Source organism: Tepidiforma sp. (assembly GCF_034432735.1).
In the GTDB taxonomy this organism is placed as follows: Bacteria; Chloroflexota; Dehalococcoidia; order Tepidiformales; family Tepidiformaceae; genus Tepidiforma.
Window position 1 is genome coordinate 1 of record NZ_DAOUBJ010000036.1, and the last position, 56713, is coordinate 56713.

The 56713-nt window shown below is 67.2% G+C and carries 52 protein-coding genes and 1 tRNA gene (1 of these 53 cut by a window edge); 27 read left to right on the forward strand and 26 right to left on the reverse strand.

Translation table 11 applies throughout. The features are described from left to right. The 4 genes from VAE53_RS03115 to nusG form a co-directional block, all read left to right on the forward strand. Positions 1–71, forward strand: a 71-nt coding sequence (locus tag VAE53_RS03115; RefSeq protein WP_322817986.1) for a hypothetical protein, incomplete at its 5' end; no start/stop codon positions are given. 33 nt (positions 72–104) lie between these two features. Further along, complete coding sequence (gene rpmG / locus VAE53_RS03120; RefSeq protein ID WP_297678977.1) at positions 105–272, forward strand: 50S ribosomal protein L33; 168 nt, start codon at positions 105–107, stop codon at positions 270–272. Positions 273–277: 5 nt separating this feature from the next. Further along, positions 278–622, forward strand: coding sequence for a preprotein translocase subunit SecE (gene secE, locus VAE53_RS03125; protein ID WP_322817905.1), 345 nt, complete (start codon positions 278–280; stop codon positions 620–622). Between the two features lie 2 nt (positions 623–624). Further along, positions 625–1308, forward strand: coding sequence for a transcription termination/antitermination protein NusG (nusG, locus tag VAE53_RS03130; RefSeq protein WP_369294015.1), 684 nt, complete (start codon positions 625–627; stop codon positions 1306–1308). Between the two features lie 119 nt (positions 1309–1427). Here the strand turns inward: nusG and VAE53_RS03135 are convergent, their stop codons facing one another. From VAE53_RS03135 to VAE53_RS03145, 3 genes are all read right to left on the reverse strand, one after another. Then, positions 1428–2468 (reverse strand): ABC transporter permease, encoded by a 1041-nt coding sequence (locus VAE53_RS03135; protein WP_322817906.1) that lies wholly within the window; start codon positions 2466–2468, stop codon positions 1428–1430. 12 nt (positions 2469–2480) lie between these two features. After that, positions 2481–3452: an ABC transporter permease gene (locus tag VAE53_RS03140; RefSeq protein ID WP_322817907.1), complete on the reverse strand. Its 972-nt coding sequence runs from the start codon at positions 3450–3452 to the stop codon at positions 2481–2483. A 98-nt stretch (positions 3453–3550) separates the two neighbouring features. Further along, a complete protein-coding gene (locus tag VAE53_RS03145; protein WP_322817908.1) occupies positions 3551–5365 on the reverse strand; it encodes an ABC transporter substrate-binding protein in 1815 nt (604 codons plus the stop codon). Between the two features lie 290 nt (positions 5366–5655). On the opposite strand from VAE53_RS03145, the gene rplK reads away from it, so the two are divergent. Continuing rightward, positions 5656–6081 carry a 50S ribosomal protein L11 gene (rplK, locus tag VAE53_RS03150; protein WP_322817909.1) on the forward strand — a complete coding sequence of 142 codons (426 nt, stop codon included), beginning with the start codon at positions 5656–5658 and terminating at the stop codon, positions 6079–6081. Beyond that, entirely contained in the window at positions 6081–6794 is a 714-nt protein-coding gene (gene rplA, locus VAE53_RS03155; protein WP_322817910.1) for a 50S ribosomal protein L1, read from the forward strand. Before rplK ends, rplA begins: the two co-directional genes overlap by 1 nt. 90 nt (positions 6795–6884) lie before the next feature. Here rplA and VAE53_RS03160 read toward each other — a convergent pair whose 3' ends face one another. Next, positions 6885–7223: a hypothetical protein gene (locus VAE53_RS03160; protein ID WP_322817911.1), complete on the reverse strand. Its 339-nt coding sequence runs from the start codon at positions 7221–7223 to the stop codon at positions 6885–6887. A 281-nt stretch (positions 7224–7504) separates the two neighbouring features. Between VAE53_RS03160 and VAE53_RS03165 the strand changes: the two genes are divergently transcribed. Further along, positions 7505–8017 (forward strand): universal stress protein, encoded by a 513-nt coding sequence (locus VAE53_RS03165; protein WP_322817912.1) that lies wholly within the window; start codon positions 7505–7507, stop codon positions 8015–8017. A gap of 456 nt (positions 8018–8473) precedes the next feature. Here the strand turns inward: VAE53_RS03165 and VAE53_RS03170 are convergent, their stop codons facing one another. The 7 genes from VAE53_RS03170 to VAE53_RS03200 all read right to left on the reverse strand — a co-directional run bounded on the left by VAE53_RS03170 (position 8474) and on the right by VAE53_RS03200 (position 16128). Continuing rightward, entirely contained in the window at positions 8474–9208 is a 735-nt protein-coding gene (locus VAE53_RS03170; RefSeq protein WP_322817913.1) for an ABC transporter permease subunit, read from the reverse strand. Continuing rightward, a complete protein-coding gene (locus VAE53_RS03175) occupies positions 9205–10119 on the reverse strand; it encodes an ABC transporter ATP-binding protein (RefSeq protein WP_322817914.1) in 915 nt (304 codons plus the stop codon). Before VAE53_RS03175 ends, VAE53_RS03170 begins: the two co-directional genes overlap by 4 nt. Positions 10120–10195: 76 nt before the next feature. Further along, positions 10196–10972 carry a glucose 1-dehydrogenase gene (locus tag VAE53_RS03180; RefSeq protein WP_322817915.1) on the reverse strand — a complete coding sequence of 259 codons (777 nt, stop codon included), beginning with the start codon at positions 10970–10972 and terminating at the stop codon, positions 10196–10198. 210 nt (positions 10973–11182) lie between these two features. Further along, the gene (gene nth / locus VAE53_RS03185) at positions 11183–11863 is read right to left on the reverse strand and encodes an endonuclease III (protein WP_322817916.1); all 681 of its coding nucleotides are present in this window, start codon (positions 11861–11863) and stop codon (positions 11183–11185) included. Beyond that, the gene (locus VAE53_RS03190) at positions 11863–13023 is read right to left on the reverse strand and encodes an NAD(P)/FAD-dependent oxidoreductase (RefSeq protein ID WP_322817917.1); all 1161 of its coding nucleotides are present in this window, start codon (positions 13021–13023) and stop codon (positions 11863–11865) included. The genes nth and VAE53_RS03190 overlap by 1 nt, the downstream gene beginning before the upstream one ends. Positions 13024–13067: 44 nt before the next feature. Further along, complete coding sequence (locus VAE53_RS03195; RefSeq protein ID WP_322817918.1) at positions 13068–15314, reverse strand: hypothetical protein; 2247 nt, start codon at positions 15312–15314, stop codon at positions 13068–13070. Between the two features lie 49 nt (positions 15315–15363). After that, on the reverse strand, positions 15364–16128 hold the full coding sequence (locus VAE53_RS03200; RefSeq protein ID WP_322817919.1) for an SDR family oxidoreductase: 765 nt from the start codon (positions 16126–16128) through the stop codon (positions 15364–15366). A gap of 201 nt (positions 16129–16329) precedes the next feature. On the opposite strand from VAE53_RS03200, the gene VAE53_RS03205 reads away from it, so the two are divergent. Both VAE53_RS03205 and VAE53_RS03210 read left to right on the forward strand, forming a co-directional pair. Next, on the forward strand, positions 16330–16806 hold the full coding sequence (locus VAE53_RS03205; protein ID WP_369294016.1) for a ribonuclease H: 477 nt from the start codon (positions 16330–16332) through the stop codon (positions 16804–16806). A 74-nt stretch (positions 16807–16880) separates the two neighbouring features. Continuing rightward, positions 16881–17075, forward strand: a complete 195-nt coding sequence (locus VAE53_RS03210; protein WP_322817921.1) for a hypothetical protein — start codon at positions 16881–16883, stop codon at positions 17073–17075. Here VAE53_RS03210 and recN read toward each other — a convergent pair. The 3 genes from recN to VAE53_RS03225 are packed head-to-tail and all read right to left on the reverse strand — an operon-like array spanning position 17064 to position 20342. Beyond that, entirely contained in the window at positions 17064–18758 is a 1695-nt protein-coding gene (gene recN / locus VAE53_RS03215; protein WP_322817922.1) for a DNA repair protein RecN, read from the reverse strand. The genes VAE53_RS03210 and recN overlap by 12 nt on opposite strands. Beyond that, positions 18751–19605 (reverse strand): NAD(+)/NADH kinase, encoded by an 855-nt coding sequence (locus tag VAE53_RS03220; RefSeq protein ID WP_322817923.1) that lies wholly within the window; start codon positions 19603–19605, stop codon positions 18751–18753. Before VAE53_RS03220 ends, recN begins: the two co-directional genes overlap by 8 nt. Then, positions 19599–20342, reverse strand: a complete 744-nt coding sequence (locus VAE53_RS03225; protein ID WP_322817924.1) for a TlyA family RNA methyltransferase — start codon at positions 20340–20342, stop codon at positions 19599–19601. Before VAE53_RS03225 ends, VAE53_RS03220 begins: the two co-directional genes overlap by 7 nt. 93 nt (positions 20343–20435) lie before the next feature. Here VAE53_RS03225 and oxc point away from each other — a divergent pair, with 93 nt between their 5' ends. The 8 genes from oxc (at position 20436) to ahcY (ending at position 29849) form a co-directional block, all read left to right on the forward strand. Then, on the forward strand, positions 20436–22091 hold the full coding sequence (oxc, locus tag VAE53_RS03230) for an oxalyl-CoA decarboxylase (RefSeq protein ID WP_322817925.1): 1656 nt from the start codon (positions 20436–20438) through the stop codon (positions 22089–22091). A 10-nt stretch (positions 22092–22101) separates the two neighbouring features. Further along, positions 22102–24093 (forward strand): M3 family metallopeptidase, encoded by a 1992-nt coding sequence (locus VAE53_RS03235; protein ID WP_322817926.1) that lies wholly within the window; start codon positions 22102–22104, stop codon positions 24091–24093. A 209-nt stretch (positions 24094–24302) separates the two neighbouring features. After that, positions 24303–24824, forward strand: coding sequence for an adenine phosphoribosyltransferase (locus VAE53_RS03240; protein ID WP_322817927.1), 522 nt, complete (start codon positions 24303–24305; stop codon positions 24822–24824). Beyond that, positions 24821–25864, forward strand: a complete 1044-nt coding sequence (gene mtnA / locus VAE53_RS03245) for an S-methyl-5-thioribose-1-phosphate isomerase (protein ID WP_322817928.1) — start codon at positions 24821–24823, stop codon at positions 25862–25864. The genes VAE53_RS03240 and mtnA overlap by 4 nt, the downstream gene beginning before the upstream one ends. Continuing rightward, positions 25857–26732, forward strand: a complete 876-nt coding sequence (gene mtnP, locus VAE53_RS03250) for an S-methyl-5'-thioadenosine phosphorylase (RefSeq protein ID WP_322817929.1) — start codon at positions 25857–25859, stop codon at positions 26730–26732. Before mtnA ends, mtnP begins: the two co-directional genes overlap by 8 nt. After that, positions 26729–27643: a PfkB family carbohydrate kinase gene (locus tag VAE53_RS03255; RefSeq protein ID WP_322817930.1), complete on the forward strand. Its 915-nt coding sequence runs from the start codon at positions 26729–26731 to the stop codon at positions 27641–27643. The genes mtnP and VAE53_RS03255 overlap by 4 nt, the downstream gene beginning before the upstream one ends. After that, positions 27643–28551 carry a GNAT family N-acetyltransferase gene (locus tag VAE53_RS03260; RefSeq protein WP_322817931.1) on the forward strand — a complete coding sequence of 303 codons (909 nt, stop codon included), beginning with the start codon at positions 27643–27645 and terminating at the stop codon, positions 28549–28551. Before VAE53_RS03255 ends, VAE53_RS03260 begins: the two co-directional genes overlap by 1 nt. Before the next feature lie 41 nt (positions 28552–28592). After that, complete coding sequence (gene ahcY, locus VAE53_RS03265; RefSeq protein ID WP_369294017.1) at positions 28593–29849, forward strand: adenosylhomocysteinase; 1257 nt, start codon at positions 28593–28595, stop codon at positions 29847–29849. Between the two features lie 11 nt (positions 29850–29860). Here ahcY and VAE53_RS03270 read toward each other — a convergent pair whose 3' ends face one another. Genes VAE53_RS03270 through VAE53_RS03285 form a run of 4 tightly spaced genes read right to left on the reverse strand, consistent with a single transcriptional unit; the run spans position 29861 to position 33537 of the window. Then, the gene (locus VAE53_RS03270) at positions 29861–30757 is read right to left on the reverse strand and encodes an A/G-specific adenine glycosylase (RefSeq protein ID WP_322817933.1); all 897 of its coding nucleotides are present in this window, start codon (positions 30755–30757) and stop codon (positions 29861–29863) included. Continuing rightward, entirely contained in the window at positions 30732–31577 is an 846-nt protein-coding gene (locus VAE53_RS03275) for an enoyl-CoA hydratase/isomerase family protein (protein WP_322817934.1), read from the reverse strand. The genes VAE53_RS03270 and VAE53_RS03275 overlap by 26 nt, the downstream gene beginning before the upstream one ends. Further along, a complete protein-coding gene (locus VAE53_RS03280) occupies positions 31537–32298 on the reverse strand; it encodes a hypothetical protein (protein WP_322817935.1) in 762 nt (253 codons plus the stop codon). The genes VAE53_RS03275 and VAE53_RS03280 overlap by 41 nt, the downstream gene beginning before the upstream one ends. A 12-nt stretch (positions 32299–32310) precedes the next feature. Beyond that, positions 32311–33537, reverse strand: coding sequence for an amidohydrolase family protein (locus VAE53_RS03285; RefSeq protein WP_322817936.1), 1227 nt, complete (start codon positions 33535–33537; stop codon positions 32311–32313). An 89-nt stretch (positions 33538–33626) separates the two neighbouring features. Between VAE53_RS03285 and VAE53_RS03290 the strand changes: the two genes are divergently transcribed. Further along, positions 33627–34220: a DinB family protein gene (locus VAE53_RS03290; RefSeq protein ID WP_322817937.1), complete on the forward strand. Its 594-nt coding sequence runs from the start codon at positions 33627–33629 to the stop codon at positions 34218–34220. Between the two features lie 15 nt (positions 34221–34235). Here VAE53_RS03290 and VAE53_RS03295 read toward each other — a convergent pair whose 3' ends face one another. Continuing rightward, on the reverse strand, positions 34236–34379 hold the full coding sequence (locus tag VAE53_RS03295; protein WP_322817938.1) for a hypothetical protein: 144 nt from the start codon (positions 34377–34379) through the stop codon (positions 34236–34238). Then, entirely contained in the window at positions 34369–36249 is a 1881-nt protein-coding gene (locus tag VAE53_RS03300) for a methyl-accepting chemotaxis protein (RefSeq protein ID WP_322817939.1), read from the reverse strand. The genes VAE53_RS03295 and VAE53_RS03300 overlap by 11 nt, the downstream gene beginning before the upstream one ends. Before the next feature lie 167 nt (positions 36250–36416). Between VAE53_RS03300 and VAE53_RS03305 the strand changes: the two genes are divergently transcribed. Together VAE53_RS03305 and VAE53_RS03310 are read left to right on the forward strand one after the other, a co-directional pair. After that, positions 36417–36923: a peptidylprolyl isomerase gene (locus VAE53_RS03305; protein WP_322817940.1), complete on the forward strand. Its 507-nt coding sequence runs from the start codon at positions 36417–36419 to the stop codon at positions 36921–36923. 27 nt (positions 36924–36950) lie between these two features. Next, positions 36951–37637 carry a hypothetical protein gene (locus VAE53_RS03310; RefSeq protein WP_322817941.1) on the forward strand — a complete coding sequence of 229 codons (687 nt, stop codon included), beginning with the start codon at positions 36951–36953 and terminating at the stop codon, positions 37635–37637. A 1-nt stretch (position 37638) separates the two neighbouring features. Here the strand turns inward: VAE53_RS03310 and VAE53_RS03315 are convergent, their stop codons facing one another. Continuing rightward, positions 37639–40995 (reverse strand): ABC transporter permease, encoded by a 3357-nt coding sequence (locus VAE53_RS03315; RefSeq protein ID WP_322817942.1) that lies wholly within the window; start codon positions 40993–40995, stop codon positions 37639–37641. An 86-nt stretch (positions 40996–41081) separates the two neighbouring features. On the opposite strand from VAE53_RS03315, the gene VAE53_RS03320 reads away from it, so the two are divergent. The 5 genes from VAE53_RS03320 to VAE53_RS03340 all read left to right on the forward strand — a co-directional run bounded on the left by VAE53_RS03320 (position 41082) and on the right by VAE53_RS03340 (position 51197). Continuing rightward, a complete protein-coding gene (locus VAE53_RS03320) occupies positions 41082–44456 on the forward strand; it encodes an FtsX-like permease family protein (RefSeq protein WP_322817943.1) in 3375 nt (1124 codons plus the stop codon). Beyond that, positions 44457–45395: an ATP-binding cassette domain-containing protein gene (locus VAE53_RS03325; RefSeq protein ID WP_322817944.1), complete on the forward strand. Its 939-nt coding sequence runs from the start codon at positions 44457–44459 to the stop codon at positions 45393–45395. After that, positions 45392–46297: an ABC transporter ATP-binding protein gene (locus VAE53_RS03330; RefSeq protein ID WP_322817945.1), complete on the forward strand. Its 906-nt coding sequence runs from the start codon at positions 45392–45394 to the stop codon at positions 46295–46297. Before VAE53_RS03325 ends, VAE53_RS03330 begins: the two co-directional genes overlap by 4 nt. A gap of 110 nt (positions 46298–46407) precedes the next feature. Then, positions 46408–47784, forward strand: coding sequence for a LamG domain-containing protein (locus VAE53_RS03335; protein ID WP_322817988.1), 1377 nt, complete (start codon positions 46408–46410; stop codon positions 47782–47784). Between the two features lie 92 nt (positions 47785–47876). Next, positions 47877–51197, forward strand: a complete 3321-nt coding sequence (locus tag VAE53_RS03340) for an error-prone DNA polymerase (protein WP_322817946.1) — start codon at positions 47877–47879, stop codon at positions 51195–51197. A gap of 18 nt (positions 51198–51215) precedes the next feature. Here the strand turns inward: VAE53_RS03340 and VAE53_RS03345 are convergent, their stop codons facing one another. Further along, entirely contained in the window at positions 51216–51626 is a 411-nt protein-coding gene (locus tag VAE53_RS03345) for a PaaI family thioesterase (RefSeq protein ID WP_322817947.1), read from the reverse strand. A gap of 130 nt (positions 51627–51756) precedes the next feature. Here VAE53_RS03345 and ribF point away from each other — a divergent pair, with 130 nt between their 5' ends. After that, the gene (gene ribF, locus VAE53_RS03350) at positions 51757–52695 is read left to right on the forward strand and encodes a riboflavin biosynthesis protein RibF (protein ID WP_322817948.1); all 939 of its coding nucleotides are present in this window, start codon (positions 51757–51759) and stop codon (positions 52693–52695) included. Positions 52696–52734: 39 nt separating this feature from the next. Next, on the forward strand, positions 52735–53943 hold the full coding sequence (gene tyrS, locus VAE53_RS03355) for a tyrosine--tRNA ligase (RefSeq protein ID WP_322817949.1): 1209 nt from the start codon (positions 52735–52737) through the stop codon (positions 53941–53943). On the opposite strand, the gene VAE53_RS03360 is transcribed toward tyrS, so the two are convergent. The 4 genes from VAE53_RS03360 to VAE53_RS03375 all read right to left on the reverse strand — a co-directional run. Then, positions 53940–54599 carry a hypothetical protein gene (locus VAE53_RS03360; RefSeq protein ID WP_322817950.1) on the reverse strand — a complete coding sequence of 220 codons (660 nt, stop codon included), beginning with the start codon at positions 54597–54599 and terminating at the stop codon, positions 53940–53942. The two genes, tyrS and VAE53_RS03360, sit on opposite strands and share 4 nt — an antisense overlap. 358 nt (positions 54600–54957) lie before the next feature. Then, positions 54958–55677, reverse strand: coding sequence for an enoyl-CoA hydratase-related protein (locus VAE53_RS03365; protein ID WP_369294018.1), 720 nt, complete (start codon positions 55675–55677; stop codon positions 54958–54960). 126 nt (positions 55678–55803) lie between these two features. Further along, positions 55804–55878: transfer RNA gene (locus tag VAE53_RS03370), tRNA-Arg, on the reverse strand. A gap of 342 nt (positions 55879–56220) precedes the next feature. Next, on the reverse strand, positions 56221–56713 hold the 3' end of the coding sequence (locus VAE53_RS03375; RefSeq protein ID WP_322817952.1) for a molybdopterin-dependent oxidoreductase. The gene runs 2033 nt beyond the window's last position; 493 of the gene's 2526 nt are visible here — the last part of the coding sequence; the start codon falls outside the window, past its right edge — the gene reads right to left on this strand; the stop codon is at positions 56221–56223.

The window sequence follows — 56713 nt, forward strand, 5'->3', positions numbered from 1 at the left end:
GCCTCCGCTTCGCCATCCGCGAAGGCGGCCGCACCGTCGGCGCCGGCGTCGTCACCAAAATCCTCGCCTGAGGCAGAGCCTAGGAGAGGGGAGGGAGTAGGCCGATGGCAAGCAAGAAGGGGGACCGGATCATCATCCACCTCCAGAGCACGGAGGGGCCGGTGTACCGGTATACGACGCAGAAGAACCGGCGAAACGATTCCAGCCGGCTGGAGCTGAAGAAGTATCACCCAGGGCTGCGCAAGCACGTCCTGTTCCGGGAGACGCGGTAACGCCCATGGCACGTACACAACGCCGGCGCGCGGTGGCCGCGGCGCCGGATGGTTCCCCGCCGGCCGAGGGTGTCGCGAAGTCGCGTCCGGTGCTCCCCAAGCCGCCGGCTGCGGCTGGCCCGATCGCGCGGCCGGAAGCGCCGAAGCGGCGGCCATTCGCGTTTCTTCGGCGGCTGCAGCCACGATTCGTGGCCGATGTGATTGCCGAGCTGCGAAAGGTGACTTGGCCGTCGTTCCAGGAGACGCGCTACCTGACGATCGTGGTGGCCATTGTGGCAGTCGTCATGGGCCTCTTCCTTGGGGCGGTCGACCTTCTCTTCGGCTGGACGATCGAGAGGCTGTTCTTTTAGCGATGACTGACGAACGCAAGGCGTACACCGCAATTTCCGGTAGCGACCCCATCGAGTCTCCGTCGAAGCGGCCTTCGCGACGACGGAAGTCGGACGACGAGCTGGAACAGGAGCAGCTGACTGACGAGGAGATCAACGCTCCGGGGCGGAAGTGGTACTTCGTCCACACGTACAGTGGGCACGAGAACAAGGTTCGCAACGCGATCAAGGCGACGGTCGAGCGCATGGACGCGGGTGACAAGGTGTTCCATGTCGTGGTGCCGACGGAGGACGAGATCGAAATTCGCGACGGCCAGCGGCGGACGGTAAAGCGGAAGCTCTACCCTGGGTATGTGCTCGTGCAGACGATCGAGTTGAAGGAGAAGGACCCTGAATCGGATGCTGTCTGGCATTTGATTCGCAATACCACGGGCGTGACGGGGTTCGTGAGCTCGGGGACGCGGCCGGTTCCGCTTTCGCAGGATGAGGTGAACCACATCCTGCGGGCGATGCGGATGGAGCAGCCGCGTGTTCGGGTGACGTTCCAGCCTGGGCAGTCGGTGCGGATCGTGGATGGGCCGTTCGAGGATTTTGTGGGTACGGTCGACGAGATCAACACGGAGAAGGGGCGGGTGAAGGTGATCGTGAATATGTTCGGTCGGGAGACGCCGGTCGAACTGGACTTTCTCCAGGTGGAGCGCGTCTAGGGGCCTGGGTAGCTCGGCCTGATGGCTCGGGGCGACTTCTGGAGGTGGTGTACAGACCAAGGCCCCCGGTCTTGTGACCGGGGGCCTTGGTGTTGCTAGGCCTATGGGCGGTGGGGCGGTTAGAAGCCGGCACGCCCGCCGCGTCCCCGCAGGCGGGGGTCGAGGACGTCACGGAGTGCGTCGCCGGCGAGGTTGAAGCCGAGGACGACGGTGGTGAGGGCCATGCCGACGATGAACGCCATCCAGGGGTCGGATGGGCCATTGCGGCGCCCTTCTTCGACCATTTTCCCCCAGGAGACGACGGTTGGGTCACCGAGGCCGAGGAAGGCGAGGGTGGCTTCGACGAGGATGTAGATGCCGATGGAGCTGGTGAAGGTGACGATGATGGGCGCAGTGATGTTGGGGAAGATGTGACGCATCATGATGCGGAAGTCGCTGGCGCCGATAGTCCGAGCGGCGAGGACGTAGACTTCTTCGCGAACGGCGAGGACGGCGCTTCGGACGATACGGGCGGAGCTGGCGGTTCCGAGGATGCCGAGGGCGATGGTATTGACGGTGAGTGTTGGGTTGGCGACGACCTGGCCGAAGAGGAGGAGGAGGACGAGTGGTGGGAATGCCTGGAGGGTATCGACGATGCGCTGGATGAAGAAGTCGACGAAACCGCTGAAGTAGGCGCTGGCGAGGCCGACGATGGTTCCGCTGATGGTGGCGATGAGTGCGGCACCGAGGCCGACGAACAGTGCGGTGCGGGAGCCATGGATGATGCGGGAGTAGAGGTCGCGGCCGAGGCCGTCGGTGCCGAGCCAGTGTTCGGCGGTGGGGCCGCCGAATCGAATGGGCAGGTCGTTCTTCTCGAGCTTCTCTGGGGGGTACTGGAGGCGGATGGTGGGATCCGTGAGGGCCTTCTCGGCGAGCTCTGGGTCGAATTCTGGGTTGGGTGCTTTGAAGATGACTTCGGGGTCGTAGCGGTCGACGGCATCGGCGAAGACGGCGGCGAAGACGCAAAGGGCGATGATGGCTACGCCGACGCCACCGAGCGGTTTGTAGCGGAAGAAGCGGCCGGTGTGCACGAGCGCCCGCACGAGTACGGGGCGGTCGCTGAGGCTACGCGGTACATCGAAGGTACCGGGGCGGTCCAAGATGGCTTGTTCCTGGGCCATGGCTGCTTCCCCCTAGGAGTAACGAATGCGCGGATCGAGGACGCCGTAGAGGAGGTCGATCGCGAGGTTGACGAAGACGACGAAGGTGGCGATGACGAGCACGAAGGCCTGCACGACGGGGACATCGCGGGCGACGATAGCGGCGAGGATGCGGCGCCCGACGCCGGGGATGGCGAAGAGGTTTTCGAAGACGACGTTGCCGGAGAGGAGGCCAGCGAGGGTGAGTCCGAGGACGGTGACGACGGGTACCATGGCGTTCTTGAGGGCGTGGCGGACGATGATGACGCGCTCGCGGAGGCCTTTGGACCAGGCGGTTCGGATGTAGTCTTGGCGGAGGACTTCGAGCATTTGGGAGCGAAGCAATCGCATGACGCTGGCCCCGGAGGCGAGGCCGCCGACGACGGCCGGGATGATGAAGAGGCGTAGGCTGGCGCCGGGGTCCTCCCAGAGGAGCGGGGCGGAGCTGATGGGAACGTCCCAGAGGCTCCATCGCACGACGTAGAGCAATGCCATGGTGGCGATCCAGAAGTTGGGCATGGCGAGGACGAGGATGGCGAAGACGCGGAGGACGTAGTCGATGGGGGTATCTTGTCGGATCGCGGAGATGATGCCGATGGGGACGGAGGTGAGGACGCCGATGACGAGCGACATGAGGGCGAGCTGGAGCGAGTAGGGGAGGCCTTCTTTCATTCCTTGGAGGGCGGACTCGCGGGTCTGGTAGGAGATGCCGAAGTCGCCGCGCAGGAGGTTGCCGAGGTAGACGAAGTAGCGCTGGACGATTGGTTTGTCGAGGCCGAGGTCTTTGCGGACTGCTTCGATTTGTTTCTGGCGGAGAGCCGGGTCGGTGGATGTTGGGTCTTGGGCGGCGATGCGTTGTGCGACGAAATCGCCGGGCAGGACGCTGGTCGCGAAGAAGACCAAGGTCGCGACGAGCCAAATGACTGGGATGTTCACGAGAACCCGGCGAAGGATGTAGGTCCTCACTCTCGATGTCCCCCTTCTGGTTGCTGTCGAAGCGGCCGCTGCGGGCCGGAGGGCCGAATTCTAGCGCCTCGCGGCCCGCAGCGGTGCATGGTGGCTGTTTAGGCTGGTCGGCCTTTCCAGGTTGGGTCGTTCTGGTCGAACCACCACTGGGTGCCGTATTGGTGCTGCTGGACGAAGGCGACGGCCTCGGGGTACTTGAGGTAGTTCCAGCGGATGGAGGAGTTGACGGCGACGAGGTTGTAGGGGATGCCGGCGCCGTAGTTCTTTACGAGTTCGCGCATGACCTCTTTGGAGAGTTCTTGGCGTTTGGCGATATCGAACTCGGTGACGGCCTGGGCGGTGAGCTGATCGACCTTGTCGATTTTGACGCCGAATTGCTGGAACTGGGGCTGGGTGGAGTTGTATTGGAGGTAGTTCAGGAGCGTGGGCTCGGGATCGGAGACTTCGGTGATCCAGCCGTACCAGATGTTGTTTTTGCCGTTGCCGTACTCTTGCTTGACGATTTTGTTGGTGATGGTGGCGTAGGGCTCGATTTTTGCGGTGAATTTGTTGCCGAGAACTTTTTGGAGCTGGTTGGTGATGAGGGCGGCGCCACCGGAGTAGAGGCCCTCCCAGATGTCGGGGATGTCGACGATGATTTCGCCGAGGGCGGGGCCACCGCCGGCTTCCCACATTTTTTTGGCTTCGGCCTCATCTTTGGCGCGGTCTTCGAGGTAGCCGGGGTAGGTGATGAGCTCTTTTTCGGTGATGGCGAAGGCTGCCTGGGTGGGCGGGACGTTGCCGGAGAGGACACCTTTGCCTTGGAGGAGCGACTGGATGAGCGCCCGACGGTCGAGTGCGCGGAAGATGGCGCCGATGAGGTTGGGGTTGTTCCATGGGGCGGCGCCGCCGTAGTAGGTGCCTGCTTGGGGGTTGCCGCTGAAGATCTTGACTTCGTGGATCTGGCCTTCGAAACGCTTGAGGAGGTCTTGGACGACTTGGTTGGAGGTGGGGATGAAGGCGTCGAGTTGTTTTTGTTCGAAGGCGGCCTGCTGGGCGGACTGGTCGGTGAAGAGCGGGAGCCATTTGACGCCGTCCCAGTTGACCTGGGTGTAGAACTTGTCGTTGCGGACCCACTCGGAGTCGCCATCGGCGGACCACTTGTTGAGCACGAAGGCGCCGGTGCCGATGACGAGGTCGGCCTTCATGTTGGCGTAGTCTTTTTCGAAGGCTTGGACGGCTTCTGGTGCTTGGACTTTGGAGTAGGAGCCGGCGAGGGTGGTGAGGAAGAAAGGATCGGGTTTGCTGAAGGTGACGCGGACGGTTTTCTCGTCGACGACTTCGACTTTTTCGACGTTGCGGTAGGCGGACTTGCGGTAGAAGTTGGGGTCGTCGGTGCCGTCGAGGAGTTTGCCGTTTTTGTTTCGGTTGATGAAGAAGGCGATGTCTTCGGCCTTGGCTTGGCGTCCGTTGACGGGCGGCTTGTTGTGCCAGAAGAGGTTGGGGCGGACGGTGAAGACGAGGGTGTTCGGGTCGGGTTGTTCCCACTTTTCGGCGAAGGCGCCTTCGATCTCGGCTTTGGTGAAGCTCTTCCACTGGGTGACGCCGAGGTTGGTCATGCCCATGAGCCAGGCGACGGGCGAGAAGCGGGAGCGGTCGACGTCGAAGGTGTCCCAGGTGTTGTTGGCGGAGACGAAGCGGGCGGTGCCGCCCTTCTGTGGGGTTTGGGCTGCGGCGGTAGGGCTCGCGGCGGGCGTTCCGGAACCGGACGGAGTCGAGGTGGTGCCGGTGGAGCCGGTGTCGTCGTCATCGTCGCCGCAGCCGACGAGGCCGAGGGCTGCCACGCCGATCCCTGCGGTGGCGGCGCCGCCGAGGACACGGCGCCGGCTGACGCCCTGGCGGGCGAGCTTCCGCTTCCAGTAGTTTTCGGACATAGGTTGAGAGAACCCCCCTTGCTGAGTTCGCCCCGCTTCGATGGAAGAGATAGAAGCAGGGGCGATTCGGGGAGTATACGCACGAGCGCCGTTCGAGGAAGTCATCGTCACGGTGAAGGGTGTTTTACCAGGGGCGAAAGGTTGGTGATTGGCGACGAATGGTGGGCATGGCTGGGGACGTTGTCCGGGAGGGCGGGCGACGCGATACTGTGTAGTTAGCCCGCGCCGTTGTGGGCGGGACTCTGTGGAGGCGTGTCTGGCGCACGCCGCTCGAACACGAGGAGACGACATTGGCGAAGAAAGTGAGGGCAGTGCTGACGCTGCAACTGCCCGCCGGGAAGGCGAACCCGGCGCCGCCGGTTGGCCCGGCTTTGGGCCAGCATGGCGTGAACATTATGGAGTTCTGCAAGGAGTACAACGCTCGGACGCAGGACAAGATCGGGCTCATCATCCCCGCGCAGCTGACGGTGTACGAGGATCGCTCGTTCACGTTCGTGCTGAAGACGCCGCCGGCGGCTGACCTGCTCCGGCGGGCGGCGGGGGTGGAAAAAGGGAGTGGGAATCCGCGCCTGAACAAGGTGGGGCGGGTGACCTCGGAGGATATTCGGAAGATTGCGGAGACGAAGCTGCCGGACCTGAACGCGAATTCGGTGGACGAGGCGATGCGGATCATCGAAGGGACGGCTCGCAGCATGGGCATCGAGGTGGTGGACTGATGCCGAAGCATGGGAAGCGTTATCGGGAAGCTGCCGCGAAGGTCGAGAAGAACCGGCTCTACGGGGTGGACGAGGCGATCGCTCTGGCGAAGGAGATCCACCCGGCGAAGTTCGACGAGACGGTGGAGCTGCACCTGAAGACGGGGCTGGACCCACGCCACGCGGAGCAGCAGATCCGGGGATCGACCGTTCTGCCCCACGGCCTCGGCAGGGTCATGCGTGTGCTGGTGTTCGCCGAGGGTGAGGCTGCGGCGGCGGCGCGCGAGGCTGGAGCGGATTTCGTGGGGAGCGATGATCTGATCAAGCAGATCGAGGGTGGCTTCCTCGACTTCGATGTGGCGATCGCGACGCGGGAGATGATGGGCAAGGTGGGGCGGCTCGGGCGGATTCTCGGGCCGCGCGGGTTGATGCCGAACCCTCGTTCAGGGACGGTGGTGGGTGCGGAGGATATCGCGCGCTCTGTCCAGGAGGCGAAGCAGGGGCGGGTGGAATTCCGCTTGGACCGCCTGGCGAACATTCATGTGCCGCTGGGGAAGGTTTCGTTCGAGGACCAGAAGCTCAAGGAGAACATGGCGGCGCTCATCGAGGCGGTGAACGCGGCCAAGCCGAAGGAGGCGAAGGGTCAGTACATCCGCAGTGCGACGCTGACGACGACGATGGGGCCCGGGATTCATTTGGACCTGGGGCAGACGCTCTCGCTGAAGCTCACCTGAGCGATTTCGGATTCTCGAAAGCAACAGGCCCGGCTGATATCAGCCGGGCCTGTTTGTTTGCCGTGGTGCGACGTTGGATTGGGGGGTTCGTCAGTGGGCTGGGGCGTGGGCGTCGTGGCCATGGCTATCACCGTGGCCGTGGGCATCGTCTTCTGCGGGGAGGTCACGGGAGCGCATGATCGATATGGGCGCGACCCATTCGGGATTCTCGGGGAAGCCGCCGACCTGGCGTTTGAAGAGGTAGAAGACGCCCATGACGATGGCGAAGACAGCGACGCCAGCGAGGGACCAGAGAACGGCAGGGAGGACGTCGATGTCCCCGGAGCTCGTGGTGGCGGCGCCGTGGCCGTCATCGGCCAGGGTGGCGGAGGCGGTCGCTAGGGCGAGAAGTGTCGGGACGATGATGCGGAGGGTCAGGCGCGTCTTCATCGGGGATGAGTGTAGCAGCCGAGGCGGTTGGGGCCACTGCCCTCGTTCCGGGGCATGAAAATAGGGCCGGTGGATGTGTGGAGCGGACACGACATCCAGCGCGACCCACATCTTTTTAGCACTTGCTCAGCCTATGGCGCAAGGGGGGCGTTCGAAAATTTCTGCTCATGACGATTTGTCCACTCTTGGTACGGTCGGACCTAGCGGCAGGGCCGATTGGCCGGGGCTGCGCGACTTCCGAGCGGACAGAATTGCCTTCCAATCACGAGGGGGGATGCGCAATGCGAGCGCTGGTACCGTTGGATGGAAGCGAGACGGCTCTTGCGATCTTGCCGGCCGTTCGTCGGTTGGTGGAGATGGCACCGGGGATCGAGGTCCACCTGGTGACGGTGCTCGACCCCCAAGCGGTGCGGGGACGGATGGAAAGGCCTGTCCCGGAGCCTCTGGGCATGGCGACGGGTACGACGGTCGTGCGGATTCCGGCGCCGCGGCTTATCGAAAGCCACGGGGAGGCGGTCGCCAGGAAATCGACGGAATGGCGCGAGAGGCTGGAGGGGATCGCTAGCGGTGAGCTGGCAGGGGCGACGTGTGTGGTCCATGTGGAGTGGGCGCATCAGGCAGCGAAGGCGATCATCGAGTTGGCGAACGAGCTGGACGTGGATGTGATCGCGATGGCCACGCACGGCCGCTCGGGGCTCTCGCACCTCCTGGCGGGCAGCGTAACGGAGGAGGTTATCCGGGAAAGCGGGCGGCCGGTGCTCGTGGTTCGAGTACGCCATCGAGACGGGGCCTGACGAGGCAGGCCGTGCTGGGGTGACCAGTGCCGGGGTGGCTCCCGGGAGGATGAGCGGCCGAGGAGGGCGGATACGAGCGCGGCCGCTTTCACTTCTGCTGTTCGGTGGTGGACGGCGATGGCGCGATGGACGGTGACGGTGGGGATGACGACGAGGGCAGAGAGGACCACCGGTCCGGCGGGCGCGAGCGGGCCGGCTCCTTCGGCGAGGACCGACGTTGCTGCCGGTCGGACCGAGCTGGCGAACGTGGCCCCGGACACGACGACGGCCGCGAGCGGTGGAGTCCGCCCGTTGGGGCGACGAGGCGGAAAGGGCACCGAGGCGCGGGACGATGGCCGCGGGGGATGGCGGTTCGAACGCGGACGCGGACCGAGCTGAACCGGGCCGGGATGGACATGGGACGGGGCTACGGATTCGATAGGCAGAGGGCGATCGCGCGCGAGGCGCGACGTCAGGTCAGACGTGGCTGATGGCCCGTTCGCGATCGAAGGCGCGGACGGCGAGACGCCAAAGGGCGGCATCGAGGAGCGCGGTGGCTGCGGCGAAGAGGAGCCAGGTTACGACGCTAGGGTCGATCGTTCGGGTGACGACGAGGAGAACGGGGAGCATGGACGGGAGCAGGACGAGGCCGGCGAGGTGCTCGGCGATTCGCACGTCGCGGGCGCGGGCGGAGAAGATGAGGCCGGTGAGGGTGGAGAAGAGGGCGAGCAGGGGGCTGCAGAGAAGAAATCCGAGGGGCCATGTCCAGTCGAGTGCCGGCGAACGGACGGGCTCGGCCACGGCCGCCATGACGACGATCATGTAGGCGAGGTAGATGCTGAAGGAGGCGAGAAGCGTCGGGACGAGGATGGCAGTGACCTTGCCAGCGAGGAGCTGCCTGTCGGTGAGTGGAAGGGTGAGGAGGGGCTCGAGGGTGCCTTGGTCGCGTTCGCCGATGATGCCGTAGGCGGCCATGGTGGCGGGCATGATGACGGGGGTGAGGAAGAAGCAGAACATGGCCTGCCCAACGGCGAAATCGGGCCCGCCGATGGCGCGCCCGGGGGTGTACAGGAGCAGGTTGAGGACGGGCAGGAGGAGGAAGGCAACCGGGAGGATGGTTGCGCTGATGACGATCATGCGGTGGCGACGTAGCTCGCGGAGCTCTTTGCGGGCGAGCGCCATGATGGCTGGGTTGGCGGCAAGGATGGTCATGCGGCGAGGCTCCCGGGGAGCGGCTGGCTCATGAGTTCGAGGTAGGCGCGCTCGAGGTCGCCGGCGGGCTGGACGGCGACGATTCGGGCGCCGGCGGCGACGAGACGGGCGACGAGTTCCGGGGTATCGCGCTCGGCATCGACGAGGCGGCAGCGCACGGCGGCGTTGGCCCACCAGGTTTCGCGGACTGCGGGGAAGGACTCGATGGCGCGGCGGACTGGGGTATCGACGATGCCGGCGAGTTCGACTTCGACGATGTTGCCGAGGAGGGACGCGCGAACCTGCCTCGGGGTGCCGAGGCGGAGGAGTCGGCCTTCGCGGAGGATGGCGACGCGGTCGCAGAGCCGTTCGGCCTCGGCGAGTCGGTGGGTGTTGAGGAGGACGGTGGTTCCTTCGTGAGCGAGGTCTCGGATGAGGGTCTCCATAGAGGCGGCAGCGGAGGGGTCGAGCCCGGACGATGGTTCGTCGAGGAGCAGGACCGATGGGCGATGGACGATGGCCCGGGCGAGTGCGACGCGCTGCTTGAGCCCCTTGGAGAGGCTGCCGACGAGGTCGTTCCGGCGATCTTCGAGGGCAACGAAGTGGAGGGCGTTGGCGACGGCCGCGTCGGGGTCGGGCAGCTGGTGGACTTCGGCCCAGAAGCGGATGTTGGCGTCGACGGTCTGGCGTTCGTAGAGGCTTGGCCGCTCGGGCATGACGCCGATGTGGCGGCGGACCTGCATGGCATCGGTGACGACGTCGTAGGAGAGGAGGCGGACGGTACCCGCGTGGGGTGGGAGGAGGGTGGCGAGCATGCGGAGGGCGGTGGTCTTGCCGGAGCCGTTTGGACCGAGGAGTCCGAATATCTCGCCGTGGTCGATGGCGAGGGTGAGTTCGTGCAGTGCGACGCGGTCGCCGTAGCGACGTGTCACGGCGAGGCATTCGATGGCCGGGCCGGCACACTTCACCACATTGGTAAGAATCGGCGGGGCAGCGGGCTTGGGTTAGTCAGCGGGCCATGCGCCCACCGTCGATGGGGATGATGGTGCCGGTGAGGTAGGTGGCGTCGGGGCTGCAGAGGTAGGCGACGAGGGCGGCGACCTCGGCGGGCTCGCCGTAGCGCCCGAGTGGGATGGAGCTGGCGAGCTGGCGATGGACGGCGTCGGGTTCGTCCGGGTTGATGCCACGTTCGAGGGAGCGCATCATGCGGGTTTCGATTGGGGCGGGGCAAACGGCGCAGACGCGGATGCCGAATGGGGCGAGCTCGAGGGCGGCCGTTTTGGTCATTCCGATGACGGCGTGTTTGCTGGCGCCGTAGGCGATGATGCCGGGGGTGCCGGTGAGACCGGCGACCGAGGCGGTATTGACGATGCAGCCACCGCCAGAGGCGGCCATGATCGGGGCGACGTACTTCATGCCGAGCCACACGCCTTTGACGTTGACGGCGAGGACGCGATCGAACTGGTCTTCGGGGTATTGGAGCATGGGGCCTATCCAGCCTTCGATGCCGGCGTTGTTGAAGAAGGCGTCGATGCGACCGAATCGCTCGCGGGCGGCTTTGGCGTAGTTCTCGACATCGGCGGAGCGGGTGACGTCGGCTGGGATGGCGAGTGTCGGGGCGCCGGCGGCCTCAGCAGCGGCGACGACTTCTTCGAGGGCAGTGCTTGGAAGGTCGACTGCGACGATGGCGGCGCCTTCCTGTGCGAATCGTTCGACGGCTGCCCGGCCGATGCCGCCGGCGGCTCCGGTGATGACGGCGACTTTGCCTTCGAATCGACGTTCCATGGGTTCCTCCGTTGGTTCAGGGGATAGGTGGTTCGAGCCCGCCGGGGACCGGGAGCCGGGGCGGCTGGCTATCCGCTCGGCGGTGCGGCCCACTGAGGAGCGACGGGAGTATGGCCATGGATGGTGCCAGGGCCAGCATGGGGAAAGACGTGCGAACGCCGTGGGCGATGGCGACTTCGGGGGCGCCGGTGGTGTCGCACGAGGGGAACTCTACGCGGGGGCCGTGCCCGTCTCAATGGCGGGGAGCGGTGCGCCGCGGGAGGGGCATTCGATAAGGGGGCAGCGTTCGCAAGCGGGGCGTCGGGCTGAGCAGATTCGGCGGCCGTGTTTGATCAGGAGCATGTGGAAGGGGTAGTAGTCGGCGGGGTCGACGAGGGCTTCGAGGAGGTCGTGGGCGCGTTCGGGGGTGGTTGTTCGGGGGACGAGCCCGAGGCGTTTGGCTACCCGTTCGACGTGGGTATCGACGGGAAGCGCGGGCAGGCCGAGTGCGAAGAGGAGGACGCAGGCGGCAGTTTTGGGGCCGACACCGGGGAGGGAACGAAGCCACGCCCGGGCTTCGTCGAGGGGCATGGTGCGGAGGAATCCAAGGTCGAAATCTGGGGAGCGGGCCTCGATGGCCTGCAGGGTGGCCTTGATGCGCGGTGCCTTTTGGCGGGCGAGGCCACCCGGTTGGATGGCGGTTTCGATGGCCTCTAGCGGGGCTTCGGCGATGGCCTTCCAGGAGGGGAAGTGACGCATGAGAGCGATGAACGCGCGCCCGCTGTTGGTGTCGGAGGTGTTTTGGCTAAGGATGGTGAGGACCAGTTCGGCGACGGGGTCGCCACTGGGCTGGAGCACCGGCATGCCATAGAGCGGGGCGAGGCGAGCGACGATGGCCTTGGGCGCGAGCATCAGGGGATGCGGAGCCGACGGGCGGCGATGGCTGGGAGGAGGGGAACGCGGGTCGCTTCGCGGGCGTAGGTGGATTCGCCACGCTGGACGGCGAAGAAGGCGTTCCAGAGCAATGGGATGGCGCGGGTGGCGTGCATCCAGGGGCCGGGGAAACGGCCGAGCATGCCGTAGAACATGGAGGCAATGAGCCGAGCGGCTCGCAATTCGGGCATCAATTCGCGGTCGATGTCCCGTTGGTAGGTGCTCAGGGGCGATTCACCGGCGAGACTCCTGAGGACGGACCGAGCGGCGATGCGGCCGGACTCGATGGCGTAGAAGATGCCTTCTTGGGTGAACTCATCGGCGAGGCCTGCGGCGTCGCCGGCGAGGATCACGTGGTCGTTGGCGATGGGCTCGGCGCCCCGGCGGAAGCGGATTTTGTGGCCGCGGGCGATTTCGATCGTGGCGCCTTGGAGCCCGAGTCGATCGAGGTAGGAGTGGACCTGCGCCTTCATGGTGGGGGCTTGGTCGGGTGGGAGCACGATGCCGATGGAAAGGACGCGGGCTTTGGGGAAGACCCACGCGTACCCCCACGGGCGATAGCCAAGTTCGATGAAGGCTGTGGCTCGGTTGGCGAGGCGGCGGGGTTCTGGGGTGCGGACTTCGACTTCGTAGGCGGCGCATTCGGCGAGGCCGAGGCCGATACCGGCCATTCGACCGACAGGGGAGTGGGCGCCGTCGGCGGCGACGAGGTAGGGGGCTTCGGCGTGGAATCCGTCTTCGGCGGTGACGCGGACGGTGGTCGGGGAGATTTCGAGCGACCGAACTGCGGTGCCGGGGCGGAACGCAGCGCCGGCCCGGGAGGCGTGGTCGAGGAGTAGGGCATCGAACCGTTCGCGCATGACCATGGCCGCGAACGGGGTGCCGGAATCGCGGACAAAACGGTGCTTGCCGCGCCAGGCGATATCGAGCAGGGAGACTTCGTCTTCGATGACGGAATCGATAGGGAAGGGGAGGAGGCGGGCGGTGCGACGGGGGATGCCGCCGCCGCAGGCTTTGTAACGGGGGAAGGTGGCGCGGTCGAGGAGGAGGACCTCCGCGCCGGCGGCGGCGAGCTCGCGGGCGGCGGTGCTTCCGGCGGGGCCGGCACCGACGACGATGGCGTCGAAGCGTCGCTCCATGGTGTGACTGTAGCGGCCCCACGCGGGTGGATGAAGCTTGGCGCTTACTCGGGGGTGTTTTCCCAGTCTTTCCAGCTTCCGCGCCGGGCGTCGGCTTCGATGTAGTGGCCTTGGCCGACCTTCTTGGTGGCTGGCGGGCTTTCGAGGCGGCGGAGCAGGGCCCAGACGGCGAAGCTGAGCGCGGCCATGGTCGCGGTCAGCAGGGCGAGGCGCTGGATGCCGCGGGCGGATGCTCCGTCCCAGGTTTCGTAGGCCTGGCGAGCGAGGCGAAGGGCCCGTGTTCCGTCTCCTTCGGCGAGCGCGCGCTCAGCGGCTTCGAGTTTGGCGTCGGGGTCGGTGAAGAGGATGCCGATGCGGGCGAAGAATCCTGGGCTGAAGGTATCGCGCTTTTCGTGGGCGAGGGCGATGAGCTTGGCGGCGGCGGCGGCGTTGACGCTTCCGGTGACGCCGGAGGCTGCGGCGGTGCGGGCACCGGTGAAGTCGCCGCGCTCGTAGCGTTCGCGGGCTTCGCGGAGGCCTTGGAGGAATGGCGAATCTGGGGGTTCATCGGCGAGCTGTTCCTGGGCGGCCTGGATGGCGATGACTGCTTGCCGCTGGTCTTCGACGAGGCGTGCAGTTTCGGAGAGGCGGGATTTGCCCCATGCGCTGGCGACAGCGTCGGGGGTGGAGAGGCCGGCGGCTGTGGCGAGGTCGGTGGCGGAGCGGTAGGCGGCGATGATGCGGTCGCCTTCCGCGACCTGGGAGGCGATCGGCTCGAAGACCCAGGCTATGAGGTTGTTGTAGATGTCAGTGGGGATGCCGGAGCCAAGTCCTGCGGCTTGGGCCCGGTCGCGGAGGGCTTTGACGAGGTCGTGGGCGGCGCGGCGCTGGGCGAGGAGGGGCTTGGCGGTCTCGGGGACGAACACCCAGTCGAGGAAGAGCTGGTCAAGGTTGCGGCCGGTGAGGAATTCGGCCTGGTCCATGAACCAGCCTTCTTTAAGGCGCCAGCGGGCGGGTTCGTCGTCGATGCGGGAGAGGATGGTGGTCATGTTCTGGCGGCCGCCGATGGCTTCTTCGTAGGTGAACCAGAAATCTCCGGAACGGCCGTACCAGTAGGTGGGGTCGCCTGCGAGCGAGGAGCCCCAGGAGGCGAGGGGGAAGTCGAGACCGGAGGACTTCCAGTCGAGGGCACGAGGGCTGATGCCGAGCTGGGGGGCGATGACTCTGGTTGCCCATTCGGCGAGGCCCTCCCAAAGGAAGGGGCGGGCGAGCTGGGTGGAGCCTGCCCATTGGTGGGCGAGTTCATGGATGGTGACTTCGTCGTCGATGCCGCCGGAACCGTGGGAAAGGAGCACCTGGCCGAGGCCGGAGAAGGCGACGCCTGCGATGCCGAAGGTGCCGATGTTGTAGGACTGGCGCATGGTGACGTCGGTGAAGGGGTAGGGAAAACCGAAGAGGGTTTCGAGCAGGGGGAAGGCTTGGCGGGCGATGGCGAACTGTCGTGCGGCCCAGTCGGCGTCGCGACGGAAGTATTTGAGTGTCATGGTGACTTGGCGGCCGTCGGGCATGGTGACGGGCTCGGAGAGGATGCCGCGTTGGGCTTCGTCGGTGACGGAGAGTGCGAAGGCGGAGAAGACGCCGGGTGCGGTTCGTTGGCGGCAGCGGTCGTCGAGGGCGGCGCATCGTTCGAGGACGCTCGGGTCGTCGGCGGAGAGGGCGACGAGGAAGACGTCGCCGCAGACCCAGCGCTGGAGGCCGCTTTTCGCGACGTTGTCGGGCTGGTCGCGGCCGAGGAGGCAGCCGGGGTCGAGGACATTGTCGCCGGATTTGGGGACGTCGACGAATACCCACGAACCTGGGCCTTGGCCGATGAAGGGGACTTCGATGAGGCCAGGTTGGATCCGGATGAGGGGTCCGGTGACGGTAGGGAGCCGGTAGGAGGCTTCGAGGGTGACCCTGCGGTTGGGCTTGAGTGGCTCTGGGAGGGTGACGGTGGCGAGGGCTGTCCAGCGTGCGGCTTCATCACCGGGGTCGAGGGTGAACTGAAGGGGGGTGCCGTTGCGGACGATGGCGAGGTCCTGGGCGTGTGGCAGGACGTAGAGGGGGACCGTCGCGATGTCGGCGGAGGACTGGTTGAGGTATTCGATGTGGACGTCGACGCTGACGGTCCCGGCGGGGGTGTCGAGGCGGTAGGTGGTTTCGGAGGCGGAGGCGAGGGGTGGCTGTTGGGCGGTGGCGGTGCTCGGTGCGCCGGCGAGCACCATGAGGAGTGCGGCGAGCAGGGCGATGCCGAGAGGGGTGCGAACGTTCACATGGTTAGGTTCGGCGGCGGCGTTGGGGCTGCGCAGGGGCGAGCCGGTTTCAGTTCACGAGGACGCCGCCGTCGACGGGAAGGACGACGCCGGTGACCCAGCGGGCCTCGTCGGAGCAGAGGTAGACGGCTGCCCAGGCGATGTCCCATGCGGTGCCTTCGATGCCGAGGGCGGTGGACTTCCGGCGGGCTTCGCGGGTGGCCTCGGACATGCCCGCGGCGACCATGGGTGTGTAGGCAGGGCCGGGAGCGATGGCGTTGACGCGGATGCCTTGGCGGCCGTGGTCGGCTGCCATTGCCCGGGTGAGTGCTTCGACGGCGCCTTTGGAGGCGGCGTACGGGGCGAGGCCGCGGCCGCGGAGCGAGGCGATGGAGGAGATGTTGAGGATGGCGCCGCCGCCTGAGGTGGACATGGCGGGAATGGCGTACTTGCTGGCGAGGACCATGCTCGTGACGTTGACGCGCATTTGGAGCTCCCAATCTGGGAGCTCGATCTCGGGGATGTGGCTGCGGATGCCGATTCCGACGTTGTTGACGAGGATATCGAGACGTCCCCACCGTTCGATGGCGCGGTCGACCATCATCCGGCAGGCTGGTTCGCTGGTGACGTCGGCTTGGAGTGGTTCGGCTTGGCCACCTTCGTCGGCGACCATGCGGGCGGTGAGCTCGGCTGCTTCGGCACGACGGTCGACGAGCAGGACGCGGGCACCTTCGCGTGCGAAGAGGATGGAGATGGCACGACCGTTGCCGACGCCGTCGGACTGGGAGCCGGCGCCGGTGACGATGGCGACTTTGCCGGAAAGCCGACCGGCCACGACGCACCTCGGGGATGGGGTTGGCGGATTGTAGCAAGTGTCGCTTGGAAGTGGCGGCGGGCCTATCGTGGGGCCATGGGTGAGTTCACATGCCGGGATTGCGGGCGAGCGTTTTCTGTACCCGCGGCGGCTCTCGCGAGGTACCCCGGGTGGACTCCTCGGCAGTGTCGGTCGTGCCGCGAGGCCGGGCTGCGCGGGGCGGTGAGTTCGCCGGGCGGCGGCAACGGCGACGGGGACCCACAATCGGGGATCTTCACGGATGGCTCGTGCCAGGGGAATCCTGGTCCCGGGGGGTGGGGAGCGGTGTTCGTTCGAGACGGGAAGGTGGTGGAGGAGCGGCATGGCTTCGAGCCGCAGACGACGAACAACCGGATGGAGTGGGAGGCGATGCTGGCAGGGCTGGAGATGGCGCCTGAGGACGAGCCGGTGACGATCTATTCGGACAGCCAGCTGGTGGTGAGGACGTTGAACGAGTGGGCGAAGGATTGGGAGGCGCGCGGTTGGAGGCGGAAATCCGGGCCTGTGGAGAATCTCGACCTTGTGCGGCGGGCTTGGGAGCTGAAACGGCAGCGACCACTCGCGCGGGTGGAGTGGGTGCGGGGCCACGCTGCTTCTCGATGGAACGCGTATGCCGACCGTCTGGCGACGAGGCACCTTCGTGAGGGCGGCGATGGCTGAGGAGCTTATCGGTCACGTTCTTTTCACTGGTCTGGGGCTGTGCTGTTCGGGGTGAGCGCTCCAGACTGGGCCGAGTGTCTGCGGACTGGTCTTTGCAATCGGCGGCCGGGCGGGAGTTGCTCCTGGAGGTGGTGGGGGCGCTGGAGGCGGTGATCGTGGCGCTCCAGGTGGCGCGCGCGGGTGCGGATCCGACGCTGGCGATCGAGGAGGCGGTGAGGCGGGTGGCGCGGGCCCGCCGACAGGTGGAGGGTGAGCGCTCAGCTGGGTGAGGCGGCGGCCTGGAGGAGGTCGGCGGCGGCAGCGAGGTTGGCGGCGGTGGTGCCCCCGAGCATGGCAGCGAGCTCGGCGCGGCGGGCTTCGCCGGTGACTGGGCGCACTTCGGACCAGGTGCGGTGGCCGTCGGTGTGTTTTTCGACGATGTAGTGCGTATCGGCGTAGGCGGCGACTTGGGGGAGATGGGTGATGCAGAGGACTTGGTGGCGCTGGGCGAGGCGGCGGAGTGCGCGCCCGACGATGGAACCGGTGCGCCCGCCAACGCCCTCGTCGACTTCATCGAGGATTTCGAGGCGGCCTTCGGCGGCATGGCCGAGGGCGATGGTGAGTGCGAGGAGGAACCGGGATGTTTCGCCGCCGCTGGCGATGGTGGAGAGGGGACGGGCTGGCTCGCCGGGGTTGAACGAGGCGAGGAACTCGACGCGGTCGACGCCGGTTTCGCTAAATGCGCGGGGGAGGGGTTCGCCGGATGCGATTGGCGCGGGCGTGGTGGCGGCATCGATGGTTTCGTAGTCGGGGAGGTTTACGGGGACTCCGTCGGGGTCGTCGTCGCAGGCGAAGGCGATGGCTAGGCTTGCGTTGGGCATGGCGAGGTGGTCGAGTTCGGCGGCGAGCGCGGCGGCGAGACTGGCGGCGGCTTCGCGGCGGCGGTGGGAGAGGGCGGTGGCCGCGTGGGCGAGTCGGCGGAGGAGGTCGGCTTCGCGGGCTTGGAGTTCTTGGAGGGAGGCGTCGGCGCCGGTGAGGTCGGCGAGGCGGGCTGCGGCTTCGTCGCGGTAGGCGAGGATGGCTTGGATGGTGTCGCCGTATTTGCGGAGGAGGCGGCCGAGGCGGTCGAGGCGGTCGGCGACGAGGGCGAGGCGTTCTGGGTCTTCGTCGAGGGTTTCGGCGTAGGCGCGAATGGCGCGCCGGAACTCTTCGGTGGCGGCGTCGAATGCGGCAGCGGCGTCGGCGATTTCTTGGGCTGAGGGGTCGCGGTCGGTGATGGCCCGGGCTGCGGCGAGGGCTTCGGCGAGGGCGGGCTCATCGAGGGCGGCGAGGGCGTGGGCGGCCTCTTGGCGCAGGCGGGCAGCGCCGGCGAGGCGGGTTTGCTCGGCGCGGAGGCGTTCGTCTTCGCCGGGTTGGGGGTGGGTTTCGTCGATTTCGGCGATTTCGTAGCTGAGGCGGTCGATGAGTCGTTCTCGTTCGCGGGCGTCGGTTCGGAGGGTTTGGAGGCGGCGGCGAATGTCGCGCAGCTCGCGGACGAGGGCGGAGAGTTGGGCGCGTTGGTGGGTGAGGCCGGCGAATTCGTCGAGGGCGGCGAGCTGGGCAGCCGGGCGGAGGATGGCGAGCTGCTCGGATTGTCCGTGGATGTCGAGGAGGGTTTCGGCGATGGCGCGGATGTCTTCGAGGCGGGCGGGTTGGTCATCGCGGCGGTAGGTGGAGCGGCCGGCGAGGGTGATGGTGCGTTCGATGGTGGTGGGGCGCCCGGCGAGGGTGAGTGCGGCACGGACGGTGGCGCGGTCGGCGCCGTGGGCGATGACGTCGCGGCCGGCGCGGGCGCCGAAGACGAAGGCGATGGCGTCGACGATGAGCGATTTGCCGGCGCCGGTTTCGCCGGTGAAGACGGTGAGCCCGGGCCGAAGGTCGATTGCGACTTGGCGGGCGACGGCGAAGGAGGTGATTTCGAGCCGTTCAAGCACTGGGGTTCGTGGTGCTGGAGAGCTGCATTTCGAGTTTTTCGGCGAGTTCGGCGTAGAAGCTGGAGGGTTCGCGGAAGCGGACGAAGCGGGTGACGTGGTCGCTTTGCCGGACGCGGATGCGGACGCCTGCGGCGACGGGTTCGTCGACTTGTCCGTCGATGCTGACGATGGCGCCTTGCTCGCTGGTGACGGCCATTTCGATGACGGAATCGGGCTGGAGGACCAGTGAGCGGCCGAGGGCGAGGTGTGCTGAGACGGGGGTGAGGACGAGGTGGTGTTCGGTGGGGGCGAGGATGGGGCCGCCGGCGCTGAGGGAGTAGCCGGTGCTGCCGGTGGGGGTGGCGACGATGATGCCGTCGCAGCGGAAGATGGCGAGGCGTGCGCCGTCGATGTGGACGTCGACGTAGACGGGGCGACCGGGGGACTTTCGGCTGACGACGATGTCGTTGAGGCCGTCGAAGGCATGGAGTGGGTGGCCATCGGCCATGACTTCACCGTGAACCATGACGCGCTCTTCGAGGCGCCAATCGGCGGCCACGATGCGTTCGATGCAGTTGAAGAAGTCGCGGGGGCTCATGTCGGTGAGGAAGCCGAGACGGCCCATGTTGACGCCGAGGATTGGGGTGGCGTGGGGGATGGTGACGCGGGCTGCGCGCAGGACGGTGCCATCGCCGCCGACGCAAACGATGAGGTCGGCGGCGGCGATGGTGGCGTTCGGGGGTTGGCCCCAGGCGTCGTGGACGGATGCTGCGATGCTGCGGCGGCCGAATTCCTGGGCGACTTGGCGGGCGAATGCGAGGGCGCCTTCGCTGCGGGGAGCATGGAAGATAACGGCGCTGCTCAGCATCGCGAGTCTCCGACGGGCGGGGTTCGGAGGCAGACCAGGAATTCGGTGTTGCCGTCGCCCCCGCGGATGGGCGATGGAATGATGCCACAGGTTTCCCAGCCGTGTTCGGCGGCCCAGCGGAGGAAGCGCTCCTTGACACGCTGGAGGACTGCTTCGTCGCGGATGACGCCGCCGGCGGGCACTTCGGCTGGGCCGGCTTCGAATTGGGGTTTGAGGAGGGCGATGACGGGTGTGCGCGGTGGGACGCGGGCGGCGACGGACGGCAGGACTTTTTCGAGGGAGATGAACGAGAGGTCGGCGACTACGAGGTGGACGGGCGGTAGGGGCGGCAGGTGGCGGGCGTTGACGCCTTCGAGGAGGGTGACACGGGGGTCCTGGCGGAGGCGTTGGTGGAGCTGGGCGTGTCCGACGTCGACGGCGATGACGTGGGCGGCTCCGTGCTGGAGGAGGCAGTCGGTGAACCCACCCGTCGATGCTCCGATATCGAGGCAGGTGAGGCCGGCGGGGTCGATGGAGAAGGCGGCGAGGGCGGCTTCGAGCTTGAGCCCTCCGCGGCTGACGTAGCGGAGTGGCTGGACGATTTCGAGTGGTGCGCCCGGGTCGAGGGGCTCGGCGGGTTTGACGAGGACGCGGGTGCCGGAGCGGACCTGTCCGGCCATGATGAGTTGGCGGGCACGTTCGCGGGATTCGGCCAGGCCACGCTGGACGAGGAGGAGGTCGGCGCGTACGCGGGGCATGGGTAGAGGCTACACCGGCGGCGTGTACGGTGGCGGCGGGTTCCCGTAGAGTTGCCGGCACGACGGCATTTTTCGAACGAGGAGTACGAGGCCATGGCTGAGCTGACGGGTGCGCAGATTGTGGCGAAGGCGCTGCGGCAGCAGGGTGTGGAGTACATGTTCGGGGTGGTGGGTATTCCGGTGGTGCCGATTGCGATTCACGCGCAGCGTGAGGGGATCAAGTTTTTCGGGTTCCGCAACGAGCAAGCGGCGAGCTATGCCGCGGCGGCGATCGGCTACCTGACTGGGCGGCCTGGGGTGTGCCTTGCTGTTTCGGGGCCGGGGATGGTGCATGGGATCGCGGGGATGGCGAATGCATGGGCGAACTGCTGGCCGATGATTTTGATCGGCGGGGCGAACGATTCGTACCAGAATGGACAGGGCGCCTTCCAGGAGGCACCGCAGATCGAAACGGCACGGCCGTACGCGAAGTATGCGGCCCGCCCGGATAGCACGAAGCGGATCCCCTTTTTCGTCGAGCAGGCGGTGCGGGCGACGATCTACGGGCGGCCGGGGGCGGCGTACCTCGATCTCCCGGGCGACATCATCACGGGTACGGTGGAGGAGGACGAGGTGCACTTTCCGCCACGCTGTCCGGACCCGCCGCGCTCGCTGGCGCCGGAGGAGGATGTTGCGCGGGCGTTGGAGGCGCTGAGATCGGCGGAGCGGCCGCTCGTCATCGTGGGGAAGGGGGCCGCGTATGCACGCGCGGAGGAGGAGGTGCGGAAGTTCATCGAATCGACGCAGCTGCCGTTTTTGCCGACGCCGATGGGCAAGGGGGTGGTGCCCGACGACCATCCTTTGGCGATTTCGCCGGCGCGGTCGTTCGCGTTGCAGAATGCGGACGTGGTTTTGCTGTTGGGCGCGCGGTTGAACTGGATTCTGCATTTCGGGCTGCCGCCCCGTTTCGATCCGAAGGTCCGGGTGATTCAGGTGGATATCGCGGCTGAGGAGATCGGGAATAACGTTCCGACGGAGGTGGCGCTGGTGGGCGATGCGAAGGCGATTACGGCGCAGCTGAACGCGGCGCTGGCGGAATCGCCGTGGCAATACCCTGCGGAGACGACATGGTGGACAGGGCTGCGGAAGAAGATCGAGGAGAACGCGGCGACGGTGGCGGAGATGATGGCTGACGAGTCGGTACCGATGGGGTATTACCGGGTGTACCGGGACATCCGTGAGTACATTCCGAGGGATGCGATCATCGTGAACGAGGGCGCGAGCACGATGGACATCGGGCGGACGCTGATGCCGAATTTCTATCCGCGCCACCGGCTGGACGCGGGTACGTTCGGGACGATGGGGGTGGGCGTGGGACAGGCGATCGCGGCTGCGGCAGTGCACCCGGACAAGCGGGTGTTTTGTATCGAAGGGGATTCTGCGTTCGGGTTCAGCGGGATGGAGGTGGAGACTGCGGCGCGGTACGGGCTGAACAATATCGTGTTCATCATCATCAACAACAACGGGATTGGCGGTGGCCCGGACGAACTCGACCCGACGCGGGTCCCGCCGAGTGCGTATACGCCCAATGCGCATTATGAAAAGATGGCGGAGATTTACGGGGGGAAGGGGTTTTTCGTGACGCAGCCGTCGGAGCTGCGGCCGGCGCTGGAGTCGGCTTTGGCCTGTGACAAGCCGGCGATCGTGAACATCATGATTAGCGCGAGGAGCCAGCGGAAGCCGCAGCAGTTCGCTTGGCTGACCCGCTGAGGGATTTGGGATGAGCGGCGACCTCGACCTGGTCCCGTGGGATCGGCTGACGCCGGAGGAGCTCGCCGATGCGTGCCAGCGGGCCATCGATGCCTGTGAGGCAGGCGTGGCGGAGATTACGTCGCTGGCTTCGGGGGTTCGCACCTACGAGAACACCATGCTGGCGCTGGAGGATGCGGTCGAACCGGTGGCCCTGGCTTCTGGTGCGTACGCGTTCTTGGCGTATGTGTCGGCCGACGATGGGCTGCGCCAGGTGGCGCGGGAGTGGGACGAGCGCCTGGACAAGTACTTGGTGGGGCTTTCGTTCAGGGAGGATTTGTACGAGGCGGTTCGGGAGTTCGCTGCGACCGAGGAGGCGAAGGCGCTGGGTGGCGAGGATGCTCGCTATGTTGCGTTCGAGCTGCGCGACTATCGGCGCAATGGCTTCGAGCTGCCGCGGGAGCGACGCGATCGGTTGCGCGAGTTGATGGACGAGCTGGTGGCGATCGGCGTCGAGTTCCGGAACAACATCGACGACTACGACGACGGCATCGAGGTGACGCGTGAGCAGTTGGCGGGGATGCCGGACGCCTGGGTGGCGCGGTTGCGGACGGTGGAACGGGACGGGCGATTGCTCTACCGGGTGTCGCTGGACTATCCGGAGATTCAGCCGTTCATGGCGAACTGCCCGGATAGTGGGCTGCGCCGCGCGCTGTTCGAGAAGGACCAGCGGAAGGGGGGCCGAAGGAACGTCGAACTTTTGGAGCGGGCGCTGGCGATTCGTCGGGAGGCGGCGGAGCTGCTGGGCTACGCCTCGTGGGCGGATTACCGCACCGAGACACGCATGGCGGGGACGCGTCGGGCGGTCGAGGAGTTTCTGACGGATCTGCAGGCGAAGGTGGCGGTGAAGGCGGAACAGGACTTCGCGGCGATGCGGGCGTTCGCGCGGGAGCGGACGGGTTCCGACGAGGTGAACATCTGGGACTGGCGGTATTGGCACAACGAGCAGTTGAAGGCGCAGTACGCGGTCGACGAGTTCGAGGTGGCGCAGTATTTCCCGCTGGATGCGGTCATCAAGGGGCTGTTCACGGTTTACCAGCAGGTGCTGGGGGTGGTGTTCACGGAGAGCCGGGAGGCGCCCCGCTGGCACCCCGATGTGCGCGCCTTCGATATCAGCGAAGCGACGGGGGGCCCACCTTTTGCGCGGTTTTACATGGATCTCTTTCCGCGACCGAACAAGTACGGGCACGCTGCGGCGTTCACGCTGCGGCGGGGCCGGCGCCGCCGGGACGGAAGCTATCAGAAACCGGTGAGCGCAATTGTCGCGAATTTCACGAAGCCTTCGGCGACGGAGCCCTCGCTGCTTCGGCACAGCGAGGTAATCACGTTTTTCCACGAGTTCGGGCACATCATGCACCAGACGCTGACGCGGGCGGAGCGGGCGAGATTCAGCGGGACGCAGACGGAGCGCGATTTTGTGGAGGCTCCGAGCCAGATGCTGGAGCATTGGTGTTGGGAGCCGGAGGTGCTGGGGGCGTTCGCGCGGCATTGGCGGACGGGGGAACCGCTGCCGCTCGGGCTTATCGAGGCAATGGTGGCGGCGAAGAACCTGAACAGCGGGATCATGACGCTGCGGCAGATTTTCTTTGCGACGCTCGATTTGAGACTGCACTCGCCGGGGTTCGATGGGGATTCGACGAGGCTGGTGGCGGAGCTGCATGGCATCACCGGCTTTCCCTTTACGCCGGGCACGCACTTCCAGTCGGGATTTGGGCATCTGTTCGGATATGACGCCGGGTATTACGGCTATCTCTGGTCGCACGTGTTCGGTGACGATATGTACACGCTGTTCGAGGAAGCGGGGCCGCTGAGTGGGGAGGTTGGGCGTCGATACCGGACGACTATCCTGGAGCGGGGCGGCTCGGTGGATGGGCAGCAGCTGGTGCGGGATTTTCTCGGCCGTGAGCCGAACTCGGAGGCGTTTCTGCGGGGACTCGGACTGGCTGTATCTGGGCGCGGGTAGGGGCGCGAGGGGGGAGGCGGAGGCCGCCGGGTGGGCGGGTCGGTGTTCGTGGATGGGCCGGGGCGTTGTCGGCGAAGCGGTGGTGCCTGGATGGTCATCCCGGTCGCGGCGAGCGGTCGGGGATTCGGGGTTCCCGGGCTGGATCGACAGTGCTGTCGCGAGCTGGGGGGTTGCCCCGATCGGGGTGCGTGGTGGCGTAGAATCGCGGCGTGGAGCTCGAGGCGTGCATCCGCACGATTGCCGATTTTCCGCGGCCGGGGATTTTATTCCGCGACATCACGCCGCTTCTGGGGAATCCGGCGGCATTTCGTGAGGCACTCGATGCGATGACCGCTTTTGCGCGAGCGGCGGACGCGGAGGCGATCGTTGGGATCGAGTCGCGCGGTTTTCTCTTCGGGGCGCCGCTCGCCGACCGATTGGGGCTACCCTTCGTGCCGGTGCGGAAGGAGGGGAAGCTTCCGGCGGCACGGCTGACGGTGGAGTATGCGCTGGAGTACGGGGAATCGCGGCTGGATATCCACCAGGACGCGCTGCGCCGCGGCGCGAGCGCTTTCGTGGTGGACGATGTGCTGGCGACCGGTGGGACGGCGCTGGCGGCGGCGAAGCTGGTGGAGCTGCTCGGGGCGCGGGTGGCGGGTATGGGCTTTCTCATCGAGCTGGACGGCCTCGGCGGGCGCGATCGCTTGGCGCCCTATCGGGTCGAGGCGGTTTTGAGGCTGAAGGAGGGATGAGCTTGGCAGCTTTGGAGGTACTGCGGTTCGAGCGGCCGGTGCTCCATGTGCTGGACCAGGCGTTGTTGCCGGGTGAAGAGCGGTGGTTGGCCATCCGGAGCCTCGACGAGCTGACGGAGGCGATCGGTTCGCTCCGGGTGCGGGGTGCGCCGCTGCTCGGGCTGTGCGGTGCGGCGGGGGTTGCGCTGGCGGCGGAGGTGGATGCTGGCGAGGCGAATCTGCGCTTGGCAGCGAAGCGAGTGGGGGCGGTTCGCCCGACGGCTGTCGAGCTCGCGAGCGGGGCGACGGCGTGTCTGAGGGCGGTATTGGCGGTCCCGGAGATGGCCCGCGCCGCGGCGGCGTGGGATTTCTGTGCTGGGTATCTCGAGCGTCGGCGGGCGGAGGATCTGGCCCTGGCGACCCATGGCGTCGCGGTGATGCCTCGGGGCGATGTGCTCACCCATTGCAATACGGGGACGCTCGCGACGGGTGGGGTGGGGACGGCCCTCGGGGTGATTCGGGCGGCCTTCGAGGCGGGCCGGATCGAGCGATGCTATGTGACGGAGACGCGGCCGTTGCTGCAAGGTGCGCGCCTGACGACGTGGGAGCTGCTCCGCTCGGGGATTCCGGCGGTGCTGTTGCCGGACGCGGCGGCGGCGGCGCTGCTGTTTTCGGGGGTGGTCGCGGCGGTGATCACGGGTGCGGACCGGATCGCGTCGAATGGCGACACGGCGAACAAGGTCGGAACGTTGGGGCTCGCTCTGGCGGCGGCACGGGTGGGAGTTCCGTTCTTCGTTGCGGCGCCGACCAGCACGGTCGACCCGGGTTGTGCTTCGGGCGGGGAGATTCCGATCGAGTTCAGGGCGCCGGAGGAGGTTGGGGGCTTTGGCGGGCAGCGGTGGGCACCGGGTGGCATCGCGGCGTGGAACCCGGCGTTCGACGTAACGCCGGGGGAGCTGATCACGGGCATCATTACGGAGCTGGGAGTCGTGGAGCCACCGTATGGTGAGCGGCTGGCGGCGCTGACCGAACGAGGCCGGTGGGAGGGCGTGCATGGCTGAGGCGATTCCGCTGGCGGTGATCGGCGGGTCGGGCTTTTACGATATGCCTGGCCTCGAGGCTGTGGAGGAGGTGGAGGTGGAGACGCCGTTCGGGCCGCCGAGCGACCGGATCCGGATTGGCCGGTTGGCGGGGTGCCGGGTGGCGTTTCTGGCGCGGCACGGTCGGCACCACACGATCCTGCCATCGGAAATCCCGCAGCGGGCGAACTTCTGGGCTTTGAAGAAGCTCGGTGTGGAGCGGGTACTCGCGGTGTCGGCGGTGGGGAGTTTGCGGCAGGAGCTGGCGCCCGGCCATCTGGTGGTGCCTTCGCAGTTGATCGACCGGACTTGGGGCCGGCCTTCGACGTTTTTCGGGGAGGGGATCGTAGGACATATCGGCTTTGCGGAGCCGTTTTGCGAACGGATGCGGGGGGCTTTGCTGAAGGCGACGAAGGGGGTGGGAGTGCGGGTGCACGATGGCGGGGTGTATGTGGTGATGCAGGGGCCGGCGTTTTCGACGCGGGCGGAGAGCGAGCTCCATCGTGCCTGGGGTGCGGACCTGATCGGGATGACGGCGTTGCCGGAGGCAAAGCTGGCGCGGGAGGCGGAGCTCTGTTACGCGACGCTGGCGTGCGTGACGGATTACGATTGTTGGCATGAAACGGAGGAGGCGGTTACCGCGGCGACTGTTTTCGAGACCCTTCGCCGGAACGTGGCGGTGAGCCAGGAAGCGGTGCGACGGCTAGTGGAGGCGCTGCCGCCGCGGGAGGGGTGCGCCTGCGCGACGGCACTGGACGCGGCCATCGTGGCCCCTCGCGAGGCGGTGCCGGCGATGGTACGGGAGCGGCTCGGCCCGATTCTTGCGCGGTGGCTCGGGGTCGGACGATGAGCCTGTTGGTGGCCGGTTGGGTGGCGATCGACGAGATCGAGACGCCGTTCGAGCGGCGGGAGGGGTCGCTGGGTGGTTCGGCGACGTGCGCTGCGCTTGCGGCTTCGCTGTTCACGGACGTGCGCCTGCTGGCTGCGGTGGGAGAGGACTTTCCGGAGACGATGCTTCGGGCGTTGGAGCGGCCGAGGATCGACCTTGCGGGGCTGGAGGTGATCGAGGGGGGACGGACGAGCCGTTGGGGCGGACGGTATCACTACGACATGAACAGTCGGGACACGCTGTATACGGTGCTGGGCGTGAACGAGCGGTGGGAGCCGCGGCTGCCGCCGGGATGGGAGGTTTCGAGCGGGCTTTTTGCGGCGGCGGGCGACCCGGTGCTCCAGCAGCGGCTGATGGCGATGGTGCCGGGCGCGCGGGTGAGGATGGTGGACACGATCAAGTTTTTTATCGACGGCGCGCGAGACGAGCTCATGAAGGCGATTCGGGCGGCCGACTTCGTATCTATCAACGAGAGCGAGGCGCGGGAGCTGGCGGGGATGCCGAGCATCGCCCGGGCGGGGCGAGCGCTGCTGGATGGGGGTTCCAAGGCGGTGATCGTGAAATTGGGGGAGTATGGGGCGGCGTACATCAGCGGCGAAGACTACTTCGTGGCGCCGGGCTACCCGCTGGAGGAGGTGGTGGACCCGACGGGCGCGGGCGATGCGTTCGCTGGGGGATTCATGGGCTACCTGGATTCGGTTGGGGTCATCGACCAGCAGGCGATTCGACGGGCGATCGTTTACGGTTCGACGGTGGCGTCGTTTTGTGTCGAAGGATTTGGGCCGGAGCGGCTGTTGACGCTGGAGCGCGAGGAGGTCGAGCAGCGGTATCGGCAGTTCCGGGCGCTGACGCACTTCGAGGTCGAGGGCTGATGGCCGAGCGGGAGCTCCGCGCTGGCGCGATTCCTGCGCGGCGGTTGGATTATGTGGTGAGGTCGCTGCACGACCCGGACGAGATTCGTTCGCTTTTGCGAGCCCGCATCGAGTACACGGCTTATGCGTTGGGGCAGTTGGAGCCAGGGCTTTTCGAGCGGACGCGGTGGTTTCTCGCACGGGGGACGACCGGAGTCGGGCTCGTCTTGCATAGCCGGGGTGGGCTGGGCGATGCGACGTTCGTGATGGGTGACCCGGACGCGATTTTGGCGGTGCTTTCGATTCACCCGGGGACGGCGCAGACGTATGTGACCTGTCAGCCGCAACACCTGGATATGCTGAGGCGGGTGTACCGGCTGGCGACGCAGCAGCCGATGGTACGGATGGTGGTGACGCGGGAGACGTTTCGGCGGTGCGAGCGATACGATGCGGTGCCGCTGACGGGGATCGACATTCGGAAAATCAACGCGCTGTACGGTAGCGAGAATGGGCCGAGCTTTTATGTGCCGGAGCACATCGATGCGGGGGTCTACCGGGGTATCGTGGCGGAGGGGCGGCTAGTCGCGATTGCGGGGACTCATGTGGTGTCGCGGCAAGAGGGTGTGGCGGTGGTGGGGAATGTCTTCACGCATCCGGCCTACCGAGGGCGCGGGTATGCGACGAGCGCGACGAGTGCGGTGACGGAGGCATTGTTGGCGAACTGCGACTATGTGGTGTTGACGGTGGATCCTCGGAATGCGCCGGCGGTGGCGGCATATACGCGACTCGGCTATCGGGAGGCGTGTCAACTGGTGGAGGCGAGTGCTTCGCGGCGGGATCCTTCGGGGCTGGGTGCTTCGCTTCGGCGGATTCGTGCTGCTATTCGGGGCCGGAAGTATGATGGTGCCTTCGTGACCCTGCACGATTAGCGGAGTGAACGAGTCTTTCCCGAGGAGTCCACGGTTTGTCGATCCCGTCTGACATTGCCAATCCACGCCTGGCGCCGGAGGGGGTTCGGCGCATCGAATGGGCGGCGCGCGAGATGCCGGTATTGCGGCTTATCCGGGAGCGGTTCCAGCGCGAGAAGCCGCTGCGGGGCATCCGGATGACGGCCTGCCTCCACGTGACGACCGAAACGGCGAATCTGGCGATCACGCTGCGTGACGGAGGGGCCGAGCTGCGCCTGTGCGCGAGCAATCCGCTTTCGACGCAAGACGATGTGGCGGCGGCGCTGGTGGAGGAGTACGGCATTTCGGTGTTCGCGATTTGCGGGGAGGACAACGAGACGTATTACCGGCACATTCACCAGGCGCTGGAACACGGGCCGCAGCTGACGATGGACGATGGGGCGGATGTGGTGGCGACGCTCCACAAGGATCGGCGCGACTTGTTGGCGGGGGTGGTTGGCGGCACGGAGGAGACGACGACTGGGGTGATTCGCCTGCGAGCGATGGCTGCAGCCGGAGCGCTTGGCTACCCGATCGTGGCGGTGAACGAAGCGGATACGAAGCACCTGTTCGACAATCGGTACGGTACGGGGCAATCGACGGTCGATGGCATCATCCGGGCGACGAACGTGTTGCTCGCGGGGAAGACGTTCGTGGTGGCGGGGTACGGGTGGTGTGGGCGGGGGGTGGCGTCGCGGGCGCGGGGGCTGGGTGCGCAGGTGATCGTGACGGAGGTGGACCCGGTGAAGGCGCTGGAGGCGGTGATGGATGGCTATCGGGTGATGCCGATGGCGGAGGCGGCGAAGGTGGGTGACATTTTCGTGACACTGACCGGGGACATCAATGTGATCGACCGGCAGCATTTGGAGGCGATGAAGGATGGAGCGATTTTGGCGAACAGTGGGCACTTCGATAGTGAAATCAATTTGAAGGCGCTGCAGGCGCTGAGCGAGGGTAAGCGGGCGGTGCGGGATTCGGTGGAGGAGTACCGGCTGCTGGATGGGCGGCGGCTGTATCTGCTGGGTGAGGGGCGGCTGGTGAACCTTGCTGCGGCGGAAGGCCACCCGGCGGCGGTGATGGATATGTCGTTCGCGAACCAGGCGCTGGGTGCGGAATGGATCGCGCAGAACGCCCAGCGGCTGGAGAAGCGGGTCTATGAGATTCCGCGCGAGGTGGACGAGGAGATCGCGCGGCTGAAGCTGCACGCGATGGGCATCCAGATCGACTACCTGACGGAGGAGCAGCAGCGGTATCTTTCGAGTTGGCAGGAGGGGACCTAGGCTGGGGGCGTTCAGCCGGGTGGAAGCGCCCAGTGGCCGTTTTCGAGCCGGAATGCGAGTCCGTCGCGTTCGAGCGAGGCGAGGTAGCGGTCGATTTTTGGGCGGTGGCGAGCGGGGAGGATGGCTTGGAGTTCGGCGCGGTGAGCCGGCCCTCGGCGGAGACGATCGACGAGGCGCCCTCGTGCGAATCGTGCGGTGTGTTCGAAGGGGGGGGATGGTCGGCGGGGAGGCTGGGCCGATGGAGGGCAGCCGGCTGCGCGCCAGGTGCAAGCGTTGGCAATGGGACAGCGTTCACAGTCGGGCGAGCGGGCCGAGCAAACGAGCGCGCCGAGGTCCATGAGGGCGAGGTTGTGGTCGCGGGCTTTCGTGGGCGGGAGGAGGGAGCGCGCCGCGCGTTCAAGTGGGCCTCGGGAGACGTCGCGGGGGCGCGGTGCACCGAGGCGGTGTCGGCCGATGACGCGGGCGATGTTGGTGTCGAGGACGGGCACTGCCTCGTCGTGGACGAAGCAGCGGAGTGCGGCTTCGGTATATGGCCCTACGCCGGGGAGCGCTCCGAGTTGGGCGGGGTCGGGGGGAAGGGTTCCGCTGTGGTCTTGGACGATGATGCGGGCGGCGGCATGGAGTGCGAGGGCGCGGCGGTTGTACCCGAGTCCGCGCCAGGCTGTGATGACGTCGGCCGGGGTGGCGGCAGCAAGGGCCTGGAAGGTGGGCCAGCGCTGGAGCCAGGCGTGATAGGAGGGGATGACGCGCTCCACTTGTGTTTGTTGGAGCATGATTTCGGAGACGAGGACGGCGTAGGGGTCGCGGGTGAGGCGCCAGGGGAGGTGATGGCGGCCGTTGGCGCGATACCACGCGTCGAGGGCGATGTGGAGGGCGGCGACCTCAGGCGTGGCGGATGTCGAGGTCATCGGCGTTCATGCGGTGCATTCGCTCGAGCGCCTCGTCGGAGAGGAGAAGGTCGAGGAAGAGGGTGCGCTCGAGCGCGAGTCCGTCCTCGCGCGGAGTGGCGGTGGCGTTCCGGACGAGCCGCTTGATGTGGCCGACGGCACGAGGCGGCAGGGCGGCGAGTTCGGCGGCGAGTTCCTGTGCTCGTTGGAGGGCCTGGCCGGCGGGTGTGAGCTCGTGGACGAGGCCGAGTGCGAGGGCTTCCCGTGGCTGGAGGGTGCGGCCGCGGAGGGTGATTTCGAGGGCACGTGCGACCCCGACGAGGGTGGGGAGCTTCTGGGTGCCGCCGGCGCCTGGGAGGATGCCCAGCCGGACTTCGGGCAAGCCGAGTTCGTAGTCGCCTTCTTGGGCGATTCGGAGGTCACAGGAGAGTGCGAGTTCGAATCCGCCACCCATGGCATAGCCGTTGATGGCTGCGATGACGGGCTTGGGCATGGCTTCGATGCGTCCGAAGACGCGGTCGATATCGCGGGGCGGGAGGGGACGGGAGGGGTCGACCGTGATGTTCCGTTGGCGGAGTTGGCGAGCGAGGGCTTCGAGCTCGTGGACGGAGTAATGCCGGATGAAGACGCCGGGCACTCCGCCGGTGACGACGACGGCGCGGACCGTTCGGTCTATTTCGAGCGAAGCGGTGGCTGCGTCGAGTTCGGCGACGGTGGTGGCATCCATGTAGCCGCGTGGGGGGTTGGTGATGGTGATGGTGGCGATGCCGTCGGCGCGTGTGACGGTGATCTGCGGCACGCTATTCCTCCTCGTCGTCGTCTTCTTCGTCGTCGTGGTCATGGCCGCCGACGAGGGAGGGGACGAGCGCGACTTGGGTGGAATCGGAGCGAGCCTTGCGAGGAGCAGGAACGGCGCGGAGGCGCTCGTCGAGGGAGGCGATATCGGCGGGGGTGGCATCTTCGGGCGCGACGATGGCTACGACGCCGGAATCGCGGAGGACGCGGAGGTCGGCCACCGAGGCGGCGAGGTCGACGGTGACGACGAGCCCGGTGGAGGAGAAGGAGGAGAGTCGGACGAGGCCGAGCTGCTCGGAGAGTTTCATTGGCCCGTGGGCGCGCTTGACGAAGAGGCCATCGAGGCCGAGAGGTCCGAGGGCGCGAAGGGTGTTGTCTTCGATCGATTCGCTGGCGGCGACGAGGTGGCCCATTTTTTCGACGTCGACGGCGGCGGAGTCGGTGGTTTCGAGGGGGCTGACGACGAAGTCGCAGCTGGCTTCGCGGAGGAGCTGAGCATCGGCGACGGAGAGGACGGGGAGGGAGACGCCGGCCGCGACTTTGGGCCCGGCGATTTCGCGAAGCTGGTCGAGGGCGAGGGAGGCACTGCCAGCGAGGAAGAGGACGGCGTCGGCGCCGGCATCGAGGGCGGCGCGGGCGGCGGCGGCGGAGCGGACGGTGGCGAGCAGGGCCATGGAGCGGGGTTTTTCGCGGGAGACGCGACCGAAGCCGATGGCGGGGCCCTCGCGGCGCTGGATGCGGGCGATGATCTTTTGGAGCTGGCTCATGTGGCCTCCGGTTCAGTTCGAATGAGGGGTGCGGTTCACGATCATCTTGCCGCGGGCGAGGACTACGCGGATCGTGGCTGGGTCGGTAAGGGTGCCGATGTCGTGGAGGGGATCGTGGGCGAGGAGGAGCAGGTCGGCTTCGAGGCCTTCGCGGATGCGTCCGGTGTAGTCGGAGATGCGGAGGAGGTCGGCGGCCCAGGCAGTGGCTGCGAGGAGGGCTGCGGCGGGGGTGAGGCCGAGCCGCACCATGCGTAGGAGTTCTTGGGCGTTTTCGCCTGGTCGGTTGATCGGGGTTCCCTGGTCGGTGCCCATGGCGATGGGGATGCCGGCGCGGATGGCGGACTGGAAGCTCTGTTCGTGGGCCTCGAGAACTTGCCAGCCTTTTTGGACCATGTAATCGGGGATGCCGGCGGCGGTGCCTTGGTGGGCGATCTGCCAGGGTGCGGTGAGGGTGGGGACGAGGAAGGTTCGGCGGTCGGCCATGAGCTGGATGGCTTCTTCGTCGAGCCAGACGCCGTGTTCGATGGAATCGACGCCTGCGAGGATGGCGTTCTTGATGCCTTCGGTGGCCTGGGCGTGAGCGGCGACGACGCGGAAGGCTTTGTGGGCCTCTTCGACGCCGGCCCGGAGCTCGTCGAGCGTGAAGCTGGGCGAGCGGGGGTCGACGCCGGGGGTCATGACGCCGCCGCTGGCGAAGAGTTTGATTGCGGTTGCGCCGGCGCGGAGCTGTTCGCGGACCCGTTTGCGCACTTCGTCGGGGCCATCGGCCTCGACGGCGATGAAGCCGTGGCCGTGGCCGCCGGTCATGGTGACGCCGTAGCCGGCGGCGAGGACGCGTGGACCTTCGATGAGCCCGGCATCGATGGCCCGTGCGAGGTGGATGTTGAGATGGTCGGCGGCACCGAGGTCGCGGACGGTGGTGATTCCGGCACGGACGGTGGCGGCTGCATTTTTCGCGGCTTTCCATGCCCGGAGAGCGAGCGGCTCGTGGCGCTGGGTGGCGAGCTCTTGTGGGTCACCGGTGGAGGTGAGGTGGACGTGGCAATCGATGAGTCCGGGGACGAGGTACTGGCCATCGCCTTCGACGATGGATGCTGCGGGTGGTGACTCGGCGGAGTTGGCTGGGAAGATTCGCTGGATGCGGCCATCGCGACAGAGGACGTTCATGTGGGGGCGGAAGGTGCGGGCCGCGTCGTCGAAGATTGCGACGTTGCGGATGAGCAGGGGCTCGGGCTGCATGGCGGCAATTGTTTCATGGCGCGGCAGCGGGTGCGAGCTGGCGGGGGACGTTGGTGGGCGGTAGAGTGCGATGCTGGAGGGAGACGACGATGTCGATGCGCGTGCAGCTTGTTATCGACGAGTTCAATCGACACCGGCGGCAGTTCGAACATTTATGTCGTTCGCTCGGGCCCGAGGAGTTGGAGGCGGTGGTGCCGGGTTCGCATTGGACGGTGCGGGACTACATTGCGCACCTTTGCACGATCGATGGGTTGATCGTGCCGCGATTCGCGGCGATGGTCGGGCAGCAGGCGCCGCTGCCAGATACGCCAATACCGAATCCGTTCGATATCGACGAGTGGAACGAGCAGGCGGTGCTTTCGCGCCGGGGAAGGAGCATCGATGAGCTTTTGGCGGAGGCGGCCATTCACCGAGAACGGCTGCTGGCGGCGGTGGGGGAGATGACGGATGCGCACCTGGACCAGGAGATTCTCTATGGGGGTGACCGCAAGGTGCTGAACATCCCGCCCTCGCGGGTGCGGTTCGGGGGGTTGCTCTGGGGGGTCGCGATCCACGACCCGACGCACACGCGGGATATTCTGCGGGCGTTGCCGCACCGTGCGGAGGAGCCGTGGGTGCGGGAGTGGCTGGCGAGTGTGAGCGATGCGCTGGTTCCGCAGGGTGTGAAGGAGCAGCGGGTGTGATGGGGGCGGGCGCTTTCAGCCGCAGATGAAGCGGTAGGCGCCCGCGGCTGCGCTGGCGGCGATGGATTGGAATGTGGCGAAGAGGCTGGCGGCCAGCATCGCGAGGACGATGGCCGCCAGCATGGCGCGATGAGCGGGTGTGCCAGGCTCAGGCAGCACGGCTCTCTGCCTGTGGGTGGGAGGGGTGCTGGGCGGTGCGACCGCCGATTTGGAAGGCTCGGACGCTGCGAGCGAGGGCCTCGGCGAGGTTTTTGAGCGACTCGGATTGGCGGTCGAGGGCGGTGGCTCGTTCGCCGAGCGCGGTGGTGGAGGCGTTCAATTCTTGGACGGTGGCGGCGGTTTGGGACGAGCTTTGGGCGACCTGTTCGACGGAGGTGAAGATGCTCTTGGAGGCGGTCGCGATGTCGTCGGCTCCTTCACCGGCTTCTTTGGCGGAGCGGGCGAGGGCATCGGCGGCTTGGACGACGGTGCTGGCGCTGGAAGCGAGGGTGGAGATGCGTTCGACGATGAGGTGGACGCGTTGGCTGGTTTGGCCGATGTTGGAGATGATTTCGCCGAGGGATGCATCAAGGCGGGCGGTGACTTCGCGCCCTTGTTGGACGTCGTTGACGCCGGCGTGCATGGCGGTGACGGCCTCGGTGGTCCGTTCTTGGATGCGTGCGATGAGCTCGGCGATCTCGCGGGTGCTGGCGCTGGAGCGCTCGGCGAGCTGGCGGACGTTTTCGGCGACGACGGCGAATCCGCGGCCCTGTTCGCCGGCACGAGCTGCTTCGATGGCGGCGTTGAGGGCGAGGAGGTTGGTCTGGGCGGCGATCTCGTCGATGACGGTGACGATGTTGCCGATCTGTTCGCCGTAGGCGCCGAGTTCGTTGACGGTGGTCGCTGCTCGTTCGACGGCGTTGGCGATTGCTTCCATGGAGTTGACGGCGAGGCGGACGGCCTCCTGGCCCTGGCGGGCAGCATCGGAGCTGCCGCGGGAGGCTTCGTTGACCTGGCGGGCGAGTTCGGCCATTTCGACGAGGCGGGTGTGGATTTCGGTGATTTCGTTGCGGGCTTCTTGGGCGGTGAGCGCCGTGCCGTGGGTGACGCTGGCGACGTGGTCGGCTTGGGTGGCGGAGCGGGCGAGGTTGGCTTCGGCCCGGGAGGCGATGTCGGCGAGCCGGGCCATGAGGTCGCCGATATCGGCGGACGCTTGGGCGATCTGATTGGCTGCGCCGGCGACATCGGCAGCGGAGCCTTCGACGCTTCCCGAGGCTTCGAGGACGCGGCTGGCGTTGGTGGAGACTTCGCGGACGAGTTCGGCGATGCTGGTGTTCATCTGGGTGGCGGCGCGGGCGATATCGGCGAGCTGGTCTTGGAGGCGGTTGAACGAACCTGCCATCGCGCTGATTTCGTCGGCGCCGGAGCCATCGACGTGGACGGTCTGGAAGGCGAACGACCGGGTGAGGTCGCCGCGGGCGGCTGCTGCGAATGCTTCGCGCATGGCGGGCAGCTGTTCGGTTGCGAGGCGGTCGGCTGCGGCGCTGATGGCGGCGGTGGAACGGCGGACGCGCTCGGCGATGTAGACGGTGGCGGCGGTCTGAAGGACGACGAACGCGGCGTGCTTGAGGACGATAGCGAGGGAGGCGCCGGTGTCGAAGACGTATTCGGGGAAGAGGTAGTTCCCGAGGAGGTGATGAACGGCGATGACACCGGCAGCGGTGACGAGGGGCAGGGCATCGTAGTAGATGACGAGGAAGCTGAGGACGACGAAGACGTGGAAGTGGACGGCGATGTCGCCTCCGGATGCGGCGATGAGCATGCCGGACATGGCCATGAGGGCGACAGCGGCGATGACGCGGAAGGAGCGCTGGCCGGCGGAGGCGCGGTAGGCGAGCCAGGAGCCCCCTGCGATGACGAGGCTGCCGATGGCTGCGGTGGGGAGGGGCAGCTGGCCGACGACGAGGGCCACGACGATGACGACGGGGACGTGGGCCGCGATGACGCCGAGGACGAGGCGGTCGCGGGTGGTGGACGCGGCAGCGGGCATGCGAGGACTCCGGTGTTGGACGTGGTGCTACGGGGATTGTTCGGTTGGGACGGCCGACCGGGTATCGGGGGTTCGCCTGAATGTCGGCTAAGTGGCGGGGAAACCCTTAGGCGAGAGCGGCTAAACGAGGCAGCCGTTAGGCTGGAGGGTACGAAGGAGGTGCCGGGATGGCGAAACAGTACGCGCAACCGCCGGAGATGGTGATCGACCTCACGAAGCAGTACCGGGCGACGATCGAGACGAGCGCGGGGGTGATGACGGCGGAGTTTTTCGCCGCCGAGGCACCGAAGACGGTGAACAATTTCGTTTTTTTGGCCCGCGAGGGCTTCTACGATGGGGTGATTTTCCATCGTGTGATTCGGGGGTTCGTGATTCAGGGCGGGGATCCGACGGGGACGGGTCGTGGGGGGCCTGGGTACCGTTTCGAGGACGAACCGGTGGGGCGGCCTTATTTGCGGGGGACGTTGGCGATGGCGAACGCGGGCCCGAATACGAACGGTAGCCAGTTTTTCATCATGCACGCGGATTATCCTTTGCCGCCGAACTACACGATTTTCGGGAAGCTGACGGCCGGCGAGGAGGTGCTGGATGCGATCGCGACGGCGCCGACGGGGCCGGGTGATCGGCCGCTGGAGCCGGTGACCATCAGGCGGGTGACGATCGAGGAGGCATGAGGAGCGCGGGTTGGGTAGCATCGCGGCGTGACTAGGAGGGAGGCGCTCGGCGGAGGCCCGGGCTGGCGGCAGGTGCTCGCTCCGGCCGCGGCCCTGGGGTTGGGCGGTGCGGTACTGGTCGCGATCGTTGTGGTGGCGCGGAACACGGGGGGAAGCTCGCCGCCGCCCGAGCCGGGGGCGATGGTGATGCCGGTTGGTGCTGCCTATGCCGCGTTCACGATCGAGCGCGTCGAGGGGGCGAATCTCGCGGTTGCGGGGTCGGATGGGGCGCGCCTGGTGGCCATTCCACCGGCGACCCCGGTTTGGCTGCTGGAGCCGGCGACGCTGGGCGACGCGTTAGCGGGGCTGCCGGTCGCGGTGATCGGGGTACCGAACGAGGTGCGGAACGCGACGCTGCGGGCGGTGGTGATCGGGGTGGGGGGTGCGACGCCCGGCTTTGTCGCGGGGCCGTTCGCGGGGCACGAGGTGTGGGGCGAGGCGAACGCGCTCCCGTTGGTGAGCGGAACGGTTTCGCGCGTCGAGGAGGGAGGACGGCTCGTGATTCTTACGGCGGCGGGTGAGGCGGAGGTGTGGGTGAGCGCTGGGGCGCCGCTGCTGGTGGCGCGCGAGGGGAGCTTCGACGAGGTGCAGCCGGGGGATCGGGTGGCCGTGCCACGGGGTGCCGATGGGGGGCTCGACCCGAGTCGGGGGATCCTCGTGTGGCCGGGCGATTGACCTATTCGGTTCGCAGCGCTTGTGCGTCGGAGGTGTGCGCGATGAGGCGGACGGCGAAGAACATGGCGGCGGTGAAGAGGAGGGCGACCGCGGCGATTGCGCCGGCGACGAGCGACCAATCGGTCCGGAGGAGGTAGGTGGGCTCTGCGAGCTGGCCCGCTTCGTTGACATCGAGGAAGGTGAGCATGCGGTCGGCGATGGCGCGCCCGAGCCAGGCGCCGGCTCCGACGCCGACGATGGCGACGAGGGTGTATTCGACGGTCAGGGCTCCGGCGATGCCGCGGCGAGAAAGCCCGAGCGAGCGGAGGACGGCGAATTCGGTACGGCGGCTCTGGACGACGAGCCAGAGTGAGACGAGGAGTCCGGCGGTGACGAGGAGGAGGGCGGCGCCGAAGGCGAGGTAGAGGATGCCCGCACCGCCGGCGGATATGAGGGGGTTGCTCTGGAGGCGGGCGAGTTCGCGGTCACGGTCGGTGACGATGCCGAAGTTGAAGGGGTCGTTGCGGAGGATTCGCTCGATGGTTGGGATGTCGGCGCCTGGTGGGGGTTCGAGCCAGGCTTCGTTGAGGGCGGGCTGAGGGGAGGCGCCGGCGAGCCCTAGCCAGGCGAGGAGCTGGTCGCGGTTGAAGACGAGGCCGGGCCCGGCGGCCGCAGGGAGGGTGGGGAAGGCGGTGACTTCGCCGGTGATGTGAATGGGGACGGTGACGTTGGCGACGTTGACGTGGCCGTTGGCCCCGACGGTGAGTCCGGTGGAGGCGAGGAAGGAGGTGGTGGCGATCACGGGAAGGGGGATGTTGGGCTGGGCGAGCGTGATGCCCCATAGGGCGGTGCTCTGGCCGGGGGCGCGCCGGATCTTGCCGGCCTGGCCGGTGGATACGCCGTCGCGGGTGAGTTCGAAGGTGTCGGGGATGTCGAGTCGGGCGGGGAGGGGGCTCCAACGGGGATCGGGGCGCTCGAAGTCGTCGAGGGTGGTGTTGGCGCCTGCTGCGGTGGTGGCGACGAGATTGTCGAGGCGAATTTCGAGGGTGAGGGTATTGAAGCGGTTGGCGGGTTCGGTGATGACGAGGGCGACGAGGGTAAGGGGTTCGGGGAGCTGTCCCTGGTAGGTGCGGAAGAGTGGTGCGACGAGTGTGCGCCATTGGCCGGGCTCGATGGTGCCGAACTCGATGAGCTGGTGGTATCCGGTGGCGTCGCGAAGGCGAGCCCAAAGCGTCATCTGGTTGGGGCTAGCGGAAGCGGTGACGTCGATGGAGAGGGCCGTGGTGGAGGGTGGCAAGGGGATGCCGCGGAGTGGTTCCGGGGGCCCGAGCCTTGCCATGAGGTCGCGCAGTGGACGGTCGCTGAGGTCGTCGCGGAACCAGAGGAGGAGGGGGGCGGTATCGGGATCGAGGCCGAGGGCCTGGAAGGTGCGCGTCGAGGTGCCGGAGCCGGCTGGGGCTGCGGGGAGGCGAAGGGCGGCGGAAGCGAGCGGTGCGCCGGTTTCGGAGCGGAGGGTCGCATCGGCGGCCGGGCCGGCGAGGCCGAGATCGGCGCTACCGGTGGTGATGGCCCGGAGGCCGACTCCGGCCTGGAATCGCGCGCGCTCTTCGAAGGTTGCGGAGGCGGTTTCGGCGTAGCTGGCTGCGAAGGTTCCGACGGCGAGAGCGAGGGTGAGGAGGAGAGCGAGGCGAGCCGAGTTGCCGGGGCTGCGTGAGACCTGGAGCATTCCGAGGAAGGTCGGTGGGGAGGCAGCGTTGGTGGCAAGACGGGCGAGGAGGCGGGTGACGAGTGGGTAGAGGCGGAGGAGGAGGGCGGCCGCGGCGGCGGCAAGGATGGCGGGGGAGGCGAGGAGGAGCGGGTCGGAGGTGACGCCACCGGTTGGCGACGGTGTGAAGACGGTGCCGCGCTCGCGCAATTCCCAGAGGAGGAGGACGGCGACTGCTGCGAGGGCGAGATCGAGGTAGTATCGCTGGAGGAGTGGCAGGCCAGGGCGGGCCTGCTGGCGACGTCGGGCGACGGTCGAAGCCCGTGCGGCTGCGAGTGAGGGGGCGAGCAGGCCGACGAGGGCGATGGCTGCACCGGCGGCTGCGTAGAGGAACGCCTCCGGGGGGATGGCGACGGGGAGCAGCGAGCCTCGATTGACGGGCTCGAAGGTGGGTGTGAGACCGAGGAGGGCGGTTCCTGCGCCGGCGATGAGCGGTGCGAGGAGTATCGACGGCAGGGCCAGCATGAGGCCTTCGGCGAGCGTGATGGTGGTGACCTGGATGACGGTCGCGCCTCGGCTTCGGAGGAGCGCGACTTCATCGGAGAGGCGCTCGACGATGTAGATGGCGACGAGGACGACGTAGAGGATGGCGACTGCGGCGATTTCGAGGAGCAGGATAGTGAGTGGCGCCTGCTGGTATCGCTGGGTGCGGCCGTAATCGCGGAGGACGTTGCCGAGCGGGCTGAAGCTGGCGCCGCCGAGTGGTTGGATGTCGGCGGAGAGTGCGGAGAGGTCGTTTCGGGCGCGTTCGAACGTTTGTCGGGAGAGGGCTTCTGGGCGGGCGTAGGTATGCCACGCGATGGCGGCGGGGTAGGCGGGAAACGGTCGGCCGATGCTTTCGAGGAGGGTTGCTTCGGGGACGAAGAGGGGCGCGACGGGGCCGTTTTCGGGCAAGAGCCGGTAGGGTGCGAAGAAGCGCTCGGCGGGAAGGACCCAGAAGGGGTCGTCGTTTTGCAGGGGCTCGACGATGGCGGTGATGACAGCAGGAAGGGAGAAGGTGATGCCGGCGACGGGGGTACAGGGGGGAGGCGGCGGGCGGTCTTCGCGCGGGATTTCGCGGGCGCAGGTGTCGAAGTTTTCGACGAGCCGGAGCTGTTGGCCGACGGAGAGGCCTACCGCCCGGGCGGCGTCGCGGGAGATGGCGAGTTCGAGGGGCTGTCCAGGGGCGGCTGCTCGGGGGAGTTGGCCTTCGAGGAGGGTGATGTGGTCTTCGTAGTTGGTGATGGACTGGAGCTGGCCGATCGGTGCGAGTGGGGGGACGGGTTCGTCGGGCGGGGCGAGGAAGAATCGCGGCCCAACGAGGACGCGGGATTGGCTGGCGGCGAACCAGCCGATGCGCTCTGCGATGCGCTGCTCGACGGCCTGACGCAAGGCCTCGCCTTCGGCGGTGCGGAGCGGTACGGAGGTGAAGGTGACGCGGTTGCCCGGTGATTGGCCGAGCTGGTCCCGCACGGTGAAGGTGAGGCCGAGGTCGGCCATGGTGCGGGCGTAGATCGGGGCGGCGGCGAGCAGTGTGGCGGCGACGAGGATGCCGAGCGCGAGGACGGCGAGGAGCCGCCAATTGGTTGTGCTTCGGCGCGCGAAGAGCCTCCAGGTGGCGTAGGCGTTCCGCATCGGTGGGAACTGTACACGACGGAGGGGTGGGTAGTGCGGTCTTTGCTGGACGGTGCGGTGTGGGGTAGGGTTCGCGCACGATGCGAATGGCGCTCGTCGTGCTCTCGATGGTCGTGCGGCGGACGCTTGCACACTGGCGGCTGACCGCGACGGTGGCGATTGGCGTGGTGATGGCAGCGGCGCTGATGGCGAGCGTGGTGCAGTATTCGGATGCTGTGCGCGATCTTGGTCTGCGGCACGCGCTGCGCCAGGCTGCCGTCGACGAGCGCAATGTGCGCGTCGTGATTTCGGGGCGGCCGGCGCTGGACGATTTCCAACGGCGGCGGGAGGCGGTGGACGCGGCATTGGAGCGGTCGTTGGGCGGCGTCCTCGATGGGGTCGTTCGATTCGGGCGCACGGCAACGTTCTACGTGGCCGAGCCGGGCGGTGCGGTACCGGTGGACGAGAATCGCCCTCGGGGTCATTTCCAGTTCGCCGACGAGCTGCTCGGTCATGTGGAGGTGGTGGCGGGCGATTGGCCACAGGCCCCGAGGGCGGGAGGTGGGGCGCTGGAAGTGGGGGTGGCGATCGGGCAGGAGGCTGCGGAGCGGCTCGGGGTTACGATTGGCGATCGTTTCGACCTCTACCCGTTCTGGCGGGACGATGTGGCTCCTGTGCGGGTGGTGGTGCGGGCGATCATCGCGCCGAGGGATCTCGGTGAGCCGTACTGGTACGGGCGGACGGACCGGTTCGCCTTGGATACCTCTTGGGATTCTTATCCGTTCTGGGTGGACGAGTCGGTGGTGGAGGATGTGGTGGCGGGGTATCTCCCGGATATGGACAGCACGTTGGAGACGATGGCGTTCGTCGACGTGGGCGCTATCGATGCGCGAAACGCGAAGGCGGTGGAGAGAAACGTTCGGGCCCTGGGGGTGGGATTGAGGGAAACGATTCCGAACGTGGTGGTCGAGACGCGTCTGAGCGAGGTGCTTTCGACGTACCAATCGAAGCTGTTTTTCACGCGGTTGCCGTTGTTCGCGCTGATGCTGCAGATCGTGGGGATCGCGCTGTACTACCTGGTGATGGTGGCGTCGATGATGGTCGAGCGGCAGCAGGGGGAGATTGCGTTGCTTCGTTCGCGTGGTGGGAGCGCGGGCCAGGTAATTGGGGTGTACGCAATCGAGGGGCTAGCGATCTGTGGGGCTGGGGCGGTGGCGGGGCCGTTCGTGGCGGCGACTGCGATTGGGGTGCTTGGCTTCACGCCGCCGTTTTCGCAGTTGAGCGGGAACGCTGCTTTGGAGGTGCCACTTTCTCGCGGGGCGTTCGGGGCGGCTGCTGGGGGGGCGGCGCTCGCGTTCGTGGCGCTGTTGGTGCCGGCTTGGCGCGCCTCGCGGACGACGACGGTCGATTACAAGCACGGGCTCGCCCGGCCCCGGACGCAACCGCTTTTTCTGCGGTACTACCTGGACTTGGCGCTCGTGGGGGTCGGCGCGTTTCTTTTCTATCAGTTGCGGGAGCGCGGTTCGTTGGTGACGGAGCGGCTTTTCGGGGAGCTGTCTGCGGACCCACTCCTGCTCCTTTCGCCGACGCTTTTCATGGTGATGGTTGCGCTGGTGTTTTTGCGGTTGTTCCCCTTGGCGCTGGGTACGGCTGCATGGGTGGGGAGGCGATGGGAGAGCGCGATCGTGGCGCTGGGGCTGACGCGCATGACGCGAGCTCCTTTGCAGTACAACCGGCTCATCCTGCTGCTGCTCCTGGCGACGGCAGTGGGGATGTTCGCGGCGGGTTACCGGGCGACGCTGGAGCGTGGGTATGACGATCGGGCGAGCTACGAAGCGGGTGCGCCGGTCCGGTTGGGGGATGTCCGGGTGCCGGCGAACGTTCCGGCGGAGGAGTTCACGCGCCGCATCCGGGAGGCGACGGGAGCTGAGGTCGTTGCACCGGTGAGCCGGCTGGGGGGTTCGTACAACCTGTCGGCGTTCCAGGGGGTGAGCATCGAGGTGCTCGGCGTGGAGCCGGAGACGTTCGCGCAGGTGGCCTTCTGGCGGGAGGATTTTGCTCGCGATGACCTGGAGGGGCTATTGGGGCGGCTGCGCCTCGACTTGGGGGGGCGAGTGGAGGGGGTCGAGGTGCCAGCGGGTTCGCGCTGGATTGGGCTGTGGGCGCGCTTTCCGTATGGCCAGAACCAGGCGCGACTCTCGCTGCGTTTGCGGGACTCGGACGGGATGTTGTGGGATTACACGCTGGTTCCGCTGGAACAGGCCGTTTCGAACGAGTGGCGATTTTTCGCGGCGAATCTGTTGGAGCCTTCGCAGGCGCGGTTCGGACAGGGCGGGCGGTACGATCCTTCGAAGCGGAAGCTATTGGATGCGGTATACGTCCGGACGGCGGGCTCGCCGCCGCCGGTGGCGGAGCGCGCGATCGTGTTGGTGGACGACGTGATGGTGAGCTCGGAGGCGGCTTGGCCGGGGGGGCCGGTTGGCGATGGTGGGCCATGGCGGGTTTTCGAGACCTTCGATTCGTTCGGGCGTTACGAGCTGATCACTGGGCAGGCGCTGGGGGACCCGGGGGCAGTCTCGTTCGCGCCAGGGGCGGGGCGTGACGGTGGCGGCGCGGCGAGGATTGCGTTCACCCGCGGTCCGGGGCAGGGGCCGCTCTTTGGCTTCCGGATGGTAAGGCCGGAGGCGGCACTGCCGGTGCTGGCGGAATCGCGGCTGCTGGAGGCGGCCGGCCTCGGGAGTGGTGACGAGCTGACGGTGTACGTGAACCGGCAGTATGTGCGGGCGCGAGTGGTTGGGGCGTTTCGCTATTTTCCGGCGCACGATCCGCGTGGGAGTACGTATCTGCTGGTGGCGGATCTGGCGGCGTTGGGGGAGCTCGGGGCGAGTGTGCCGGGGCTGGCCGATGCGGTGACGCCGAACGAGGCGTGGATGCGTGGGGTGGCTTCGGAAGGGCTGACTCGGGCTGGGCTCCAGGAGCGTGGGGTTCAGGCGGAGGAGGTCGCGGTTCGCGAGGCGATTCGGGCGGAGCAAGGGGCGGATCCGCTGGTTGCGGCGAGTTGGGAGGGGATTCTCTTTCTTTCGTTCGGGGCGGTGGTGCTGCTGACGGGGCTCGGTTTCGCGGTGTACGCGACGATGGCTGCGCAGGCGCGAGCGCTGGAGTTCGCGATTTTGCGGACGATGGGGTTTTCGAGCCGGCAGGTGCTCGGGCTGGTGAGTTTCGAGCAGCTGTTCGTGATCGTGGCCGGGGTGGCTGTGGGGACGGTGCTGGGGCTTCCGCTTGGGCGGTTGATGATCGGGTATCTTGGCGTGACGGAATCTGGTGGCGAACCGGTCCCACCGCTGGTGTCGCAGGTGAGCTGGCAGGCGGTGGTTACGGTGTACCTGGTGTTCGCGGCGGTTTTCGGCGCGACGGTGGCGGGATTGGGTGCGGTGTACTCTCGGCTGGCGCTGCACCGGGCACTCCGGATCGGGGAGGTTTAGATGGAGGGATACCCGTTGGGGGGCTTGGACGGCGAGTTGGACGGGGACGAGCTGTATATTCGGTGCGAGGATCTGTTCAAGATCTACAAGACTGCGAATCTGGAGGTGGTGGCGCTCCGTGGGCTCGATCTGAAGGTGCGGCGGGGGGAGTTCATGGCAATCGTGGGCGCATCGGGGTCGGGGAAATCGACGCTGTTGAATATTCTGGCCGGGCTGGATACGCCGTCGGCGGGGCGGTGCTTGGTAGGGGGGGTGGATCTGCTGACGATGTCGCCTCGGGAGATGGTGCGGTATCGGCGGCGCCAGGTTGGTTTCGTGTGGCAGCAGACGGGGCGCAATCTGGTGCCGTACTTGACGGCGGTGCAGAACGTAGAGGTGCCGATGGTGCTCGCGGGGGTGCCGGCGGGGGAGGCGCGGGAGCGGGCGGTGCGGCTACTGGAGTTGGTGTCGCTGGGGCACCGATTGAATCACCGGCCGGAGATGCTTTCGGGAGGGGAGCAGCAGCGCGTTTCGATCGCGGTGGCGTTGGCGAACGAGCCGCCGCTGTTGCTCGCGGACGAGCCGACGGGCGAGCTCGATTCGGCGGCGGCGGACATGGTGTACGAGGTGTTCCGGACGCTGAACAAGGAGCTGGGGACGACGGTTGTCATCGTGACGCATGACCCGGATATTGCTGCTCGGGTGGACCGGGTGGTGGCGATTCGGGACGGGCGGACGAGCACGGAGATTTTTCGGCGGGTGCGATTCGAGGGGACGGAGGCGCGGGTGGTGCACGAGGAGTATGTGCTGGTGGACGCCGCGGGGCGGCTGCAAATTCCTCGCGAGTACCTGGAGGCGCTCGATATCCGCGAGCGGGCCCGTGTGCTCCTCGGCGAGGGGCGTATCGAGGTGCTGCCGGACGGCACGCGGCGGTTGACGGCAAGGGGTGGGCGCTGGTGAGCGGGGGTGCAACGGTTGAGCTGCGGTCGGTTTCGCGCCGGTTTCGGGCGGGTGGGGAGGAGATCTGGGCGGTGCGGGAGGTTTCGCTGAAGGTTGCTCCGGGCGAGTTCCTGGCGTTGGTCGGGCGTTCTGGTTCGGGGAAGACGACGCTGCTGAACTTGGTGGCGGGGTTGGACAGGCCGACGAGCGGTGAGGTGCTGATCGATGGGCAGCGGGTGGACTGTATGGCCGACCGGGAGCTGGACGCGTTGCGGCGGCACACGGTGGGGTTCATTTTTCAGTCGTTCGGGCTTTTGCCGCTTCTTTCGGCGCGGGAGAATGTGGAGCTGCCGCTGCGCATTGCTGGGCTCGGCTACCGGGAGCGGCGGAAGCGGGTGGAGGAGGCGCTGGCTTTCGTGGGGCTGGGGAAGCGGGCGGAGCATCGGCCGTACGAGCTCTCGGGTGGAGAGCAACAGCGGGTAGCGATTGCGCGGGCACTGGCGGCGCGGCCGCGGTTGATCTTGGCGGACGAGCCGACGGGTGAGCTGGATTCGGCAACGGCTTCTGCGGTTTTCGGGCTGTTGCGCGACCTGGCGCGGGTGGAGGGCATCACGATTATCGCCTGTACGCACGACCGGCTGGTGATGGAGTTGGCGGGGCGAGTCGAGGAGCTGGCGGATGGTCGCCTGGTGACGACGGGGCGGCGGGTGGTGTTGGAGCGGACGTTGGGGAGGGACCGAAGTCCGTTCGTTGCGGCCCGGTCGGCTCCGCCGGGTGAGGCGCCGGCGGCATCGGGGCTGTCGTCGCTGATCGGTGCGGATTATGCTCAGTTTCGGCGGCCGGGCTTGGGTGGTGGAACGGTAGCGGAGGGGGAGGGGACGGGGGAGTCGGATCGTGCTGGCGAGGAGGGGCAGGGGAGTTAGGCCGGCGAAGGGCGGACGAGGCTGACGGGTGTAAGACGGGGACGGGGTCGAAGGTCTTCCGGGTGGCGGCGCCTTGCGCGCTAGCACCCGGGAGGTGGTCTCGATTGGACGTGAGATGGCAACGGCTGGTTGGGAAGGCTGGGGTGGCGCTGGCGGGGGTGATCGCTTTGCTGAGCTCGGCGTGCTGGTTCGGTGGGGGAGGGGGGCCGCCGAAGGCGGTCTGCGTGCCGCCACCAGCGGACCTTGTGGCGTGGTGGACGTTCGACGAGCCGGCGGGGCCGGTGGCCCACGATATTGCGGGCTGGCCGAACGATTTGGTGTTCGGGGGGAATCCGGCAGCGGTGGGGGGAATGGTAGGGGGTGGCTGGAGCATTCCGAACGGGGTTGGAGGGAGCACGCCGGACCAGGGCGATTTGGCGCTGGGGACGGGGAGCTTCACGTTGGAGTTCTGGATTTCGCGCTGGGACCAGCTCTCGAATATTAGCCGCATTCTGGGAAAGCTCGGCGGGGGCAATGTGGGGTACGAGGTGATTTTCGCGAACGGGCAGGTAGGGATGCGGAAGAGCGGGGCGACGGTGTTTCCGTCGCCGTGGAGCGGTGTGGCGTGGAGCACGGGATGGAGGCACGTGGCGGTGACGGTGGACCGCGGTGCCGGCAACGTGGTCCGGTGGTATGTGGATGGGCAGCAGACGGCGCAAGCGCCGGCGACGAACTGGTTCGTTGGTAACCTCGATACGACGGCGCCGGCGTTGGTGGGTGGGCCCCTGAACGACGGTTTTGGGATCGACGAGCTGTCGCTGTATCGGCGGGCGTTGGGGCCGGGCGAAATCCAGGCGATTTACGGGGCGGGAAGCTTGGGGAAGTGCAAGCCGGTGCCGCCGACGCCGACGGCGACGTCGACGACGGGCTCGGCGCTGCTGACGCCTGTTCCGACGGTGGTCGGCCCGAAGGGGACGCCGACGCCGACGGCGACGGCGACGACGGGACCAACGCTGCTGACGCCTGTTCCGACGGTAGTCGGCCCGAAGGGGACGCCGACGCCGACGGTGACGGCGACGTCGGGACCAACGCTGCTGACGCCTGTTCCGACGGTGGTCGGCCCGAAGGGGACGCCGACGCCGACGGCGACCTCGACACCGACGCCCCGGCCGACGTGGACTCCGACCTGGACGCCGACTGCGACGCCTTCAGGGGGGCGGGCGGTTGTCTGTATCCGGAAGTTTTATGACGACAACGGCAATGGGGTGCAGGAGGCGACGGAGCCGTACCTTGGGGGGTGGTCGTTCACGGTGGCGACGTCTTCGACGGTGGCGACGGTGGTGTCGAGCGTGGGGGCAGCGGAATGCGCGGTGGTGCCGGCGCCGGGGTCGGTGACGGTGACGGAGGTGCTGCAGCCGGGCTGGGTGAATACGACGGCGCTTTCGCAAACGGTGACGGTGAGCGCGGGCTCGACGACGACGCTGGTTTTCGGGAACCGCCGACAGTAGGCCGGCGGAGGGGGTGAGGGTGGGGCAAGCTCCACCCTCACCCCTTTTGCTTCCCTCTCCCCTAATGAGAACTTTTGTTCTATTCTGGCGGCGTGGCAGGGTACGCCGAGCTTCACGCGCACTCGTGCTGGTCGCTCCGGGAGGGTGCGAGTACGCCCGATGAGCTGATCGACCGGGCGCTGGCGCTGGGCTATCGGGCGCTGGCGCTGACGGATCACGACAATCTTTATGGGGCGATGGAGTTTGCGCAGGCTGCGAAGGCGCGCGGGCTGAAGGCGATCACGGGGTGCGAGATTACGGTGGTGGCGGGGCGTGGGGACGGGGCGATGGTTCCGTCGCACCTGACGGTGCTGGCGGAGGGTGTGGAGGGGTACCGCAATCTGTGTCGACTGCTGAGCCGTGGATATCGCAGGTTCGGCAAGGATATGCCTCGGATTGTGGAGGAGTGGCTGTTCGAGGAGGGGGAGGGGCTGGTGGTGCTTTCGGGCTGTCGTGAGTCGGCGCTGTCGCGTTTGGCGGCGGTGGGGGACGAGCGGGGGGCGCGGGCGCTGGCGGGGTGTTACCGAGAGGTGTTCGGCGACCGGTTTTACGTGGAGTTGCAGGACCACGATGTCCATGGTGACCGGCGTCGGAACGCGGTGCTCGCGCGGGTGGCGGCTGCGTGTGGTGTGCCGGTGGTGGCGACGAACAATGTGCACTATCACGTGCGGACGCGGCACCGGCTGCACGATGTGCTGGTGGCGGTGCGGCACCGGCTGACGCTGGATACGTCGCATGCGGTGCGGCGGCCGAATTCGGAGTTCTTGTTGAAATCGCCGGAGGAGATGGCGGAGCGGTTCGCTTGGCGCCCTGAGGCGATCGCGAACACGTTGGCGATCGCCGAGCGGTGTGTGTTCGATTTGACGCGCGATCTGCCGTACCGGCTGCCGGATTATGGGGTACCGGAGGGGGCGACGCCGGACAGTTTTTTGCGGGGGATCTGTGAGCGGGCGTTTCGGCGGAAGTATCCGCCGGGCGACCCATATGGGGCGGAGGCTCGGGAGCGGCTGGAGCGGGAGCTGAGGCTGATCGAGAGGCACGGGCTGGCGGGGTTTTTCCTGGTGTATTGGGACATTCTCGAGCTGGTGAACGAGGTGGCGGCGGAGCTGCACGGGCGGGATCGACGGCTGGCGCCGGATGAGCGGCCAGTCGGGCGGGGGCGAGGGTCTTCGGTGAGCTCGATCGTTTGCTATTTGATCGGGCTTTCGCATATCGATCCGGTTCGGAACAAGCTCTACTTGGAGCGGTTCTTGAACGAGGAGCTGCATTCGCTGCCGGATATCGATCTCGATTTTCCGCGGGATATTCGCGATGAGATTCTGCGGCGGATTTACGACCGGTACGGGCCGGAGCATGCTGCGCTGGTGGCGGCTTTTCCGACGTATCGGTTTCGCAGTGCGGTGTTGGATGTGGGGAAGGCGCTGGGCCTGCCGGAGCCGGTTCTGGCGAAGATCAACCGGCTGGCAGGGCCGTTCGCTGATGCGAGGGGGCTCGCGGAGCAGCTGAGGAAGGTTCCGGAGCTGCGGCACTTGGTCGATGCGCCGATCTGGCGCGACCTTGTGGAGCTGGCGGGCCAGGTATCTGGTTTTCCGCGGCACATTGGGCAGCATGTGGGTGGGGTGGTGGTTTCGGCGGAACCGATTTCGTCGGTGGTGCCGGTGGAACCGGCGCGGATGGAGGGCAGGTATGTGTGCCAGTGGGACAAGGATTCGATCGACGATGCGCGGTTCGTGAAGATCGATGTTCTTGCGCTCGGGATGCTGTCAGCGGTAGGGGAGTGTCTCGACATTATCGAGGAGGAGCGGGGGGTGCGGGTGGACCTTGGGCGTATTCCGCACGACCGTCCGGAGATTTACGCGGCGATCCGGGAGGGGGACACGATGGGGGTCTTTCAGATCGAGAGCAGGGCGCAGGTGCAGACGCTGCCGCGGACGCAGCCTCGGAATCTGGACGATCTGGCGGTGCAGGTGGCGATCATCCGGCCTGGTCCGATCGTGGCAGGGGCGTTTCGGCCGTACATGGAGTACCGGGAGCGGCTGGCGCGTGGAGAGGCGATCGAGGTGGACTACGGTCATCCGGAGTTGGCGCCGCTGCTGGAGCATTGTCTGGGGGAAACGCTGGGGCATGTGCTCTATCAGGATCAGGTGTTGCAGATTGCCTGTGCGGTGGCGGGTTTCACGCCGGGGCAGGCGGACCGGCTGCGACGGGCGATGAGCCGGAAGCGTTCGTCGGAGGCGATGCGGGCGCTCGAGGAGGAGTTTCTCGCGGGGGCTGCGCGGATGGGGGTGAGCCGGGAGGCAGCGAAGGTGGCGTTCGAGAAGATGGCGGCGTTCGCTGCGTTCGGTTTTCCGAAGAGTCACGCGGTCGCGTTCGCGCTGCTGGCGTACGAGTCGGCTTGGCTGCGCTATCACTATCCGGCGGAGTATTACTGTGCGCTTTTCGATGCGCAGCCGATGGGCTTCTATCCGGTGGAGGTTTTGGCGCAGGATGCGGAGCGTCACGGGATTCGGGTGTTGCCGCCGTGCGTGAACCGGTCGCGGGCGGGGGCGTGGCCGGAGGAGGGGAATGTGCGGCTGGGGTTGCAGCAGGTGAGCGGAATCGGTGGTGGGTGGCAGGACTGGCGGCGGCACCGGGGTCGCGCGGGGTATCGGCCGTTGCCGGAACGGGTGGTGGCGGAGCGCGAGGCGAACGGGCCGTATCGTTCGCTGCGGGACCTGTTGGTGCGGACGGCGATGACGCGGGAGCAGGCGGAGGTGCTCATTCGGGCCGGGGCGTTGGATGTGTTCGGGCTCGAACGGCGGGAGCTGCTCTGGCAGCTGGGGCTGCTGACGGAGGCGCGGATGTCGCAACCGCCCGCTCGACAGGCGGCTGCGCCGGTTCGGCAGTTGGCTCTGGCGTTGCCGACGGAGCAGGATATGGCGTGCCTGCCGCCGTTGCCGGCATGGGAGGAGCTGGCGTGGGATTATGAACGGCTTGGGCTGAGCCCGGGCCGGCACCCGATGGCGCTCGTTCGGCCGCTTTTGCACGAGGGGCTGGTGACGAGTCGCCATCTCGGTGGGGTGGGAAATTCGAATCGGCTGCCGCAGGGGATGGTGGTCGAGATGGCGGGGATGGTGGTGACGCGGCAGCGGCCGGTGACGGCGAGCGGGGTGATGTTCATGCTGCTGGAGGACGAGTTCGGGCTCGCGAATGTGGTGATCCATCGGGGCTTGCAGGAGCGACAGGCGGCGCTGGTCCGGATGGAGCCGTTCGTGATCGTGCGGGGGAGGGTGGATAACGAGCAGAGCGGGTTTCCGAATATCGTGGCGGAGTCGTTCCGGCGCTGTCCGCTGCCGGGTTTTATTGCGCGGCTGGAATCGCACGATTTTGGGTGAGCGGGGCGGGGCTGGGGGTCAGGGGTCGAGGACGATCTGGGTTTGGGTGACCTGGGCGATGAGGCGGCCTTCGGGGTTGCGGATGGTGGTTTGCCAGGTTTGGGTGCGGCGGCCGCGATGGAGGGGGATGCATTCGGCGGTGATGATGGTTCCGACGAGGCCGGGTGCGAAGAAGTTGGTTTTGGATTCGATGGTGGTGGTGCCGGCGCCCTCGGGGAGGTTGAGCACGGTGCCGACCGCGCCGAGGGTATCGGCGAAGGCCATGATGGCACCGCCGTGGAGGATGCCGGGCACGGTGCAGAGTTCGTCGCGGACGGTGAGCTCTGCGGTGACCCGCTCGGGGGTGGCGGCGGTGAGGCGGATACCGAGGAGGCCGGGGAAGAATGGCTGGATGCGCTGCTGAAGGGAGGCGAGGGTGTTGTCGGTCACGAGTGGGGAGCTACCTCCGGGGTGTTGGTTCTAGTTTGCACGATTCGGCTGGGTGGAGGTGGGCGATCTCTTGGTTCTCTGGGGCGGCGAGCACTGCCGGGAAGCGGCTGCCGGAGTAGGATGGTGGGCGATGACGTTGCCTTCGTTCACGCGGGCACAGCTGGTTGCTGGGGCGCCGGGCCCGGAGACGGCGCTGACTATCGGGGTGCTCGACGGGGTACACCGTGGTCACCAGTGGCTTTTGGGGCGTTTGCGCGACGAGGCCCGGCGACGGGCGCTTTCGCCGGGTGTGGTGACGCTTCACCCGCACCCGATTACGGTGTTGCGACCGGATGTGCCGCCGAGCTATCTCACGTCGCTGGAGGACCGGATGGAGCTGATCCGGGCGGCGGGGGCCGACTGGGTGATTCCGCTGACGTTCACGAGCGAGGTTTCGGAGGTGACGGCGGAGGAGCTGGCGCGGGCGTTCGTGGAGCTGTTGCGGATGCGGCTGATGGTGCTGGGGCCTGATGCGGCGTTCGGTCGGGGAGCGCCGAAGGATACGGTGGAGCGGATGCGGCGGCTGGGGGCCGAGCTCGGTTTCGAGGTGGTGCAGGTGGAGCCGCTGATGCATGACCATGAGCGTTTCAGTTCGACGGCGGTGCGGGCTGCGCTGGCGGCGGGTGATATGCGCCGGGTAACGAGTTTGCTCGGGCGGCCGTACCGGCTTTCGGGGCCGGTGGTTCGTGGATTCGAGCGGGGGCGGACGATCGGGTTTCCGACGGCGAATATTTCGGTTGCGGCGGACCGGGCGCTGCCGGCGCTGGGGGTGTACGCGACGTGGGCGAGTGTGGCGGGCTATCGGTTGATGGGTGCGACGAACATTGGACGGCGGCCGACGTTCGACGCGGGGCATGTTTCGATCGAGACGTACTTGCTGGACTTCGAGGGCGATATTTATGGGGAGCGGATGGACCTGGAGGTGGTGGCGCGGATTCGTGGGGAGGTGAAGTTCGCTTCGGCCGATGCTCTGAAGGCGCAAATCGCGGAAGATGTCGGGGAGGCGCGGCGCTTGCTTGGGAGCGCGTGAGCTTCGGACGACTGAGCACGTGGTGATGGGACGGGCCGCATGACGAGGACGATGGCTCCGGTGGATGAGCAGCTTGCGGTTCTGATGAGCGGCGTGGACTATGGCGACCCGCTGCTGAGGCAGCAGATGGAGCGCGAGCTGCGGGAACGGCTGGAGGAGGACCGGCCGCTTCGGGTTTATTTGGGTGTGGATCCGACGGCGAGTTCGCTGACGCTGGGGCATTGTGTGCCGTTGCGGAAGTTGCGGCAGTTCCAGCAGTTCGGGCACCACTGCATTTTTTTGATCGGGGATTACACGGCGCTGGTGGGCGATCCGAGCGATAAGAACAAGCTGCGGCCGATGCTGACTCCGGAGCAGATTGCGGCGAACGAATCGAGTTATTTCGAGCAGGCGGCTCGGATTCTGGATTCGGGGAAGACGGAGGTCCGCCACAATTCGGAGTGGCTCGGGAAGCTGATGCTGCCCGACGTTATTCGGCTGATGTCGAAGTTCACTGCGGCGGAGATGCTGCGGCGGGAGAATTTTCGGCTGCGCTGGGAGGCGGGCGATGCGATTTACCTGCACGAGTTTCTCTATGCGCTGATGCAGGGGTATGACGCGTACGCGCTGGAGTGCGACGTTCAGGTCGGGGGGACGGACCAGCTGTTCAATCTGATGGCTGGCCGGAAGATTCAGGAGGATGCGGGTCAACGCCCGCATGTGCCGGTGACGGTGCCGATCTTGGTGGGGCTCGATGGGAAGGAGCGGATGTCGAAGTCGAAGGGCAACCATATCGGCGTCGACGATCCGCCGGAGGTCCAGTTCGGGAAGGTGATGTCGATTCCGGACGAGGTGATGGGGCAGTATTTCCGGCTGGGGACGAATCTGCATCCGGCGGAGGTTGAGGCGATTTTGGGGAGGATGCGGGATGGCGAGGCGAGCCCGATGGAGACGAAGAAGCTCTTGGCGCGGACGATCGTTGCGGAGTTTTGGGGTGAGGAGGCGGCCGAGCGGGCGCAGGAGCATTTCGAGCGAACGGTGCAGCGGAAGGAGCTCCCGGATGATATGCCGGAGTACCGGGTGCACGAGGGGGAGCTGCTGCTGGATGTGGTGGTGGGCGCTGGGGCGGCGCCTTCGAAGCGGGAGGCGCGGCGGCTGTTCGAGCAGCGGGCGGTGACGGTCGACGGGCTGGTGATGGAGCCGACGACGCCGGCGCGGCCCGGGGCGGTGGTGCAGGTGGGGAAGCGCCGCTGGATCCGGTTGGTTTAGGCGATCGGGCTGCTCGAGCCGGTGGCCTGCCGCCGGCGGAGGGCGAGGGCAACGAGGAGCAGGCCGACGAGGACGATGAGGCCGCCGATGGCGATCCCGGCGATGGCGAATCCGCGCTGGTAGCGGAATTTGGTTCCAAATTCGATTTGGACTTGAAGGCCGGGCTGTCCATCGGCCCGGAGGATGGCGAAGAGGTAGTCGCCATCGACTGCCTGCCAGGTGAGTTGGACGGGGGCGTCGCCGCTTTGGGCGACGAGCCAGGGGATGGATTCGGTCGGCGGGGCGGCTGCGGGGGCCGAACCGACTGCCGTCCGGCGCGCTTCGAACGGGTCGTAACGGATGGTGTCGAGGACTTCGTGGCGGACGGGTCCGAGGTAGGCTTCGACGGCCTGGCGTGGGGCGATGCCGAGGAAGAGGCCCCGGCCTTGGAGGGCTTGGATGCGGACGGTGATGGAGTTGTTGCGGATTCCGGCGTCGCTGCCAGCGAGCTCTTTGGTGGACCCGACGAAGCCGACGGTGGAGGTGGTGAGCTGGGCGGTGCCGCTGAGGAGGTAGTCGTCCTGATCGAGGGAGCGGAGGGACGCGAAGCCGGAGGCGGCACATGCGGCGCCCGCGATGATCCCGAGGAGGCCAAGGAGGAGTACGAGGATACGCACGGCCTGCCTTCATGCTAGGGAGGGTGGGTGCTGTCGGCGAGCCAGTGAGGTGGCCGGGGGCGGAATGGACGAGGGTGTGGAGTGGGCGTGCAGGGGTGCGGGGCTCCCGCGAGGGAAGTCGGCCGAGGGGAGCGCGATGCGGCTCTCGCGAGGCACGGGCTGGGGGCTGCGGGGGAGGCTGGGGCGGTTCCGGGGGGCCGTCGGGCCCGTCGCGGTGGATGGGCGAGATGCCGGGCAGGGTGCCGCGCCGGTTTCGGGTCGGGGGCGCCCGCTGTCGTTCTCGGCCCGCATCGGGGAGAGGGTGATGCTGGGGCCGCTAGGGGAACGATGGTGTCGGTGTGTGAAGTTGGTGGTGGCCTTAGCGGTTGCGCCAGGCGGGAGGCCGCTTTTCGAGGAAGGAGCGCATGCCTTCCTGGGCATCTTCGGATTGGGAGGCGGCGGCCATGAGTTCGACGGCGTAGGCGTAGGCGTCGTGCTGGCTCATTTCGACCTGGGTGTAGAAGCCGAGCTTGCCGACTCCTTTGGAGAATGGGGAGCCGCGGGTGGCTCGCTGGAGGAGGTCGAGGGTGGCCGATTCGAGGAGTTCGGCTGGGACGACGCGGTTGACGAGGCCCCATTGGAGGGCGGTGTGGGCATCGATGGTGTCGCCGGTGAGGGCCAGTTCGAGCGCGTGTTTGCGGGAGATGCTGCGGCTGACGGCGACGAGTGGGGTATGGCAGAACCAGCCGCCTTTTCCGCCGGGGGTTGCGAAGGCGGCCTCTTCGGAGGCGACGGCGAGGTCGCAGGTGGCGACGAGCTGGCAACCGGCGGCTGTGGCGAGCCCGTGGACGCGGGCGACGACGACCTGGGGGATGCGTTGCATGGTTTCCATCAGGTCGGTGCACGTCCAGAGGAGTTCGCGCATTTCTTTGAGGCTGGCGCCAGCCATTTCGGAGAAGTCGTGTCCGGCGGAGAAGACGGGGCCATTTCCTGCGAGGATGACGCCAAGGGCGTCGGATTCGCCGGCCTGGCGGAAGGCGTCGCGCAGTTCGCGGAGGTGGCCGAGGGAGAGGGCGTTCCGCCGCTCGGGGCGGTTCATGGTGATGGTGATGTAGGGGCCCTGGCGGTCGACGAGGATGTGTTGGTAGGACACGGAGGGGACCTCCCGACGGATTGGACGCATGATAGTGCGAGTGCCCGAGTGGGAGGCAAGCGGCGAGGAAGGTGGTACCCCCGGCAGGAATCGAACCTGCGCACATGGTTTAGGAAACCACTGCTCTATCCGCTGAGCTACGGGGGCTTGCTGGTCTGGGGTTTCAGTTTCGCACGTAGGGGGTGATGGTGGAACTGGATTCGGGGTTCGGGCGGGAGGCTGGCGGGGCGGCAGCGGAGTAAATCAGATGAGTCGCGGAGTGACGAGGCGGGCGGCAGGAGAACCGTGGCGGGCGCAGGGCTCTCGCGGATGGGGTGGGTTTCGGGCGAGGGGTGCGCGCTCCGCAATCGCTTCGGTAGGACCTACGGGTGGTTCTCGATACGTGCATTATCCGCGCACCCGACGAGGCGCCGGCGGCGTGGGGGTTCGCGGGGTGGCGCGTCGACGGCGGTGAGGGGGATGCGGGGGGCCGTTTGGGCCCCCCGGGGACTATGCTTTCCGGAGCCGGACGCAGGCCTCTTTGTGGAGAGCCATTCCTGAGAGCGGGTCTGCTTTGGTGGGGCGGAGGTTGCTATCGGAGGTGCCGCGTCCTTTGGCGTTGGAGCCGAGGGCCCAATGGCCGAAGCCATGCTGGAGTCCGACGACCTCCGGGTGCATGCGCCGGGAGACTTTGACTTTTGCGGTGGTGGAGCCATAGGGCGACTCGACGATGACGTCGTCTCCATCGGCGACGCCGAATCTTCGGGCGGTGTCGGGATGGATGATGAGGGGGTTGTGGTCCTTCAATTCGAGGAGCCACGGGTTATTGAAGGTGCGGGTGTGGGTATGGCTCGCTTCTTTCCAGTTGACGAGGTAGAGGGGGTACTCGTCGTCGGGCTGCCAGTCACGCGGTACGTAGACGGGCAAGGGGTCGACGGGTTTACCGGCCGCGTCGATCTTTCCGATGACCGATTTTGCGTAGAATTCGACTTTGCGGCTCGGT

Excerpts from the sequence above, each read along its gene's own strand:
- VAE53_RS03235 (WP_322817926.1), top strand. The coding sequence starts at position 22,102 with ATGAGCGGCGACCTCGACCTGGTCCCGTGGGATCGGCTGACGCCGGAG.
- VAE53_RS03300 (WP_322817939.1), bottom strand. The coding sequence starts at position 36,249 with ATGCCCGCTGCCGCGTCCACCACCCGCGACCGCCTCGTCCTCGGCGTC.
- VAE53_RS03170 (WP_322817913.1), bottom strand. The coding sequence starts at position 9,208 with ATGACCATCCTTGCCGCCAACCCAGCCATCATGGCGCTCGCCCGCAAA.
- nth (WP_322817916.1), bottom strand. The coding sequence starts at position 11,863 with ATGCTCGCGCCCAAGGCCATCGTCGCTCGCCTCGCCCCGCTCTATGGC.
- oxc (WP_322817925.1), top strand. The coding sequence starts at position 20,436 with ATGGCTGAGCTGACGGGTGCGCAGATTGTGGCGAAGGCGCTGCGGCAG.
- ribF (WP_322817948.1), top strand. The coding sequence starts at position 51,757 with ATGACGTTGCCTTCGTTCACGCGGGCACAGCTGGTTGCTGGGGCGCCG.
- mtnP (WP_322817929.1), top strand. The coding sequence starts at position 25,857 with ATGGCTGAGGCGATTCCGCTGGCGGTGATCGGCGGGTCGGGCTTTTAC.
- VAE53_RS03365 (WP_369294018.1), bottom strand. The coding sequence starts at position 55,677 with ATGAACCGCCCCGAGCGGCGGAACGCCCTCTCCCTCGGCCACCTCCGC.
- VAE53_RS03260 (WP_322817931.1), top strand. The coding sequence starts at position 27,643 with ATGGCCGAGCGGGAGCTCCGCGCTGGCGCGATTCCTGCGCGGCGGTTG.
- VAE53_RS03285 (WP_322817936.1), bottom strand. The coding sequence starts at position 33,537 with ATGCAGCCCGAGCCCCTGCTCATCCGCAACGTCGCAATCTTCGACGAC.
- VAE53_RS03315 (WP_322817942.1), bottom strand. The coding sequence starts at position 40,995 with ATGCGGAACGCCTACGCCACCTGGAGGCTCTTCGCGCGCCGAAGCACA.
- VAE53_RS03220 (WP_322817923.1), bottom strand. The coding sequence starts at position 19,605 with ATGCTGAGCAGCGCCGTTATCTTCCATGCTCCCCGCAGCGAAGGCGCC.
- rpmG (WP_297678977.1), top strand. The coding sequence starts at position 105 with ATGGCAAGCAAGAAGGGGGACCGGATCATCATCCACCTCCAGAGCACG.
- tyrS (WP_322817949.1), top strand. The coding sequence starts at position 52,735 with ATGACGAGGACGATGGCTCCGGTGGATGAGCAGCTTGCGGTTCTGATG.
- VAE53_RS03180 (WP_322817915.1), bottom strand. The coding sequence starts at position 10,972 with ATGGAACGTCGATTCGAAGGCAAAGTCGCCGTCATCACCGGAGCCGCC.
- VAE53_RS03160 (WP_322817911.1), bottom strand. The coding sequence starts at position 7,223 with ATGAAGACGCGCCTGACCCTCCGCATCATCGTCCCGACACTTCTCGCC.
- VAE53_RS03225 (WP_322817924.1), bottom strand. The coding sequence starts at position 20,342 with ATGCCCCGCGTACGCGCCGACCTCCTCCTCGTCCAGCGTGGCCTGGCC.
- rplA (WP_322817910.1), top strand. The coding sequence starts at position 6,081 with ATGCCGAAGCATGGGAAGCGTTATCGGGAAGCTGCCGCGAAGGTCGAG.
- nusG (WP_369294015.1), top strand. The coding sequence starts at position 625 with ATGACTGACGAACGCAAGGCGTACACCGCAATTTCCGGTAGCGACCCC.
- VAE53_RS03275 (WP_322817934.1), bottom strand. The coding sequence starts at position 31,577 with ATGACCACGACGACGAAGAAGACGACGACGAGGAGGAATAGCGTGCCG.
- VAE53_RS03145 (WP_322817908.1), bottom strand. The coding sequence starts at position 5,365 with ATGTCCGAAAACTACTGGAAGCGGAAGCTCGCCCGCCAGGGCGTCAGC.
- VAE53_RS03255 (WP_322817930.1), top strand. The coding sequence starts at position 26,729 with ATGAGCCTGTTGGTGGCCGGTTGGGTGGCGATCGACGAGATCGAGACG.
- VAE53_RS03305 (WP_322817940.1), top strand. The coding sequence starts at position 36,417 with ATGGCGAAACAGTACGCGCAACCGCCGGAGATGGTGATCGACCTCACG.
- VAE53_RS03290 (WP_322817937.1), top strand. The coding sequence starts at position 33,627 with ATGTCGATGCGCGTGCAGCTTGTTATCGACGAGTTCAATCGACACCGG.
- VAE53_RS03135 (WP_322817906.1), bottom strand. The coding sequence starts at position 2,468 with ATGGCCCAGGAACAAGCCATCTTGGACCGCCCCGGTACCTTCGATGTA.
- mtnA (WP_322817928.1), top strand. The coding sequence starts at position 24,821 with ATGAGCTTGGCAGCTTTGGAGGTACTGCGGTTCGAGCGGCCGGTGCTC.
- VAE53_RS03325 (WP_322817944.1), top strand. The coding sequence starts at position 44,457 with ATGGAGGGATACCCGTTGGGGGGCTTGGACGGCGAGTTGGACGGGGAC.
- VAE53_RS03320 (WP_322817943.1), top strand. The coding sequence starts at position 41,082 with ATGGCGCTCGTCGTGCTCTCGATGGTCGTGCGGCGGACGCTTGCACAC.
- VAE53_RS03270 (WP_322817933.1), bottom strand. The coding sequence starts at position 30,757 with ATGACCTCGACATCCGCCACGCCTGAGGTCGCCGCCCTCCACATCGCC.
- VAE53_RS03280 (WP_322817935.1), bottom strand. The coding sequence starts at position 32,298 with ATGAGCCAGCTCCAAAAGATCATCGCCCGCATCCAGCGCCGCGAGGGC.
- VAE53_RS03165 (WP_322817912.1), top strand. The coding sequence starts at position 7,505 with ATGCGAGCGCTGGTACCGTTGGATGGAAGCGAGACGGCTCTTGCGATC.
- secE (WP_322817905.1), top strand. The coding sequence starts at position 278 with ATGGCACGTACACAACGCCGGCGCGCGGTGGCCGCGGCGCCGGATGGT.
- VAE53_RS03190 (WP_322817917.1), bottom strand. The coding sequence starts at position 13,023 with ATGGAGCGACGCTTCGACGCCATCGTCGTCGGTGCCGGCCCCGCCGGA.